The following is a 57,671-nucleotide window of genomic DNA, read 5'->3' on the forward strand; positions in this document are numbered from 1 at the left end:
TGAAATCAGGCTGGAAATCAAAACGTGAAAATTCATGCAGAAAACGAACCAGAAAAGACAGAATCTGTGTTGAAAAACAGCATTGTGTTCGCGGAATTCGCCTACATAAAGGAGTTATCTGTCACCCGATTGTTGAGTCAATATGAACATAGTCTGTCCGACCTGTGGCGCGACCAACCGTATCCCGGAAACCCGCTCTCATACTGAGGGGAAATGCGGCAAGTGCAAACAACCACTCCACACCTTCACCCCGGCTGAGTTAACCGATGACTCAGCTGCGCATTACATTGAACGCAATGATCTGCCAGTATTGGTCGATTTCTGGGCCAGCTGGTGTGGTCCCTGTCAGATGATGAAACCGGTTTTTGAACGAACCGCAGCCCAATCAGAAACCCTGTTGTTTGCGAAACTGAATACCGAAACCGCGCCCCGTTTCAGCCAGCAGATGCATATCCGCAGCATCCCCACGCTGGTGCTGTTTCATCGGGGCCGGGAAGTAGCACGAATCAGCGGTGCATTGCAGGAACCACAACTTAAACAGTGGATATTGCAGCAGATGCAGCAGCTATAAGGCTGAGATTCGTCTGCCCTCCTTGCTGTTCGCAGCTCAACTTCTACAGTTATGCTTGAGTGAACAACAAGGAGAGAACCAATGCTTGAGTCTGAGAGCCGCGCAACGTCCAATCCAACCTGTCAGTTACTACCGGCAAAAACTAAAGATCTGGGTGGCTTTTCAGTACGGCGGCTGTTTCCGACCATCGGCCGGAAAATGGTCGGTCCCTGGGTTTTCTTCGACCATGTGGGGCCAACCGTTTTCCCTGCCGGAAATGGCATCAATGTCAGACCGCATCCACATATTGGCATCGCCACGGTCACTTACCTGTTTGAGGGTGAAATCTTACACCGCGATTCACTGGGCAACCTTCAGACAATCACCCCCGGTGCGATCAATCTGATGGTCGCCGGCTCAGGCATTACCCACTCAGAGCGTGAACGACCTGAAGTTACTGCCACAGATCACCCGCTACATGGGTTACAGCTCTGGCTGGCGCTGCCCGAAGAGTCGGAAGAAACAGACCCGGCATTCTTTCATATTTCCGCCGCTTCAATTCCGGCGGTCGATGTTGAGGGGGTACCTGTACGTGTGCTGATGGGGAGCGCCTATGGCGTCACTTCTCCGGTGCCCTGCTTTTCACCAACTCTGTATATTGAGGCGGACCTCAAGCCGGGCCAGACACTTACCCTACCCGATGCGGAAGAGCTCGGTATTTATACAGCCACGGGAGAAATCAAGATCGGCATAACCACTGTGCCAGAACACTCTATGGCAGTGGTCGAAACAGCCAAGTCTGTACGCATTGTTGCAACAGAGGCGACACGGCTTGCCATGATTGGCGGCAACCGTTTATCACCCCGCTTTGTTGACTGGAATTTTGTCTCCAGTTCAAAATCACGTATTGAGCAAGCCAAAGAGGACTGGCGGCAGGGACGTTTCGCCAAAGTTGTGGGTGATGAAATTGAGTTTATCCCCCTGCCTGACTGAGCCAACCTTCTCTTTGATGAATAAAATTCAATTTATATAAAAAATAAATCGTTTTTATTCATGTTAGAACCCCTTAATAATGAATTCATATCATCAATTACAACCAATACATGAATTTTATTAAGGAAATACCATGCAAACCCACATTCTTGGTTACCCACGGATCGGTGCAAAACGTGAACTCAAATTTGCCCTTGAGGCTTACTGGAACGGCTTGAGCGGTCGCGAGACCCTATCCGAGATTGCGCGTGAACTTCGCCACCAAAACTGGCAGGCCCAGATCGACAATCAATTGGGCTTTATCACTGTTAACGATTTCTCACTGTATGACCATGTGTTAGATCACAGTCAGCTACTGGGCGTGATTCCCGAGAGATTTCAGGACGGCAGCAGCGACGCTTTTGATACTTACTTCCGGATGGCCCGGGGCCGTGCCCCGTCCGGTACAGATCAGCGTGCCTGTGCCATGACAAAATGGTTTGATACCAACTATCACTATCTGGTGCCGGAACTGTCTGCAGATCAGGTTTTTGAGCTTAACCCGGGCAAACTCCTGACTGAACTGCGTGAAGCCAAACAACTGGGTCATCCTGTCAAGCCAGTCCTGCTAGGACCCATCACCTACTTGTGGCTGGCAAAATCCTGCCAGGCCGACTTTGACCGTCTATCACTGCTGCCATCGCTGCTGCGTACCTATCAGCTGTTGTTTGAACTTCTTGCAGATGAGGGTGTTGAATGGATCCAGATAGACGAGCCGGCACTGGTACTCGAACTTGAAGCCGATTGGGTTAATGCCTATACGACCGCATACCAGCAACTGAGCAATCCACGTATTAAAACGCTGCTCACCACCTATTTTGGTGGACTGGGTTCTAAACTTGAACAGATTGCACATCTACCGGTAGCCGGTTTCCATCTGGATTTGACCCGCAGCGGTAACGACTACCTCAAACTCGCCAGCCTGCTGGATCAGGATCAGATCCTGTCACTGGGTGTCATTGACGGGCGCAACATCTGGAAATCCGACCTGACACAGCTCAGCGATCAGCTGCAATCGCTGGCCGGAAAACTGGGTGAACGCCTCTGGTTGTCAAGCGCCTGCTCCCTGTTACATGTCCCGGTTGATCTTGAGCAGGAACAGGCGCTGGATGCAGAACTGAAATCCTGGCTCTGCTTTGCCCGGCAAAAACTCGCTGAACTTAATATCCTGGCGTCTGTGCTTGGCGGTGATCCCACTGACGCGCTGGATGATAACTTCCTCGCGTTAAAAGCACGTCGAGCCTCAACTCGTATCCATCAGCCAGCGGTAAAAGCGCGTTTGACGTCAATCACCCCCAGCGATGCCAGCCGTAGCAGCCCCTACGCAGAACGCGCTCCGTTACAGCGCGAGCGACTCAACCTGCCGCTCTATCCGACCACGACGATTGGTTCTTTTCCGCAAACCTCCGATATTCGTCAAGCCCGTTCGGCCCTGCGAAGCGGCAAACTGTCGGCGGGTGAATACGAGTACGTGATGAAACAACAGATCAAAACCTGCATTGAGTCACAGCAGCGCTATGGACTGGATATGCTGGTCCACGGTGAAGCAGAACGAAATGATATGGTGGAGTACTTTGCTGAATTTCTGGAAGGTTACGCCGTCAGCCAGTATGGCTGGGTGCAGTCCTATGGTTCCCGTTGTGTTAAACCACCCATTATTTTCGGCGATGTCAGCCGTCCGGAACCCATCACCGTGGGGTGGAGCCGTTATGCCCAATCCCTGACCGATAAACCGGTCAAAGGCATGTTGACCGGCCCGGTAACAATGCTGCAGTGGGCCTTTGTACGGGACGATCAGCCCCGCGCGACCACCTGCCTGCAAATTGCCCTGGCCATCCGTGATGAGGTCTGTGATCTGGAACAGGCAGGTATTCATGCGATCCAGATTGATGAACCTGCAATCCGTGAAGGCCTGCCGCTGCTGGCCTCTGAATGGCAGGCGTATCTGGACTGGGCAACCTTTGCTTTCCGGGTCAGCGCCAGCGGCGTCAAAAACGACACCCAGATTCACACCCATATGTGTTATTCGCAGTTCAATGACATTATGCCCGCCATTGCCGATATGGATGCTGATGTGATCACCATCGAAACCAGCCGTTCAAACATGAGGCTGCTGGAGGCCTTTGCTGACTTCGATTATCCAAATGAAATTGGACCGGGTGTCTATGATATTCACAGCCCCAATTTACCGGCGGTTGCCGATATGGTTAGGCTGATTGAACTGGCCGAACAGCAGATACCAGCGGAGCGGTTATGGGTTAATCCGGACTGCGGTCTTAAAACCCGTGGCTGGAAAGAGGTTTCAGCGGCACTGATCAACATGGTGGCCGCAGCCAAAACATTACGTGAGAACCGTCTTCTCGGTAAAACAGCCTGAATCCGGGGCACGTATCAGTTTCTGATACGTGCCTTCTTTCGGAATACATGATGCTGTCAAAAATAAAATCCAAGATTGATTGACTAATGAACAGAAGCGTTTATGATGGTGGCAGCTCGAAAGAAGACCTCGTATATACACTCCTCTACGCAGTTTTAGTCATAATTCTTCGTCCTGTAGTTTTAAAGTACCTGCCCTTTTTCCGCGTAAGTCTGCCTTATGGCAATCTAATTTAATGATCACAGGATATTATTATGTCTAATAAAATCACCGGCACCGTAAAATGGTTTAACGAAAGCAAAGGTTTCGGTTTTATCGAACAGCAGTCCGGCCCTGATGTATTCGCTCATTTCAGCGCTATTGTCAGCTCCGGCTTCAAAACCCTGAACGAAGGCCAGCAGGTTGAGTTCACCGTAAGCCAGGGTTCTAAAGGCCCACAGGCTGAAAATATCGTCGCTCTGTAAGACCGCCGATACCACCCCAGCCATCTAAGTTGGGGTCATGATATCAAGGGCAAACCTTTTCCGGTTTGCCCTTTTTTGTTAGCGTTGCCAGGCATATGACCGAACATTTATTCGGTACAGTCTGACTGGAGAAGCCTATGTATGTCGCTATGAACCGCTTCCGCATTGCCCTGGGGCAGGAAGAAACCTTTATCGAGATCTGGAAAAACCGCGAAACACATCTGGATGAAGTCCCGGGTTTCAAGAGTTTTCAGCTACTACAGGGTCCAACCACAGATGAGCACACGCTGTTTGCTTCCCACAGTATCTGGGAATCAGAAACCGCGTTCAGAAACTGGACCACATCCGAAGCGTTTCGCAAAGCTCACGCCAATGCCAAACCTGCCTCGGGTGTCTATCTTGGCCCACCACAATTTGAGGGTTTTACTGCGGTTTTATCGCAGTAAGCCAAAAAACAGGGGGCTAAAAAGCCCCCCATCTGATCTCCCATTCGATCGACTACTCGGTTTCCTTTTCCGGCTCTGATCGTTTTTTATGCCGCCGTTTATCGGCGTACATGCTCTTATCCGCTTTGTGGAGTAACTCTTCCGGCTCCAGATATTCTGTAGGTCCGGTCTCAGCGACCCCGATACTGATTGAAAAATCCACTCCGCGACTGGCCAGTTCTTCCTGCAGCCGAGTCCGGTAAACCTGTTCAGCATCTTCCCCAGTACAATCGGGCATGATGATGCAGAACTCATCCCCCCCACAACGGAAACAACTGTCTTCACTGCGCGACACACGACTGATTGAGCTGCCCAACGTACGCAGCACATCATCGCCTTTATTGTGCCCCTGTGTATCGTTGATCTGCTTGAAGTCGTTGATATCCAGATACACCACTGCAATGGTTTCAGCACGCCGCTGAGAAGCCCGCAGACAGCTTGTCAGAGTGTCGGTCAGGTGACGCACATTCAGCAGACCAGTCAACGCATCGGTGCGGGATAACTCCTCCAGCTGCTGAGTACGCAGGCGAACGCGATTTTCCAGGTGCAGCGCATACTCATCTGATTTCTGTTTCGAGATCTCAATCTCTGCCAGCAGGCTTCGGATATAGGTATCGAATACCAGAGTGACGTCAAACATCATCAGCTTTTCCAGTGCCGTTGAAGTCAGATGATAGGTGTCGTCATCACTGATTTCAGAACGCAGCACTGTGATAAGCAGCGTCTTCAATGTAAAAATCGCAGAAAGATAGAGTTTTGGTTCTACCCCGATACGTTTATGTACCAGACCGATTCGCAGCCGGTTATTAACATACTCAATGTCATACAGACCACTGAACAGATCAATTACATATTTACGCTGCGCGTGGCGCAGGCGGTTGAGGGTATCGGCGTCGCCGATCAGAAGCGCAATTTCAGGGATGCTGGTCTGGGTTTCATAAAAGCGGGCAACAATTTCATCAATACGGCTGTCAATAATTCCCTTGGCCTGACGCAGGGCGCCCAGATCAGCTTCATCAAGATCGAACAGATTTTTACGATGAGCAATCTCAAATTCACTGATTTTCATCTGTTCAAGGAGGGTAGTTTCAGTCTGTCTCATCCGGTTTCTCGTGGCGAAGTACACTTTTAACAAATCGCGTAACAAATCGTGATTCAATCATGTATCCATACGCCTCTATACAGCTAAAAAGCCACACAGCGCCTTACATGCAGCGCAAACTTTAAATGACACGGTGCTCTGTTCTAACTCCATGAGGGCTTCTATTCGAGTATAGATCAGAGGCTTGACACTCAAGAGCAGAGGTTTCAGAGAATGCCAAAAAATTTCGAAACATTTGTATGAATTTGTAATTAAAAACTGATCTAAATCAACAAAATTAGAATATTTCGCAGTTTAATTATTGCGCCCTTGCCTTCTGTATAAAAGATGATCAAAAAAAACCCACCAAAGGGTGGGTTAACAAGATCAGTCAGGGGTTGATAGGGACCCCTGACTGAAAGATCGAAACCGGAGGGTGATAATCCGGCTTCAAAGGCAATCTCTGTTCAGAAGGTATCACCCGGTATCCGCACAAAACCTTCCATCAAAACGCGTGCACTGCGGCTCATCACCGCTTTGGTTGCGGTCCATTCACCGTTCACCAGTGCTGCTGCCGCGCCAACCCGCAGCGTGCCGGATGGATGACCAAATGTTACGGCATCACGTTCAACGCCACCAGCCGCCATGTTCACCAACGTGCCGGGCACTGCAGCCGCAGTTGCAATGGCAACCGACGCCGTGCCCATCATTGCATGGTGTAATTTACCCATGGACAACGCACGCACACAGACATCAATATCGGACGCCGTGATCTGTTTACCGCTGGATGCTTCATAATCGGTCGCTGGTGCAACAAACGCCACCTTAGGGGTGTGCTGACGCGCGGCCGCTTCGGCGATATCCGAAATCAAGCCCATTTTAACCGCGCCATATGCACGAATTGTTTCAAAACGGGCCAATGCATCAGCATCCGAATTGATATCTTTCTGCAACTCGGTGCCGGTATAACCAATCTCTTCCGCATTCAGAAAGATGGTCGGAATACCTGCATTAATCATGGTAGCCTTGAAACAACCGATTCCCGGTACGTCCAGATCATCCACCAGATTGCCGGTGGGGAACATGGAACCTTCACCGTCGGCCGGGTCCATAAATTCAATGACCACTTCTGCAGCCGGGAAGGTCACACCATCCAGCTCAAAATCGCCGGTTTCCTGCACCTGGCCATTGGTGATCGGCACATGCGCCATGATGGTTTTGCTGATGTTTTTCTGCCAGATACGTACGGTGCAGATACCATTTTCAGGAATACGCGACGGATCTACCAGACCACCCGCAATCGCAAAGGCACCGACGGCGGCAGTCAGGTTACCGCAGTTACCAGACCAGTCGACAAACGCCTTGTTGATAGCCACCTGACCAAACAGGTAATCCACGTCATGATCCGGCTCTGAGCTTTTATCCAGAATGACGGTTTTACTGGTGCTGGAGGTGGCGCCACCCATGCCATCGATCTGCTGACCATAAGGGTCCGGGCTACCAATCACCCGTAGCAGGATCTTGTCACGGGCTTCGCCCGGTTGCTGGGCCGCTTCCGGCAGATCCTGACGACGGAAAAACACCCCTTTACTGGTGCCGCCACGCAGGTAAGTCGCCGGAATCTTAATTTGCGGTACGTGAGCCATGTTAATGCTCCTCTACCCCATCAGTAGAAACAGATAAACCGATGAGTAAAAAACTGATTTATAAAAACAGGTGAGCAGGTCACAGAGCCGGTTTAACCGGCCCTGCTCGCCGCTTGCAAACTTATGCCTGACCCAGGAAGTCCTTGGCAAACTTCTGCAGCACACCACCCGCTTTGTAAACGTCTACTTCAGCAGCGGTATCCAGTCGCGAAGTCACCGGTACTTCAACTACATCACCGTTAGCGCGCTTGATCACCAGTGTCAGTTCACCACGCGGAGCCAGATCACCTTTAATGCTGTAGGTTTCAGTGCCATCCAGTGCCAGCGTCAGGCGCGTAGTGCCTTCGTGGAACTGGACTGGCAATACACCCATACCAATCAGGTTGGTACGGTGAATACGCTCAAAACCTTCAGCGACAATCACTTCTACACCTGCCAGACGCACGCCTTTAGCCGCCCAGTCACGTGAAGAACCCTGACCGTAATCCGCACCCGCTACCACGATCAGGTTCTGACCACGGTTCATGTAGGTTTCAATGGCTTCCCACATGCGCATCTGCTGACCTTCCGGTTCAACCCGCGCCAGTGAACCCTGAATCACGTTACCGTTTTCATCGCGGCACATTTCGTTCAGCAGTTTCGGGTTCGCCAGGGTGGCACGCTGAGCCGTCAGGTGGTCACCACGGTGCGTTGCATAGCTGTTAAAGTCTTCTTCCGGCAGACCCATCTTGTGCAGGTACTCACCGGCCGCACTGTTCATCAGAATCGCATTGGAAGGCGACAGGTGATCGGTGGTGATGTTGTCCGGCAGAATCGCCAGCGGACGCATGTCGGTCAGAGTACGCTCACCCGCCAGTGCACCTTCCCAGTACGGCGGACGACGAATGTAGGTCGACATTGGACGCCAGTCATACAGTGGGCTTTCTGCCTGCTCTTTTTCACCCAGATCAAACATCGGGATGTAGATCTGCTTGAACTGTTCAGGCTTCACACACTGCGCCACAATCGCATCAATCTCTTCATCGGATGGCCACAGGTCTTTCAGCGTAATCTCTTTACCATCCACCACGGCCAGCACATCGTTTTCAATGTCAAAACGCACGGTACCGGCAATTGCGTAAGCCACAACCAGTGGCGGTGATGCCAGAAATGCCTGTTTAGCATACGGGTGGATACGGCCATCAAAGTTACGGTTACCGGACAGTACCGCAGTGGCATACAGGTCACGGTCGATGATCTCCTGCTGAATCACTGGATCCAGCGCACCGGACATGCCGTTACAGGTGGTGCAGGCATAGGCCACAATACCAAAGCCCAGTTTTTCCAGTTCAGTCAGCAGACCGGCTTCTTCCAGATACAACTTGGCCACTTTAGAACCCGGCGCAAATGAGCTTTTCACCCATGGCTTACGTACCAGGCCCAGTTCGTTGGCTTTTTTCGCCAGCAGACCGGCAGCAACAACGTTGCGTGGGTTAGATGTATTCGTACAGGAGGTGATCGCAGCGATAATCACCGCGCCATCCGGCATCAGACCTTCGGCTTCTTCGGTTTTGCCGGAGGCCAGTTTGGCTTCGTCGGCGATACCCCGTTCAGCCAGTGCAGAGGTTGGCAGACGACGGTGTGGGTTAGATGGACCGGCCATGTTGCGAACAACAGAAGACAGATCAAACTCCAGCACGCGTTCATATTCCGCATTTTCCAGTGCAGTCGCCCACAGACCAGTTTCTTTGGCGTACTGTTCAACCAGAGCAACCTGCTCCGGTTCACGGCCGGTCAGTGTCAGATAATCAATGGTCTGCTCATCGATGTAGAACATCGCCGCAGTGGCACCAAATTCAGGAGTCATGTTGGAGATGGTTGCACGGTCACCGATGGACAGGCTGGACGCGCCTTCACCAAAGAACTCAACGTACGCACCTACAACGCGCTCAGCGCGCAGGAACTCTGTCAGGGCCAGCACGATGTCGGTCGCAGTGATGCCCGGCTGACGTTTGCCCGTCAGCTTGACACCTACGATATCCGGCAGGCGCATCATGGAAGGATGGCCCAGCATCACTGTTTCAGCTTCCAGACCACCCACACCCACAGAAATAACACCCAGTGCATCAACGTGTGGCGTATGTGAATCGGTACCGACACAGGTATCCGGGTAAGCAACGCCGTCACGGTTCTGCACCACTGGCGACATTTTCTCCAGGTTGATCTGGTGCATGATGCCGTTACCGGCAGGAATCACATCCACGTTTTCAAACGCAGTTTTGGTCCACTCGATGAAGTGGAAACGGTCTTCGTTCCGACGGTCTTCGATGGCACGGTTTTTCTCGAACGCATCCGGATCAAAACCCGGTGCTTCTACCGCCAGCGAGTGGTCAACAATCAGCTGAGTCGGCACAACCGGGTTCACCTGAGACGGGTCACCACCCTGCTCTGCAATCGCATCACGCAGGCCGGCCAGATCCACCAGCGCCGTCTGGCCAAGAATGTCATGACATACCACACGGGCCGGGTACCATGGAAAATCCAGGTCACGTTTACGTTCGATGATCTGTTTCAGCGCATCGGTCAATGCTTCTGGCTCGCAACGACGAACCAGTTGCTCTGCCAGAATACGGGAGGTGTAAGGCAACGTGGCATAGGCACCTGGCTGGATCGCTTCTACAGCCGCACGGGTATCAAAAAAATCCAGTGCAGTTCCAGCCAACGGCTTGCGGTATTCAGTGTTCATAACGTACTCCATCGAGTCGCTCAATGGGTGTAGTCAGGCAGGCAAGGTGCCAGCCTTATGACAACCCAGTGTTATCTTTTTTGTCCAAAAAGGCGGCTGTAAGGCCGCCCTGTACCTGTTAGGGGCGCTGTTCGATCGGCACCCATGCAGAGCTTTCAGGACCGGTGTAATCCGCAGACGGACGAATAATCCGGTTATTGGCCCGCTGTTCCATCACGTGCGCAGTCCAGCCCGCAACACGGGAACAAACAAAAATCGGGGTAAACAGTTCGGTCGGAATGCCCATGAAGTGATACGCCGACGCATGGAAGAAGTCTGCATTACAGAACAGTTTCTTCTCGCGCCACATCACCGCTTCAACACGCTCTGAGACCGGATACAACACGGTGTCACCCACCTGCTCAGCCAGCTTTTTAGACCACTCTTTGATGATCGCATTACGTGGATCGGATTCACGGTAGATGGCATGGCCAAAGCCCATGATCTTATCCTTGCGCTCCAGCATGCCCATGATGGCCGCTTCAGCTTCATCCGGTGAGGTCCAGCTTTCGATCATGGCCATCGCGGCTTCATTGGCACCACCGTGCAATGGACCCCGCAGGGAACCGATCGCACCGGTAACACAGCTATGGATATCGGACAGGGTTGAAGCACAGACACGCGCCGTGAAGGTGGACGCATTGAACTCATGCTCTGCATACAGAATCAGAGACGCATGCATCACCTGAGTGTGCAGTGGATCCGGTTTTTTGTCGTGCAGGGTCCACAGGAAGTGTTCGCCAATGGAATCCGCATCTGTTTCAGTGTTAATGCGTTTGCCATGGTGAGCAAAGTTGTACCAATAGTTGATGATGGACGGGAATACCGCCAGCATCCGGTCGATGTGGTCATGCTGCTCGGAGAAGTCTTCTTCTGTTTCCAGGTTGCCCAGCATAGAGCATCCGGTACGCATCACATCCATCGGGTGAGCTGATGCAGGGATCTGTTCCAGTACCGCTTTCAGCGGCTCTGGCAGTCCACGCATGCCCTTAAGCTTGGCCTTGTAGGCATCCAGTTCTGCCTGATTCGGCAGTTTGCCGTACAGCAGCAGGTACGCCACTTCTTCAAACTGTGCGTTGTCAGCCAGTTCTTTGATATCGTAACCACGATAGGTCAAGCCGGCACCGGTTTTACCCACGGTGCACAATGCGGTTTCACCTGCGGATTGACCACGCAGGCCCGCGCCACCCAATTTTTTCTCGGCCATTATTAAGCTCCTGTTGTAGAAGATTGTGGGCTCTGACGGCCCACTTTTTCGTTCTATTTTCTCTTCAACTCTGGCTTGCAGATTCTGCAAGGTAACGCCTATCCGACACAGAGCGGCCTGAAGTATAGACAGCTCTCTGTCATGAATGGGGTCTTACTTGTTTTTACCCGCTGCGAACAGGGCATCAAGCTTCTGTTCAAAGTCGTGATAATTCAGGAAATCGTAAAGTTCCATGCGGGTCTGCATCGTATCGATGACCGCTTTCTGGTCACCGTCCTGCAGCAGATGTTCGTAGACATTCAGGGCTGCTTTATTCGCCGCGCGGAATGCAGAGAGTGGATACAGCACCATGCTGGCACCGTTTGCCGCCAGCTCTTCACGATTGAACAGTGGGGTCGCACCAAATTCTGTGATGTTCGCCAGCAGATGTGCACCGTTAATGCCATCAGCAAAGGCTTTGTAGTCTTCCAGGGTGTGAACCGCTTCAGCAAAGATACCGTCAGCCCCGGCTTCCAGACAGGCCTGGGCGCGCTCTACAGCGGCATTGAGACCTTCCATCTGGAATGCGTCAGTACGGGCAATGATAAAGAAGTCATCATCGGTTTTGGCATCAACCGCTGCTTTAACACGGTCAACCATCTCTTCCAGAGAGACGATCTCTTTATTAGGACGGTGGCCACAACGTTTCTGTGCAACCTGGTCTTCAATATGAACCGCAGCCGCACCGCCTTTAATCATCTCTTTAACAGTGCGTGCGATGTTGAATGCACCGCCCCAGCCGGTGTCGATATCGACCAGCAGAGGTGTTTCAACGGCGCTGGTAATCCGGCGAACATCTTCCAGCACATCATTCATTGAAGTCATACCCAGATCAGGCAGACCGTAAGAGGCATTAGCCACACCACCGCCAGACAGGTAGATGGCACGGTGACCTACACGCTCTGCCATCATGGCATGATAAGCGTTTACGGTACCTACGATTTGTAGCGGTTTGGTTTCAGCCAGCGCTTTGCGGAAGCGCGCGCCTGCGGACAGATTATTTGCCATTTTTCTCACCTTCTAACGCAGTGTTCAGCTTTTCTTCTATGTTTTTACGCGCCGCACCGATGTGACGCCGCATCAGCATCTCCGCCAGCTCCGGATCTCGCGCCTCTATGGCATCCAGAATCTGGTGATGCTCCTTCAACGCCCGCTGGGGACGACTGCTGGAGACACTGAACTGATATCGATACATCCGCACCAGGTGGTAAAGATCCCCGCCCAGCACTTCCAGCAGCTTGGAATTTTTGCTGCCGTTAACGATCCGGTAATGAAAGTCGAGGTCGCCCTCTTTCTGGAAGTAGGAACGGCCATCCAGCTCCTTGATGCTCTGCTCATGGACATGTAGCAGGGAACGCAGACTGGCAATCTCCTCTTCGGACATATTCTCGGCGGCCAGCCGACATGCCATGCCTTCCAGGGCTTCACGTACCCGGTAGATCTCTACCAGTTCCTTGAGCGACAGCTTAACGACCCGAGCACCGATGTGCGGCTTGCGCTCAACCAGGCGCAGGCCTTCCAGACGTCGAATCGCTTCGCGCAGAGGTCCGCGGCTGATCCCGTAGATACGGGCCAGTTCGGGTTCGCTGATCTTCTGACCGGGAGGAATCTCACCTTTAACGATCGAGGTGATAATCTGTTCACACACACGGTCAGCCAGGGTACGGCTTTCAGATTGAAAAACCTGACTTACATTTGTCTCTGTCATCACAATCCTTCTTAGATTGTCGACAATTTGATTGCTGGCTCACAATACAGAGTCAAAAAATGACCGTCAACCAGTAAAACCTGAAAAATTGTCAACACTATACAAAAGTTATAGCTTTATCCGCCTGGCTTTGGTGCTTACTGTCCCAAAAACCGTAGTAACTCTTTATTCATTACCTGGGCGATCTGCCGGGGTTTCTGATACGGCAGCGAATGATCAGTGCCGGGAATCATAAAGTAGTGCCAGTTGGGCATCCGTTCTGCCAATTCCATCTGGTACTGATGCATCAGATCCACACTGTTACCACCTATGAAGCTGGTCACATCGCCCTGCGCCGCAACCAGCCCTTCCCTGTCCAGCGTACGACTGGCCTGCGTCACCGCATCCAGTGCATTGGCAAACCCCTCTGGTCGGGCCGATAAACGTTCGATTGTGGTTTTTTCAACCATCGGTGAGACCTTGCGGTTGGGAGAGATCGTATCCAGAAACCGACTGACTCCCGCCTCTATGGCATGCTGCTGGCGCAGGTGTATCGCCGCTTCAGAAAGCTCCTCACGCAGAATCAGTGTAGTTTCCCAGCATGGTCGGTCGAGAATGGCGGACTCCAGCAGATACTGCTTGTGTACACGCTCCGGAAACGCCTGCTTAAACTGCAGGCTCACCAGTCCGCCCAGTGAATAACCGCCCAGATCAAACTGCCACCAGCCCAGATGGTCCACCAGCGCCTGCAGGTCATTTACCAGTGCCTGTACCGTATACGGATGTTCATGGCCATCAGGAGCATGGGTATCGCCCATCCCCCGCTGGTCAGGCACCAGTATTTCGGACCAGTGCTCCAGAAAGGCGGCAAATGCGGCCCAGGTGTCTAAACCTGCAACGCCGGCACCATGTAACAGGACCAGTCTGCGCGGTTGTTTCACATCAGGGTTACGGAATATTCGGTAGGTAATCTGCTGATCGGGCAGGTTTAATTGTGCGGTGTGTGCCGGCAGGGGGTTAAACACAGCTTTCCTCCTGTAATCGATAGACTGATTGTGGAGGATACCTGCCAATCTGTCGACAATCTTTGGTCTAGTCAGTTTCTCTATTCAACATGGACACACCCGAGAGCGTTAAATACAATCGCATCTGCATCGCTATGCGTGCGTATTTGGGTTGATTGCCGACCCTCATAGGATGCCTACCCGGAGCCTTCTGACTTTTGCAACCCATTCAGCAACGCCCTCTGCCCTACCGGATTGACAGTCTGACGCTGTGTGAGCGCCTGCGGCCTCTTGGCGATCTCATTTTTCTCGACAGTGGCCGTCCCGCCTGCCCCTGGGGGCGCTTTGATATTATCGCTGCCGCTCCGGTAGAAAAGATCACCTGTACCCAACAGGCGTCAGACAATCCTTTTCCGGCACTGGACAGCCTGTATCGACAGCATGCGCTGAACATTGCGCAAGCGGACCATCTGCCTTTTGTTGGTGGCCTGATGGGATACTTCAGTTATGACCTGGGCCGCCGGCTTGAGCAACTGCCGCAACAGGCTGAAGCCAGTTATGCCCTACCCGATCTGAACCTGGGCCTCTACCTCTGGGCAGTGGTGGTTGATCATAAACTACAGCAAAGCACGCTGGTGGCCAGTCCTCTGGTCGAGCACACTCTGCTTGATCAGATAGAATCCCGGTTATTGAGTGATACCGCACCCGACACTAATCACTTCAATCTGACACAACATTTCCAGTCGAATATCAGTGCTGATGAGTACCGCCAGAAACTGGCAAAGATTGATGACTACATCCATGCCGGTGACTGTTATCAGGTCAACTTCGCGCAGCGCTTCCAGAGCCAGTATGAAGGCGACCCCTGGCAGGCGTATCGCCTGTTAAGAGCGGTGGCGCCCACGCCTTACTCGGCCTATATCGATACAGACGAGGGTGCCATTCTGTCCCTCTCTCCGGAACAGTTTCTTCAGGTCCGCAACGGAGAGGTACAAACCCGTCCCATTAAGGGCACCCGGCCCCGTTCGGCAGATCCGACTGAAGATGCTGCCCTCAAAACCGAGCTGCAGCAGTCAACCAAAGACCGCGCCGAGAACCTGATGATTGTTGACCTGTTGCGTAACGACCTGAGCCGGGTATGTGAGCACAACAGTGTTAAGGTACCCGAACTGTTTAAGGTGGAAAGTTATGCCAATGTTCACCACCTTGTCAGCACTGTGACCGGCAAGCTACCCAAAGATGGCTCTGCGGTAAATCTGCTGGCCCACTGTTTTCCCGGCGGTTCGATTACCGGCGCGCCCAAAATCAGGGCAATGGAGATTATTGAGGAGCTTGAACCCCATCGCCGCTCTATCTACTGCGGCTCTATTGGTTACCTGAGCCTGTGCGGCCGGATGGATACCAGCATCACCATCCGTACCCTGCTTTGCGAAGGTAACTCGATCTACTGCTGGGCCGGTGGTGGTATCGTTGCGGATTCCATTATCGATATGGAATATGAAGAAACCTTCAATAAAGTAAATAACTTACTGGATTGTCTTAACAGCACATCTAAAGTTTGACTGACTCCTCAATCAGGTATTTCTTTTCCCCTGCCTATCAAAAATAGCGCAGTAAAAGATACAGAATCATCAGCACACAGATCACAATGCCAGGTATGGCGATCCGCGAGACCTTCTGAAACCGCTGCACCGCCTGTTGCTGCAACTTAATTGAGGTATCCATCTGCAGACGGGTACGTTCAATCTGCTCTTTAGCAATCGCCAGGTGTTCTTCCTGCCGGGCCAGCGCCTGTTTCTGATTATCCCTGATCTCTCTGAGCAGATCGAGTATTGCGTCATTATCAGCCATGCCAACCTCCGTTTCTGTTTAACTGCTGAGCGTAAAACAATACCAGCTCTGCTCAACAAGATGCCATGCTACAGAGGCGAGATGTTTACTGATTTTTCCCCGGCTGACAGCTAAGGTGTAATGAGTCGACATCTTTAAGATCTGCTACCCGGAAGCAATAGCATGAAAGCCTGCAACAGTATTCTCGACACTATCGGCAATACCCCGCTTATACGGATTAACAAACTTGCTCCAGAGCATGTAAATCTATATGTCAAAATGGAGGCGTTTAATCCTGGTGGATCGGTCAAAGATCGGCTGGCGCTGGGCATAATCGAAGATGCTGAACGAAAGGGGCTGCTGCAACCGGGTCAGACCGTCGTCGAGGCCACCAGTGGCAATACCGGGATTGGTCTGGCCGTCGTCTGCGCCCAGAAAGGTTACCCTCTGGTGGTGACCATGGCAGAAAGCTTCAGTGTCGAGCGCCGCAAACTGATGCGTTTTTTAGGTGCCCGGGTTGTACTCACACCGGCAGCGCTTAAGGGCACCGGCATGGTCCAGAAAGCCCGCGAGCTGTCAGAAGCACATGGCTGGTTTCTCTGCCGACAGTTTGAAAACGAAGCCAATGCCGATATCCATAGCGCCACAACCGGGCCGGAAATTCTCGAGGCCTTTGAGGGGGAACCGCTGCATTACTGGGTTTCAGGCTACGGTACCGGCGGTACAGTCAAGGGGGTGGCCCGTTACCTCAGTCGACACAGTCCGGACACGCGGATCATCGTCTGTGAACCCGATAATTCCAATCTGCTGAGTTCAGGCATCAAACAACAGCATAATCCGGACGGTTCTGCCGCAGTCAGCCACCCCAGTTTCCGGCCTCACCTAATGCAGGGCTGGACGCCCGATTTCATCTCTAAACTCACCGATGATGCCATTGCCGCCGACTGGATTGATCAGGTATTGCCTATTCATGGCCAGAACGCACTGGACTACGCAAAACGACTGGCACGGGAAGAAGGTATTTTTGTGGGTATCACCGCGGGCGCCACCTTTGCCGGGGCCGTGGAGATCGCCAACAATGCCCCGGCAGGTAGTAATATTGTCTGTATGCTGCCCGATACCGGAGAGCGCTACCTGAGCACCCCGCTGTTCGAACAGATATCGGAACAGATGACAGATGAGGAACTCGGACTGTCGGCATCAACCCCATCTGCTCGTTTTGATGCCCCACCGCCCGCGCCGTCGGCCACCGCACAAACATCTGCAACAGATGCCTCTGAGGCTGCCAAAACCTTTTTTAATGACACCATACATAACAAAAATGCCGCGGTAGTGGTCTTTGCGCTGGAGTGGTGTGAGTTCTGCTGGTCCATCAAGAAACTGTTTAACCAATGCAATATTCCTTTCACCAGCATTGACCTTGATTCAGCCACCTATCAGGACAATGATTTTGGCGGTGACATTCGTCGGGCACTGAATGCCCATACCGGTTGTATCACCATCCCACAGGTGTTTGTGAACGGTACGTTTATAGGCGGCTGCACTGAAACCTTTGATGCTTTCAGAGCCGGTACACTGCAACAGTCCCTCAAGGCTCTGGAGGTTGAATTCGATGAAACGTGCCCGCTGGACCCCTACACACTGCTGCCCAAATGGCTACACCCGAGATAACCCAAAACAACGACGGTGCGTCATTGATGTTCAACTGAAAACTGAGCCTCTATTTTGAGAAAAAACGATAGTGGCTGCCAAACATGGATTTAGCCAGATACATGGCACTGTCGGCAGAGCGTGTCAGTGTGGAAATTTCTTCTCCATCATCAGGATATATACCAATACCCATACTGAAATAGATACGAATAGTGCCGCAGGAAAGCTCATAGGTATGGTCAAGTCGTGCCAGAATCTTCTCCGCTACTCTTGCCACCGCTTCACGGCTTTCAGCTTCTTCAACCACCACCACAAACTCATCGCCACCGAGTCGCACGATACTGTCATTCTCTCGCATCTCCAGACGCAACCTGTCGGCGACCTGAAGCAATAACTCATCACCGACATGGTGACCATATTCATCATTAATCGGCTTGAACTTATCCAGATCGATAAACAGCACCGCACAATGGCTGTTATTGCGGCGGGCACGGGCAACCGCATGACCCAGGCGATCCTCAAACAAACTTCGGTTAGCCAGGCCTGTCAGTGGATCATGCAGTGCCATCGCATGCAGCAGTTTTTCCTGGGCCTTACGCTGACTGATATCTGTGAAAATCGCCACAAAATGGGTCATATTATGCTGACCGTCATACACTGCATTCATACTCAGCCGGACCGGTAGCAACCGACCATCGGCGAGTTTAATTTCCGTATCCCCCTGCCAGTGTCCCTGGTCCAGTATCGATTTCATCATCGCCTGACGCATCAAATCAGGCGTATCCGGGGCAAATAATCTGGCAAATCGGCCCTTCACCTCATTTTCTGTATAACCGGTCATAGTGCAGTAGGCCTGGTTAAGGCTCAACACAACTCCCGCACGATCAGCAATCAGAATGCCATCGCGACTGCCCTCGAGCACAGTCGCCGACAACCTCAGCTGATCTTCCACAGCCCGCTGACTGGTTTGATCCAGTACAAAAGCCAGTCCTCTGTCCTGACTACCTTCCAGCAGAGACCCACCGACAAGCACAGGGATACGTCGCCCGTTGCGATGAAACAACTCCTTGGCATAGGGCAGACAGTAACCACGCTCAAAAATATCCTTTATCGCCTGTTCATCCAGCTCCTGGTAGCCAGATGGCGTCAGATCACCCCAGTGAAAATCAGGTGCAGTCAGTTGCACCAGATCGTAACCCAGCATCTCCAGAGCAGCGGGGTTGGCATCCAAAATACGCCCGGAGCTATCCCACTCAAGAATGCCCAACATTCCTGATTGCGCGAGACTCAGATAACGCCGTTCACTGCGTCTGAGGCGCAATTCGGTTTCATGCAGTTCACCTATAATTCTGCGTGCCGTAATGATCGAACCAATCACCAGCAGCAACATGACGGATACGGTGGTATAGGTGGTAATCTTTTTTAACCAGCGAGAAGCGTCACTCATAATTGTCGAGAACTCAGTTTCAAGCTGATCAACCCGAACATGCAGATCTTCTATCCGTACAATCAGGTCAGAAAGTTCTTGGTCGCCCTTCTGAATTCTGGCGTGCACTTCATCACCCAGAAGCACCAGCTCTTCGATGATGACATCTCCCTGCTGCCAGATGCCTATTGCCTGGCTCATGTAACTGACATTCTGAAACAGCCTGAAAAAATAGATCAGGCTGGTAACATCATCGGGGTGGTTGTCTCCCTCCAGAAACCCCTGACGGGCCCCCTGCATATCAACGGGGTCACTTTGCAGAGCGATACGCGCTTTACGGTCGCCCAGAGGGATGGAAAGTTTTTCTTTAAACGAGCTGAAATGCTGGTCATCCTGATCAACGGCATAGCGATACAGAGACATCACCGCATCTTTCTGGGCTTTGGCCCACAAACCTTCACCACGGACGTAGGCGCGAACGCCGTTCATCGCTTCAGATTGCAGACAACCCAGAAAAAAGACAAAAAAGCTCAGCGTCAGTAACATGACGACAATGAAGATAACTTTGCTACGCATGGTATTGGCAGCAGAGGGGGATGGTACAAATGGCATATCCAGTTCAGCCCAAGCCTGGAATAGACCGGATCAGTCTACCCTGCATCGGACTGGACTGTCACCGGTTTGCGACAGGAAATGGTTAAACGGATGTATAGATTCCGTTCCGAACAGAGCCGTCCGGAACGGAAACAGGATAAACCATGCCCTTACAGGGACAGGTTACGGTTACTGGCTTTGAGGAACTCCTGCTTCAGTTCAGCAAAGGTGTGTACCGCAGGGAACTGAGGGAATTCGGCAATCACATTATCAGGCGCGTGGAACAGAATGCCAGCTTCTGCCTGTTTCAGCATAGTTGTATCGTTGTAAGAATCACCGGCAGCAATCACCCGGTAGTTCAGCAGCTGGAATGCGCGCACCGACTGCCGTTTAGGGTCACGCTGACGCAGGGTGTAATCGGTAATACGACCGTTTTCATCCACTTCAAGCTTGTGGCACAGCAGGGTTGGGAAACCCAGCTGACGCATCAGCGGCTGAGCAAATTCGTAAAAAGTATCGGACAGAATCACCACCTGGAAACGCTCCCGCAGCCAGTTGATAAAGTCAGCAGCACCTTCCAGCGGAGACAGTCGGCTGATGGTGTCCTGAATCTGCGGCAGGGTCAGGCCATGTTCATCCAGAATGCGCAGGCGTTGTTTCATCAGCACGTCGTAATCTGGAATATCCCGGGTGGTCGCTTTCAGCTCTTCGATACCGGTTTCTTCTGCAAACGCAATCCAGATCTCAGGGATCAGTACCCCTTCCAGGTCAAGACAGGCTAATTCCACAACGATCTCCTCATGGTATTCATGTTTATGCACGTGGCGAAGTGTCCACGACACAGGATGCGCGCCAATTTACCCTTACCTGAGAAGGCTTGCAATGCCCTGTTCCAGATTCAGAAGCCAGCAGATTGATGCACCGGGGATATGCCAATAAAAAAGCCACCCGAAGGTGGCTTGAAAAACAAAGAGGAAAGCTTAAATATCTTTTGGCTGCACCGGAATAGCGCGTTTTACGCTGGTCAGCTCATTACGCTGGTGCAATTCTGCATCGGTTGCACCAATACCGCCATCCGATTTGGCGTTTTCGAAGTAGCAAAGCGTTGGCTGGAATTCAGCCGCTTCTTTTTCATCCAGTTGAACGTAGGCACAGACGATCAGCAGATCACCTTTGCTGGCTTTATGCGCAGCAGCACCATTCACGGAGATAATGCCGCTGTTCTCTTCAGCACGAATAGCATAAGTCGTGAAGCGCTTGCCATTATTGATGTTGTAGATGTGAATCATCTCGTATTCACGAATACCGGATGCATCCAGCAGTACACCATCAATCGCACAGGAGCCTTCATAGTGCAGTTCTGCGTGAGTTACCGTCACGCGATGCAGCTTGGCCTTCAGGAATGTCTGCAGCATATTTAAAACCTGCGTTCTCTCAAACAGGCTGGAATAAACCAGCATCAATATTACCCTGCGATATCAAAGCATAAAGCAGGCCAGTTGAGGGCTAACTGAACTTTCAGTCAACGATCAGCCGGTGGCTGTTGCACCGCAACTTATCGGCCGCAACACCAAAATGTTTCAGTGTTACTGACCGTAAAACATCTTTACGGCGACAAAGGGCGCACATTTTAACACCATTTATATAAAAATTAAGATTCCAGACACTATTCTTTTGGCCAAAGTTGCTGCGCTGCCGGTAGACGTCCGTTTTGCTAGCAAAATGAACGTTACTCATCCGATCTTGCATGAGCGTCACTGCACTCTTTAACTAATTGATTTAGAATAGCCGCCCTATTCTGCCCATATTCGGCACCGATCGACTGAACAGGACACAAGCGTGACAGAACAGACCCTCAGCCAACAGCTTTCCAGTACCCTGAACCAACGTATTATGATCCTTGATGGTGGAATGGGCACCATGATTCAGGAGCATAAACTGGAGGAAGCCGATTACCGGGGTGAGCGTTTTGCCGACTGGCAGAGCGAAGTCAAAGGCAACAACGACCTGCTGGTACTTACCCAACCCAAACTGATTCAGGATATTCACCGCGCCTATCTTGAAGCCGGTGCAGACATTGTTGAAACCAATACCTTCAACGCCACCCGCATCGCCATGGTCGACTACCACATGGAGGAGATCAGCCGGGAGATCAATGTGGAAGCGGCGCGCATTGCGCGCGAAGTCTGTGATGAGTTCACGGCAAAAACACCTGACCGTCCCCGCTATGTGGCCGGAGTGCTGGGTCCAACCAACCGCACCTGCTCTATCTCTCCGGATGTAAACGACCCGGGCTACCGTAATGTCAGCTTTCAGGGTCTGGTGGATGCTTACACAGAATCACTGGACGGTCTGATTGAAGGTGGCAGCGATATCATCCTGATTGAAACCATCTTTGATACGCTGAATGCGAAAGCGGCAATTTATGCAGTAGAAACCTATTTTGAAAACCATGATCTCCGTCTGCCGGTAATTATTTCTGGCACCATCACGGATGCATCAGGCCGCACGCTGTCTGGCCAGACCACAGAAGCGTTCTGGAACTCCATCCGTCATGCCCGCCCGATTGCGGTGGGCCTGAACTGTGCTCTGGGCCCTAAAGAACTGCGTCAGTATGTGCAGGAGCTTTCCCGCATCTGCGAAACCTATGTCTCTGCACACCCCAATGCCGGTCTGCCCAATGCCTTTGGTGGTTACGACGAAACCCCGGCACAGATGGCTAAAGAGATCGGTGAATGGGCGCAGTCCGGTTTTCTCAACATTATTGGCGGCTGCTGTGGCACTACGCCTGCCCATATCAAGGCCATTCGGGAAGCGGTAGAGATACACCCTGCCCGCCCGCTGCCAAACATCAAGCCTGAGTGTCGTCTTGCCGGACTTGAACCGCTGAACATTGGTGAAGACACCCTGTTCGTCAACGTGGGCGAACGCACCAACGTCACCGGATCTGCTGCCTTTAAGCGGTTAATTAAAGAAGGGGATTATGAAACCGCCCTGGATGTGGCCCGCCAACAGGTAGAAAACGGCGCCCAGATCATCGACATCAACATGGATGAAGGCATGCTGGATGCCCATGCTGCGATGGCGAGATTCCTCAATCTGATTGCCTCCGAACCGGACATCGCCCGGGTACCGGTGATGATTGACTCGTCAAAATGGGATGTGCTTGAGATCGGACTGCAATGCATACAGGGTAAAGGGGTGGTGAACTCCATCAGCCTGAAAGAAGGCGAAGAAAAATTTATCGACCAGGCGCGCACTATCCGTCGTTACGGCGCCGCCGTGGTGGTCATGGCCTTTGATGAATCAGGTCAGGCGGACACCTATCAGCGCAAGATAGAGATCTGTGAACGCTCCTACCGGGTACTGGTCGACAAGGTGGGTTTCCCGCCGGAAGACATCATTTTTGACCCGAACATCTTTGCGGTAGCAACGGGCATAGAAGAACACAACAACTATGCCATGGACTTCATCAACGCCACCGGCTGGATCAAGCAAAACCTGCCTCATGCCAAGATCTCCGGCGGCGTATCCAATGTTTCCTTCTCGTTCCGCGGCAACAACCCGGTCCGAGAAGCGATCCACTGTGTATTCCTTTACCATGCCATAAAGCAGGGTATGGACATGGGTATCGTCAACGCCGGTCAGCTGGCGATCTATGACGACCTGCCGGAAGAGCTGCGCGAAGCGGTTGAAGATGTCATCCAGAACCGCCGTGATGATGCCACTGAACGTCTGCTCGACATCGCCGAAAAATACCGTGGTGATGGTTCCCAGGCCGATGAAAAACAGGCTCAGGAGTGGCGCAGCTGGGACGTCAACAAACGTCTGGGACACGCGCTGGTCAAAGGGATCACCGAATTCATTGAAGAAGACACTGAAGAAGCCCGTCAGAACCATGACCGACCGCTGCAGGTGATTGAAGGTCCGCTGATGGACGGCATGTCTATCGTCGGCGACCTGTTTGGCGCGGGTAAAATGTTCCTGCCTCAGGTAGTGAAATCCGCCCGTGTAATGAAAAAAGCTGTTGCCTATCTGATGCCGTACATCGAGGCCGAGAAAGATGAAAACAGCAAAGCCAATGGTAAGGTGGTACTGGCAACGGTTAAGGGTGACGTACACGATATCGGTAAAAACATTGTCGGTGTGGTGCTGCAGTGTAATAACTATGAGATCGTTGATCTGGGCGTTATGGTGTCGGCTGAAACCATCCTCAGAACCGCACGTGAAACCAATGCCGATATCATCGGTCTGTCCGGCCTGATCACCCCTTCGCTTGATGAGATGGTGCATGTTGCCAAAGAGATGGAGCGGCAGGGCTTTGATATCCCGCTGCTGATTGGTGGTGCCACCACCTCCAAGGCACATACGGCGGTTAAAATTGAACCGGCCTACAAACGCGATCAGGTGGTGCATGTCACCAACGCTTCGCGAGCTGTGAATGTAGTCTCCGCACTGCTCGGCTCAAAGAAAGATTCATATATCAAAGAGATACAGGAAGATTATCAGGCTGTACGTGAACGTCATGCCGCTCGTATGAATGATAAGCGCCGGGTCAGTCTGCAGGCAGCACGCGAAAATCGTTACAACATCGACTGGGATCAGTACACCCCACCGGTGCCGAAAAAGCCTGGCATTCATGTCTTTGATGATATTCCGCTGGACGAGATCCTGCCTTACATTGACTGGACACCCTTCTTCCACTCATGGGAACTGGCCGGACGTTATCCACGCATCCTGACCGATGAGATCATCGGCGAAGAAGCTACCCGCCTGTTCAATGATGCACAGGCCATGCTGAAAGATCTGGTGGATAAAAAATTGCTGCAGGCCAAAGCCGTCATCGGCCTGTTCCCGGCCAACAGTGTCGATGCAGATGATATTCAACTTTACACCGATGAAAGCCGTACTGAAGTGCTGGAAACCCTGCACCACCTGCGCCAGCAAACTGAAAAGGTCGAAGGCAAAGCGCATCTTTCTCTGGCCGACTTTGTCGCGCCTAAAGAAAGTGGCAAGGCTGACTATCTTGGCGCCTTTGCGGTCACCGCCGGCCATGGTTGTGACGAACTGGTAGCAGAATACGAAGCCGACCATGATGACTACAATGCCATCATGGTCAAAGCACTGGCCGACCGGTTTGCCGAAGGACTTGCAGAGCTGATGCATGACCGGGTGCGTCGTGACTACTGGGGTTATGCAGCGGAAGAATCGCTCAGCAACGATGACCTGATTGCAGAGAAATATCAGGGTATCCGCCCTGCGCCCGGTTATCCGGCCTGTCCTGAACACACCGAAAAAGGTTTGCTCTGGCAACTGCTGGATGTTGAAAATAACGTCGATATGACCCTCACCGATGCCTACGCCATGCTGCCGACCGCAGCGGTGAGTGGCTGGTATTTCAGTCACCCTGAATCACAATATTTTGGCGTCGCCAAAATTGGTGAAGATCAGGTGGAAAGTTATGCCAAACGTAAAGGCTGGGAAAAAGCCGAAGCAGAACGCTGGCTGGCCCCCAATCTGGGTTATGAACCCGAAGAATAACCAACACGCCCGTCTATGACGGGCGTTTTTTTTGAGTCAGTGCGTATACTGAGGGAATCAACGGAGGATTTACCTATGCAACGTCGTATTTTTGCCCTGTGCTTTTTGAGTATCTCTCTGGTAACAGCTCACACACAGGCTGGCTGGAAAGATCTGGTCACGGACCTGAAAGAAAGCAGTGAACAATATCTGCAAAAATCAGACACAACCTCGACCAGTACCCAGCTTGATCTGAATACAATGATTGCCGGTCTGAAAGAAGCATTGCAGGTGGGCAGCCAGCGGGTTGTCGAAAACGTCAGCGCCCCCGGTGGCTATCTTAACAACCCGGATATTCGTATTCCCCTGCCCCCCAGCATCGAAAAAGTCTCCGGCATCCTGAAAAAGTACGGTCTGAAGGATCAGGTCAATCAGTTTGAAGAAAGCATCAACCGAGCAGCAGAAAACGCAGCGCCGCAGGCCACTGAGCTGCTGGTGAACGCGGTCAAGGAAATGAGCTTTGAAGATGCGAAAAAGATCTATCAGGGCGCGGATAATGCCGCCACTGAATATTTTGAAAAACACACCCGGGACCAACTGCAGCAGCTATTTAAACCGAAGGTCAACGACTCACTGCAACAGGTGGGTGCAACCCGTTATTACTCGCAACTGGCGGGCAAGGCCAAAGACCTGCCCTATGTGGGCGATCAGGTGAACGTCGATCTGGACAGCTACGTGACCGATCAGGCGCTGGATGGCCTGTTTACCATGCTCGCAGTGGAAGAGAAAAAGATCAGAGAAAACCCGGCTGCCCGCACCACTGAATTACTAAAACAGGTCTTTGGACAATAATAGGAGCAAACGTATGCCAACTGCGCTGATTGTCATCGCAGACGGTGTTGAAGAGATTGAAGCCGTCACCCAGATTGACCTGCTGCGCCGCGCCGGGATCAAGGTAACCGTTGCCGCACCAATTTCAAAAACGGTCTGCTGCTCACGCGGTGTGATACTGGTAGCTGATACCCATCTGGATGAGATCACCGATCAATGTTTTGACCTGATCAGTCTGCCCGGCGGCATGCCCGGCGCGGAACATCTGCGGGACAGTCACAACCTGATCCAGATGCTAAAAAAACAGCAGCAGGCAAACCGCTGGATCGGCGCAATCTGCGCCAGTCCCGCAGTTGCCCTGCTACCCCACGGTTTGCTGAATGGCTATCAGGCCACCTGCTATCCCAGTTTCCAGCCCCTGCTGGCACAGGCACCCCACTGCCATTTGATTGATCAACCGGTCGTCTGTGACAAAAACCTCATTACCAGCCAGGGCCCCGGTACAGCACTTGAGTTTTCACTAACCCTGGTAGAAGTACTTTGTGGCAAACAGCAACGTGACTCTGTCGCGGCGGCTCTACTGGTTTAGCTTTCAGACACGCCATCAGGCCACAGGGATAGTCTTATTCCATAGGGTTTCAATATCAGTTTGCTACTGACATCTGTCTCAGCTGATTGATATCCCTTAACGGTGGCGCACCAAACTGACGGCTGTAATCCCGGCTGAACTGAGACGGGCTTTCATAGCCGACCTTATAACCGGCGCTGGATGCATCCAGCCGATCCATCAGCATCAGGCGACGGGCTTCCTGTAACCGTAACTGCTTCTGAAACTGCAGCGGACTGAGCGCTGTCATGGAACGGAAATGATGATGGAAGGTAGAGCTACTCATACCTGCCCGCGCAGCCAGATCATCCACACGCAGGGTCTGGGTAAAGTTTGACTGCATCCATTCAATTGCCCGGGCCAGTTGCTGGCTCTGACTGCCCGTGGAGGCGATCTGGCGTAATCGGGTACCCTGCTCGCCAATCAACAGACGATAGGCAATTTCACGCTGGATCAGCGGTGCCAGTATCGGAATATCCTTTTCATCATCCAGCAGGTTAACCAGACGCTGAAACGCGCTGATTAACTCGGGTGTGGTTTTACCCGTAGCCATACCCCGTCCGGCCTGTTTAACCCGTGGGCTTGGCAGGTGGCTATCCACCATTAACTGGGAGACTTCCCGCAGATCAAGCTTCAGTGCCAGTCCAAGACAGGGCTGTTCCGGCGTCGCCTGACTCACCTGCCACATAGTCGGCAGATGTACCGAGGTCATCAGATAGTGGTTAACATCATAAACAAAGGAATCATCACCCAGCGTGACCCGTTTAGCGCCTTGCACCACCAAACAGATACTCGGCTCATACATCCCGATCACTGGCTCTGTAGGCTGGTCCTGCCGGAACAGCTTAAGACCCTCTATAGGGGTCTGATAAGGGTCACCATGGGTTGTCCATTGGGCAATACTTCGTTGTAAATCCTGAAGCATAAACCCTCCTTAATTCTCTTTATAAGTTGCAAGCCGAATGAATGACTGGTGCCACAGGAACAACGCTCTGTTTACCGCATCAAACCAATCGACGGCACCATAGCATAGCTTCGTGGGCCTGCCTCTCATTCTGACGGAGTTTCGGAGGAATAGGCAATTATTAAACAGGAATGTTTTAGCAGCGTTATGTTATCTGGCGTTAGAGTTTGATAATGGCAGCATTGCCATCTGAGCAAATTCAGGTTATTGACCGGATACATAGCGTTGGCACCCACTCAGGATCACTCTGTCAGTATCGACAGGAAACGACAATCACCGGTCCTTGGTATAACCCTGCAAAAAGCATCAGATGATTGTTCCTATTGCTGAAGAAAACCGATGCCCTCAAATGGCGTGAAGGAAGCAACAACCATGAAAAAACGTCTATTGATTCCCGCCCTGCTCGTTGTGATAGCAGCGACGGTTCTGTTTACACTGAGCTTTAAGGCACAGACAGACACTGCAGCGCAGGTTACCAAACCGGTCATGGAAGTTACGACCCTGCAGCTTGAACCCCAGCAGATCACGCGGCGTCACTCACTGCCGGGCAGGGTTACCGCGTTACGTCAGGCGGATGTCCGGCCACAGGTCGATGGCATCATCACCCAGCGTCTGTTCGATGAAGGCACTGAAGTCACAAAGGGACAACAGCTCTATCAGATTGATCCAACCCGTTACAAAGCTGAATTGAGTAGTGCCCTTGCCGATCAGCGCAGCGCCGAGGCCAACCTCAAAACTGTTGAAGCCCGCAGCAAACGCTACGGCGAACTGCTGAAAAAGAACGCCATCAGCCGTCAGGATTACGATGACGCTGTCGCCGGTTTGGATCAGGCCAAAGCGGCCGTTGTTGTTGCCAAAGCCAAGGTCGAACTGGCCCAGATCAATCTGGATTACACCAAGGTGTACGCCCCGATCAGCGGACGTATCAGCCGCTCTTACGTGACAGAAGGCGCACTGGTAACAGCTAACCAATCACAGGAACTTGCGACCATCACGGTGCTTAATCCCGTCTATGTGGATATGCAGCAATCCGCCGGCAATCAGGCCGTGGTTGAACTGCGCACAGAACTGATGCGCGATATCAGTATGCCTGTACATCTGTTGCTGGAGCGTGATAACAGCGCCAGCGCCTATGCTCACCCGGGGGTACTGAAGTTTTCTGAAGTCACCATGGATCAGTCAACCGGTTCCACCACGCTGCGTGCAGAGATGCCCAATCCGGAAGGGTACCTGATGCCGGGTATGTTTGTGCACGCCACCCTCGAACTGGGCAAACAGGACGCATTACTGGTGCCTCAGCGAGCCACGGCCCGCACACCGCAGGGCAAACTCAAAGTCTGGACGGTGGACAGCGAAAACCGGGCACAATCGCGCATTATTCAGGCTGAAACACCCTATCAGGATAACTGGATCGTCACAGAGGGGCTGCAAGCTGGCGATACACTGGTCATTACGGGCTACCAGAAACTCCAGGAGGGCCAGCAGGTCGGCACCATCACCTGGGAAGACAGCTCCACCAGCACTCTGGCCGACACGAAGGGGAACTAAAGCATGGCCCGTTTTTTTATCGACCGCCCGGTTTTTGCCTGGGTTATAGCCATTGTCATCATGCTGCTGGGGGCACTTTCAATTCAGCAGTTACCGATTGAGCAGTACCCGTCGGTTGCTCCGCCAACCGTTACCATTCAGGCTGATTACCCCGGTGCATCGGCACAGACGGTTGAAAACTCAGTCACACAGATCATTGAGCAGCGCCTGAACGGTATTGATCACCTGCGGTATTTCAACTCGAACAGCTCAGATGGTTCCATGAGCATCACCCTGACCTTCGAGCCGGAAGCCGATCCCGATATCGCTCAGGTACAGACCCAGAACAAGATTCAGGCCGCCATTGCCCGTCTACCTCAGGTGGTTCAGTCGCTGGGGGTTCGAGTGACCAAATCCAGCAGCAACTTCCTGCTGGTTATCGGCATGTATTCTGAGGACGGCGTGCTTACTCAGGCGGATCTTGGGGATATCATCGTCACCAACTTTCTGGACCCGATTTCACGGATCAATGGCGTGGGTGATATTCGTGTATTCGGTAACCAGTACGCCATGCGCATCTGGCTCGATCCCGAAAAACTCTACAGCTATCAGTTGACACCGCTGGATGTAGAAAATGCACTGGAAGCGCAAAACACTGATGTCTCCGCCGGTCAGTTGGGCGGCATGCCTGCTCTGCCCGGCCAGCAGATAAATGCTACGGTCACGGCTCAGTCACTGCTGCAAACGGTTGAAGATTTTGAAAACGTGGTCCTGCGGGTGAATACCACCGGTGCCCAGGTCCGCCTCAGAGATGTTGCCCGGATTGAACGGGGCACTCAGTCATACGATGTCATTGTACGCTATAAAGGACAGCCCGCTGCCGGTATGGGTGTCATGCTGGCTGCCGGCGCTAATGCGCTGGAAACCTCCCGCCTGATCAAGGAAAAGGTTGCCGAGCTGTCTGCTCTGTTACCGGATGGAGTGAAAACCATGTATCCCCGTGATGCGACGCCCTTTATCGAGCTGTCGATCAAATCCGTGGTGCAGACGCTGATCGAAGCGGTGTTTCTGGTGTTCCTGGTGATGCTGCTGTTCCTGCAAAACCTGCGCGCCACATTGATTCCAACCATTGCGGTCCCGGTAGTACTGCTAGGTACCTTCGCCATCCTCTACACCTTCGGCTTCAGTATCAACGTACTCACCATGTTTGCCATGGTGTTGGCGATCGGTTTGCTGGTGGATGACGCCATAGTCGTGGTGGAAAACGTAGAACGTATCATCCATGAAGAGGGCTTACCTCCCAAAGAAGCCACCAAAAAATCCATGGGCCAGATCACCAGCGCGTTGATCGGTATCGCGGTGGTACTCTCTATGGTGTTCATCCCTATGGCCTTTTTTGGCGGTTCTGCCGGTGCGATTTACCGTCAGTTCTCCGTCACCATTGTTGCAGCAATGAGTCTGTCGGTGCTGGTGGCCATGATTCTGTCGCCCTCACTGTGTGCCACCTTCCTGAAACCGGCCAAAGCCAGCGCGGCCGGACATACGCAGAAAGGCTTCTTTGCTGCCTTTAACCGCTACTTTAACAAGGGGCGTGACGGCTATCAGAAAGGCGCAGGTTTTATGGCCAAACGGGCCTATCGCTTTTTTGCTGTGTACATTGTGCTGGTAGGTGGCCTGATGGGTATTTTCAGTCAGTTACCCAGCTCGTTCCTGCCGAATGAAGATCAGGGTCTGATGTATATGCTGATCGCCACTCCGCCCGGCTCAACTGCCGAACGCACATTGGAAACGGCAGCGCAGGTCGAAGAATATTTCCTGACTGAACACAAAGATATGGTGGAACACCTGTTCACCGTGGTTGGTTTCAGTTTTTCCGGCTCTGCACAGAATGCCGGTCTGGGTTTTGTCGCCCTCAAGGACTGGGATCAGCGAACAGAACCGGAACAGAGCATCTTCGCCATCAATGCCAAATCCATGCGGGATCTGACCAGGATAAAGGATGCCTCGGTATTCACCTTCTTCCCGCCACCTATCCGGGAGCTGGGTAACGCATCCGGTCTGAGCTTTCAGCTGGTAGATCGTATTGGCCTGGGCCATAACGCATTGATGGACGCAAAAGCGCAATTGTTGCAGTTGGCAAATGCCAACCCGAAACTGGTGGGCGTGCGTGCCAACGGCCTGAATGATGTTGCCCAGTACCGCATTGATATCAACAGTGAAAAAGCCGCAGCAATGGGCGTTCCGCTGGATGATATCAACCGCACCCTGCAGATTGCCTGGGGTTCAAGCTACGTTAACGACTTTATCGACCGTGGCCGTATCAAGCGTGTCTACGTACAGTCCGACAGCCCGCATCGCATGATGCCGGAGGATCTGGAGAAGTGGTATGTGCGCAACAACTCAGGAGAGATGGTTGCTATTAATGCCTTCTCCAGCGGCGAATGGACCTATGGTTCACCCAAGCTTGAGCGCTTTAATGGCAGCTCCTCGCTTAACATTCTTGCCCAACCTGCACCCGACATCAGCTCTGGGGAAGCCATGGACGAGATTGAGCAGTTGCTGAAGCAGTTGCCGGAGGGGTTTGGCATTGAATGGTATGGCATCTCTTACGAGGAAAAACAAAGCGCCGCGCATGCGAATATGCTTTATGCATTGTCGATTTTGGTGGTGTTTCTGTCGCTGGCTGCACTCTATGAAAGCTGGGCAGTCCCCTTTGCCGTGATGCTGGTGGTACCGCTGGGTGTATTGGGCGCCGCGGCTGCAGCGCTGATATTCAACCTGTCGAATGATATCTTCCTGCAGGTTGCCCTGCTGACCACCGTGGGTCTGGCATCTAAAAACGCCATTCTGATCGTCGAGTTTGCCAAACATCTGCGCGAACACGGCCACACTCTGATTGACGCTGTGATTATCGCTGCCAAACAGCGGTTCCGCCCCATCATCATGACCTCCATGGCATTCACCATGGGTGTGTTACCCCTGGCGCTCGCCAGCGGTGCCGGGGCCGCCAGTCAGAATGCGATTGGTATTGCAGTAATTGGCGGTATGCTGGGGGCAACCTTCCTGGCGATCCTTTTTGTTCCGATGTTCTACGTTCTGGTCGACAAGGTGTTTCGTGGCGGTGATAAAATAGAAACTGCCGAGCAGGAAAGCACACCACCAGAACCGACCTCAGTGAACAACTGATTCCGGATCTGACAAAAAAAACCGGCCCTTAAGAGGCCGGTTTTTTGTATTCAATTGCGAAGTTGGTTAGATCAGATTTCGTCAATGTTATTGAAATCTTTTTCATCAACCACAGTCGTATCACGCAGTTTAACAACACCGGTACCTTCACCTTTTTCAGAAAGTTTCAGGTCATCACCGATAAAGGAATCGTTCAGAGTCACGTCCAGATTGCCCTGATCTTCCTCTTCAACCTCAATGTCACACTTGCCTTCACACTGGATATCACGCATCCGTACATAGACGCTGGCATTACCCTCTTCTGATACCTTGATCGCTTCGTCAGCATTACCTTCGGCGTAGATATCCATCAGATCCAGATCAACCAGGTTTTCACCTTCGTCGCCTTCACTGTCAAAGTCGAGGCCTTCGTCATAGTTGTTGACCACTACAACATTGTTGACGATGCCGGTAATACCACCGGGACCTGCTTCATCAATATCAAAGGCATCATCCACGTCCGGGTCACCGTCGTCATTACAGTTTGGATCCAGAGCGATCGGGTCAGCAACGAACTCATCGGAGCAGTAGGCACCGTTATTTTCGAACAGGCTGTTACGCACGTGAATGATGACGCTGCCGTCGTTACCCTCATCCAGTTCAATGCCGTCAGCACCCACATTGATAAAGGCAGAGTCGGTGGCATTCAGCACGATATCACCCAGACCGCGGTCATCTACCCGTAAGCCATCCGCATCCTGCTTGCCAAAACCAACACCATCGATGGTGACATTGTTCAGCTGCACGTAAATAGACGCATCAGAACCTTCACCCGCGCCGCCTGAACCTGCACCGCAGTCATCGCCCAGATCGCAGTCTGACACATGCACACCGTGATTACCGGTGCCTGTGACGGTCACATTAGTTAGTTTAAGGCTGACCATGCCAGTGCGGGTGTTGGGTACCTGCAGATAGATACCCTTACCACCACCCTGATTTTCAATGCTATAGATACCGGGACCCGCAAAGGTCAAATCCGAAGCGGTCAGATCAGCGCCGGCTGAGATCCACAACAGACTTTCATCCAGGCTGCCGGAAATCACCTGGCCAGAACCCTTGATCGTTAAAGGTTGTTCACCCGCATATTCCAGGGATGAAGAAAGCACGATTTCACCAACGCTTGGCTTTATGACAATTTTACTGGCACCACTTTCAAGTGCTGCTCGCAGTGAACCTTCTCCAGCATCAGCATTATTTGTGACCTGGGCCACAGACGCGGCCAGCACAGTGACAGGCATCATTAATCCGGCACAGATAGCCAGACTCAGCATTGATTTATTCATTTCGGCTTCCCTTACGATCAATTTATAAGCAGTGGTCTAATACCCAAGCTCAAAATTCAACCACTTCTGTGTGACAGTAAGGTTGCAGGGCGACTCTGGGGAGGTTTCAGGACAACGTTAAGCAGAAATAACAGACGAGAGGTCAGATGAAGATAACACCGCGCATGTAGATGGCAAAGATCAGCAGACCCAGGGAAATAATCCAGCCAAACAGATAAAGGACCATTGCTTTTCGTGCCCGCTCCTTCTCGAACCAGGTCCTGGGACTGATGCCCCGGAACAGAAACACCAGTTTGCTCGACAGGTTAACGCTGACAATGTTCACGCCCAGCAACAGTGCAGCGCCCCAGGCCAGATCCGGCTGCCCCGCCCCCATCAGCAAACCGAAGGTCGCTGCCGGTGGCAGCAGTGCAACCGCAACCATGACACCCACCAGCACACTGGGCAGCCCGGTGGTGAGCGAAAGCGCTGCCGCCGTTCCGGAAGCCAGCGCCAGGAGCACGGAGTCCAACCCAACCTGAGTCCGTAACATAATCTCCGAACTGTCCAGTGGTTGAGGCCAGAACATGCCGGCGATCGCAGCCAGCAGAATGGATAAAAATACGCCCACCAGCAGGGTTTTCGCCGCCATCCGCATCAGATGACTGTCCCCCAGCGCTGTACCCAGGCTCAGCGCAAGATTAGGCCCCAACAGGGGTGCAATCACCATAGCACCAATGATCACCGCCACGTTGTTTTCAATCAGCCCTATCGTGGCCACCACGGTCGAAAGGATCACCAGCAGAAAATAGTTACAGTCCAGACAGGCGCCCTTGTCTACCTCCTGATATAACGACTCACGCGCGGATTTAGAGGGTTCAGCATGATCCGGCTTTTCTTTATCCGGCTGTGGTAACGCCGCCTCAACCGGCAAAACAAGTATCCGCGCGGTGGGCTGAGCACCAACAATCATTTGCAATTTATCCAGTGCGCTTTGCAGTTGTGCATCGTTAATCAACAACCGCATGCTCTGCATTCCATCATCACCGACCAGACCAAAACGCAGGTCTTCTGCTTTAAGCATTGCCGCCAGCTCGCTGACAGTGGCCGCACTGCGCTCACTTGCAATGATTTCGATATATTTCATGCCTGTCCCTGCTTGAACACGATGATTATTACCATAAGTCGCAAAGCACAAATAATAAAGCCCGGCACATGGCCGGGCTTTATTGGATACCTGATGACGCTGAGGAGTTAAGCAGGTTCTAATGAATCTTCCAGATCGTCGGTATTTTCAACAGCCGGTTTTTGCAAACCTTTTTTACTGATGTGTTTCTGATGCTCCTTATCCAGCTGTTTGTTGATTTTGTCTTCCAGTGCATCCAGAGCGGAATACAGATTATCCGCAGCGGCTTTGGCAAACAGGTCTTTACCCGCGATATGAACCCGGGCTTCTGCCAGGTTTTCCCGGTCGCTTTTATCCAGAATAACCTGTGCGCTGCTGATATCGTCGTAACGCTGCTGGCAAGTTTCTAGCCAGCCTTCAATGCGTTCTCGGACACTGGGGGATACTTTGTCATTGCGGTGAGTGATGTTGATGTTCATTATTTTGTTCCTTAATGCAAAGTTATCTTGCACTTACAGTAGTACCACTTTGCAAAAGGAAAACAAATGATTTTTTTGGCGCATATCCTGAAAAAATGATCTGGATAAACAAATTCAGTTAATTTACAGAAAAGGCTCGATATCGCTTTGATTTTAAGCTAATTTTTAGATTGAACTGTCAACGTTAAAAGCCCTGCAACCACCACCAGCACTATCCCGCTCAGGGTCAGCCAGCCCAGCACTTCATCCCATAGCAGCCAGCCAAAGAATGCGGCAAATGCCACTGAAGCGTAGGTATAGGGTCCCAGTTGACCGGCCGGCGCCAGGCCATAGCCGCGACTTAACAGCAGCTGTGCAAGGGTCGATGTGGCAGCCATTAAAATTAGCCAGCCCCACTCCGACAGACCAGGCGTCTGCCAGACCCACCAGGCCGGTATGGCCGAAAAAAACGTACTGAAGAGCGCGAAATAAAACACAATCCGTTGCGGCGGCTCAGACACCGACATCCGCCTGATCACTATCTTAGCCAGCGCCCCCAGCATAGCCCCGACCAACGCAATCAAAACCGCCTGATCCAGTCGTCCGTCAGTGGGATTAAGAATCAGAAACACCCCGACAAACCCCACCAGCACGGCCACCAGAACCAACGGTCTGACCCGCTCGCCTAACCACCAAAAGGCAAACAAAGGCATAAAAAAGGGGGCTGTCTGTTTAATCAGTGCCGCCTCAGCTAACGGCAGGTGTCCCCATGAATAATAGAGGCACAACATGGCGGTAACGCCCACCAGCGCTCTGAGCAGATGCAGGTGCAAAGTCGAGGTATGGATAGCTGGCAGACCCTGCCGTAACAGCCAGGGCAACATCAAAAACAAACCAAACAGGTTGCGAAAAAATACAATCAACGCCGTACTGACATCCGGTGAAATCTGCTTAACCACCATACCGGAACAGACCAGAAACAGCTCAGCAAACACAATACACAGAGCCGCTCGATACGGTGCATATACCTGCATCAGAACACCTAAATCAGGAAAGAAAGCACCGCACCTGAATCAGGTGCGGTGTTATGGTGGCGATTATTATACGGCCAGTACTTCGAAATGCTCCGGTAAGGTCTCCGCCTGTTTTGGACCGGTCAGTACCGCGACACTGGCTTTATCCGGCTGCAGGTAGGTTGCAGCCACCCGTTTCATATCGTCCAGCGTGACCGAAAGAATTCGATTACGGAACTGACGACGCTGCTCCGGGGTACGTCCAAACAGTGTACTGTGGAATGCCTGCTTGGCTTCACCCGCTGGTGAACCGGGTTTATCAATGGAGCTGACAATACCCAGAATGGCTTCTTCAAGCTTTTGATACTCGTGATTATTTTCCAGCAACCACTGAACGGATTTATCAAAATCATCCAGTGTTTCCAGCAAACGCGGATCACGATAGGAGAAGAAGCGGAAGACCGCATCTGAAGAATCCTGCCCGGCTCCCGAACCATAGGCACCACCGCGCTCACGAATCGCACGATGCAGGTAACCATTACGCAGGAACTCACCCAGGACTGTCAGCGCAGCAGAGTCAGGATGTTCCACCGGTACGGTAGGGAACGCCTTGGCACAGAAGCTGACCTGTGTGCTGGTGGTCCAGGCCTGAGTCACCGTCTCTCTGATTGCAGGCAGCGAAAGTGGCTCAAGCTGCTCGCCCAATTGCGGCTGCCAGAGGTGCTCAAGAGACTGCTGCAACTGGGCCTGATGCTCCTCTTCTGCCACCATCAGGAACTGACGAGGTCCCTGCTGAATTTTCAGATGCAACGCCTGCAGTTCATCCGCCAGATCCTGAAGGGTCTGAGGTTGTTTGACTGTTTCATCCAGTTGTTTATAAAAAGCAACCGAAGCCAGACCCCGTGTACAGTGAGCCTGCAAAGCAACCGGACTCATCCGAGCCACCGCCGCCATGATCGCCATCGCATGGCCCTGACCGGTAATGCCCTGCTCTTTACGCGCCCGCTGCTGAGCCACCACTTCACGAATGCGGGACAACTCATCAAACCGAACCGAGGTTAATGTGTCCTGTAACAGCTGCGCTAAGGCCTGCTCTTTGGCCAACAGCGCCTTACCTGACAGCGTGAAATAGCCACTGACCTGTTGCTCATCATCAATCGCACTGCGCAGCGAAGCAAACGCATGGATACCGCCACTGACCTCTGCCTGATATTGCTGATTGTCCTGATAGGACCGCTCACCACAGCCCAGCTCGGTCAGCAACAGGCTGTACAAGGGTAACAGCTGCAGTTCACGCTCATTAAGCTGAGGCAACTGGATGATGATCTGCTGGTAGATCAGACCGTTCGTGCCTGCATCATAACGGGTGATTGGAAGCGCACCGGTCTGATGGACAGGTTCAGGGATTTTCATATCCCGTGGCACATCCTCAAGGGTTACCTTCGGCAGTATTGACTCATCATCCACCTGTTCCTGGCGTGCTTCGAGTTCATTTGCCTGCTGCATAATCCGCTTACGATCGGCATCAGTCAGTCCGGCATGCATGGCAGCAAGCTGAGCGGCTTCTGCCGCATCACGATGGGTTGCCAGTTTATTGTCCGGACGCAGGGTCAGTCTGACCCGATGCGGATTGTCCAACAGCTCACGCACCATAGACTGAATGAAATCAGGTTCTGACGCAGCAGCACGTAACCGTTCCAGTGCCGCATCCAGATTCAGCAGCGCTACCGGATCACCACCGTGCACCGCAGCGCCCAGGCAGGACATAATCAGACTCAGGCCATAAGGGTAGCCATCACCGTTGATTTCACGTTGCTGCAATTCAAGCTGATGCAGCTGGGCTTCCAGCATATTCTGCGGTACCCCCTCCTCTGCAACACGCTGCAACACGTCCAGCACCAGCGTTTCAAAAGCCTCAGCGTGTTCAGGTTCACTGCCCTCGAGGCCACACATGAAACTCATCTCTTTATTACTGTCTTCCAGTCCACACAGAGGCGAAGGTGCACTGCCAAGCGTGGTTGATTCCAGCGCATGCCGCAACGGAGACGCACTGTTATCCAGCAATACACGGGAGAGAAGATGCGCCTTCAGTTGTTCATCCAGATCGTTACTGTGGCCCAGCAACCAACCAAGCACGTGATGGGTTTTGCCGGACGTATCGTCCTGATCAAGCTCATAGGCCTCCTCAACCCGCAGGGGCGAGAAATAGCGCTTTTCATCCGGGACGGAGATCGACGTATCCAGACGATGAAAACGTGATAAAGCCTGCTCATCTATACGGGCCTGCAACTCAGTTACCGGGATATCACCAAAGGTCATCAACAGCGCATTGCTCGGATGATAATGGGTACGGTAAAACTCCAGCAGCTCCTGATATGTGAGATCGGGAATGCACTGAGGCTCACCACCACTGTTATGGTGATAGGTGGTGGTTGGGAACATATATTTGGTGATGGACTGCCAAAGGCGTGAGACCGGGGAACTCATGGCCCCTTTCATCTCGTTATACACCACACCTTTATAGACCAGTGGTGTTGTCGGATCGTTTTTCTCTTTGAACTCGACCCGATGACCTTCCTGCAGAAAATCGAGTTCATCCAGCCGACTGAAAAACACCGCATCCAGATAAACATCCAGCAGATTGAAAAAGTCTTTACGGTTCTGGCTGGCAAAGGGATAACAGGTCCAGTCACTGCTGGTCATGGCGTTCATAAAGGTATTTAAAGAACGGCGCGTCATCATGAAAAAAGGATCACGTACCGGAAATTTTTCACTGCCGCACAGGGCTGTGTGTTCCAGTATATGTGCAACGCCTTTGGAGTCTTCAGGCACCGTTCTGAGCGCAACCAGAAAAACGTTTTCGGTATGGTCTGCCACAATGTGGTAGTGAGGCATGCCTGTACTGCGGTGAACATATTCGCTGACTTCAATGCCCAGAGATTCGATCACCTGAGTCTGACGAAATTCAAAAGCGGTATGACAGGGAGATGTACCGGTCTGATTAACCATAAAAACACACAATTCCTTTACATCAACGAGAAACAGTCTTTAGTGACTGAGAATTATTTTCCATTGTAAAGAGTTACACAGCAGATGAACACGCCAGCCTCGCTCTGGTGAAATGAATTCATAAGTTGTCCTTGAGCGCACTCCTTCCAGCACTATAAATGCGCTGACTTTGACTATGCTTTTAACGACTGAAATCGCTGTTTTTTCTCCTTTGTGCGATGCACAAAAAAAGATTTGACAGGCTATTTTGTAATCACTATATTTGAGTCAAATGCTGCAACGCACAAATCCAGCTTTGATTCTCAGAGGGAAAAACAATGTACGAAGATCTGTTGAAAGACGTTCAAGAGAAAATGAAACCAGCAATCGACGTAGCTGAGGCTAACAAGAAGGCTGTTGAGGCCTTGTTCTCCTTGCAGTCTGAATATGTTACAGATTTCGTTGACTCCAGTGTTGCTCAGATGAAAGCACTGTCTGAAACCAAAGATCCTAAAGAAGCCGTTGATCTGCAACTGAAGTTTTTCAAAACACTGGAAGGAAAACTGACCTCCGTTGCTGAAAAAGAGCTGGCTGCTATCACTGCAGCTAAAGAAGAGATCGCTGCAATCATCGAAAAAAGTCTGGCTGAAATCGGCGAAATGCCTTACTTCACCGACTTCAACAAATTTATGACTGAAGCTGTGGAAGCTGCTACTGCTGCTACAGCCGCTGCCGTTGAAACAGCAGTTGAAACAGCTACCGCTGAAGCCCCAGCTGCTGAAGAAGCGCCAGCTGCGCCAAAAGCACCAGCTAAACGTGCACCAGCAAAACGTAAGGTTGCACCTAAAGCTGCTGAGTGATTCATGCCTCGGAGCCGGCTTGGCTCCACTTCTCTACTCTGGCTGGTTAACACCTAGCCTAATTTTTCGCCGGTCGCCCTGACCGGCTTTTTTTTATTTCAGGCTTTCACCACGGGCAAGTGTCGGCAATCTGCCATCAAGTCCGGTGGCCAGCTGAATGACTTTCTGCTTTATTGGTCCGGCTCTTTCCGCAAGGCCCAATCCAATATTACGCAACAATTTCAGTGGCGTTTTATCGTTACTGAAAACACGGTAGAAAAGATCCATGGTCTGCATCATCAGCAAATTATGCGAACGACGCTGCTTTTCATAAACCCGCAAGACCGCCAGACTACTGATCTCCTGCTGTGCGGCAACCGCATCCGTCAATACTTCTGCCAGCGCCGCCGCATCCAGCAGACCAATATTCACGCCCTGCCCGGCCAGCGGATGAATCATATGAGCCGCATCACCCACCAACGCAACACCCTCAGCCACATAGGATCTGGCATGCTGGCGCCGCAATGGGAAACTGCCCGTGGCAATAATTTCATCCAGCTCACCCAGTTCCGCTGGGAACTCTCGCATGAACGCGGCTTTCAGTTCAGCGTAATCCAGCGCTTTCAGACGCTGTACGCCCTCAGCCGTGTTGTACCAGACCAGTGAGGCATGCGCTCCACTTAAAGGCAGAAATGCCAGAGGACCGGTCGGCGTAAACTGCTGCCAGGTAATATCCTGTTGCGGGTAGGCCGTGGTTACCGATGCAACAAAGGCCTGTTGATCATAATCCCAGCTGGTCACGCCAATGCCGGCGGCCTGCCGTACATGGGAATCCCCGCCATCTGCAGCAACCAGTAACCGGGCCGCCAGCATCTGTCCATTTTTAAGCGTGATCAGACTACTGGCAGGTGCGTAATCAATTTCAGTGACTTCGGCCGGACAGATCAGGGTGATGTTTTCAAACTGAGTCACCCGCTCCAGCAAAGCAAGCTGGATGATCCGGTTTTCAACAATATGCCCCAGGCAGGGCTGGCCAATCTCATCGGAATTAAACTCAGTCGCAGCAAATTGTGCGCTCTGCTCCCAAACCTTCATTCTGCGATAAGGGCACAAGCGGCGCTGTTCAATACCCGGCCAGACACCCAGTTGCTCTAAAATCGCCTGAGATGCAAGGCTCAGTGCAGAAACACGAATATCATGGGGCTGCGAAACAGCAAAGGCCTCAGGATAGCGGCTTTCAAGCAAACAGACCTGCAAACCACTGCCGCCCAGAGCACAAGCCAGTGTGGCACCCACCATACCGCCGCCTACAATGACCACATCAAAGCGTTCCTGCTGCATCACTCAATTACCGTGTTTATTACAGATGCGCCACAGTATACATAAAGCACTTCCGTCTGCCTGCAATAAGGCACCAAAACATTGATCTCGCACGGGTAATAACACAGGCTATGCTCTATAATTCGCGCCTTATCCAACAGGTATACACACGTGTCTCACTCTCAGGTTGATCAACTCTCTCTCGATCCGGCAATGCGGGAAAATCTCACCGCACTGGGTTACACCACCCTCACCCCGATTCAAAAGCAATCACTGCCTGTACTACTGACGGGTCGTGACCTGATCGGTAAAGCAAAGACCGGGAGTGGCAAAACCGTCGCTTTTGGCATCGGCCTGCTTAACCGTCTGGACCAACAACGGTTTTCAGCTCAGGGGCTGGTGTTATGTCCCACCCGTGAACTGGCGGACCAGGTTGCACGAGAGCTGCGTAAACTTGCGCGTTACCGCCCTAACACCAAGATCCTGACATTGTGTGGCGGACAGCCAATCGGCCCGCAGATCGGCTCACTGGAGCACGGCGTGGACATTGTGGTCGGTACCCCGGGTCGTATTCAGGACCATATCCGCAAAGGCACCCTGAGCCTGCGTGATATCCATACGGTGGTACTGGATGAAGCCGATCGCATGCTGGAGATGGGATTTGCTGATGCCATCAATGCGATTCTCGGCCAAACACCACCTACCCGACAGACGCTGTTGTTTTCTGCCACCTACCCGGAGGCGATAGCTGAACTGGCCGCCGCCTACCTGAACAATCCGGTTTCGGTTGAGGTGGAGGATGCCACTCAACCAACAACCATCCAACAGCGTTTTTATCGGGTCGAGAAGAGTCAGAAATCTGAGGCCATCCTGCAGATACTCAGTACGTTTCAGCCTGAGTCCTGTTTGATTTTCTGCAATACCAAAACCACCTGTGAAGAACTGGCAACTTTTCTGAAACAGCACCGCTACAGTGCTGGTGCACTGCATGGCGATCTGGATCAACCGTCACGCGACAAAGTACTGGTGCAATTCAGCGGCAGAAGCCTTGCTGTACTGGTTGCCACCGATGTCGCCGCCCGTGGTCTGGATGTTGAAGAGTTACCCTGTGTTATCAGTTATGACCTGACACGGGATAGCGATGTGCATGTACACCGAATTGGACGTACCGGCCGTGCCGGTAAGAAAGGCCTGGCGATCAGTCTGATCACAGAGTCAGAAACCTATAAACTTGAAGCAATTCAGGAGCGACTGAATTGCGAACTCAAGGTCAGTGAAGTACCACCTGGCAAGAACGATTTTGTACCGTCTAAACCGAGCATGGTGATGTTATCTATCGCCGCGGGACGCAAAAACAAAATCAGGCCCGGCGATATTCTCGGCGCACTGACCCGTGAAGGCGGCATTGCCGGCAGTCAGGTTGGTAAAATTCAGATCTTTGATTTTGTGAGTTATGTTGCCGTAAAACGTGAAGCAGTGGGTGCGGCACTGGACAAGCTCGGTGCCAAGATAAAAGGTAAGCGCTACAAAGTCAGACGTAGCTGATCAAAACATCCAGGTCGCGGGCTGCGGATAGGCTTCACCTTTTTGCAGTATTTGCAGCCCCTTCACGGCCCGGACAATCCACCAGATCACGGCCAGAAAAGAGAGCGGAAAACCAATCACCAGCGGCATCAGGGCAATACTGATAAAACCGTATAAGAGACCAATCCAGAAGGTCCGAATCTGAAACCGGTAATGACTTTGCAGCCAGCCGGGAGCTTCAGACCGATAGACATAGGCCATCACCACGGCAACCAGCGCAGTGATGCCAAAAACCAGACTGATAAGATTGAGGATATAAATCAGCTTGCACTGATCACTACTGCCTGACTGTGTTTGTGGGTACATCGTTCTTTCCCTGAAATACGCCTGTCTGTTAACCGTAAATAATAAAGCCACCCGAGGGTGGCTTTATAGTCTGTAACAGGAAGTTATTGGCGTTCAATCTCAGCCTGCTGCTTCAGGTAGTTCGCCAATGCCTGATAGTTCTGCTGACCACGGCGTGAACTCAGCATCTGAGCCATCATTGTCAGCTCCTGCTCACTCAAATCCGCTTCACCTGAAGTCACTGCATCCAGTGCAATAATCGCGACACCACCGTCCATCAATGGAGCCATGGCAAAGCTACTGGAATCAGCATCAGGTTTAGGCATTTTGAACAGCTGCTCACGCACTTCTGCTGGAATCTCACGCTGACCACGGGTTGCTCCGGCCTGAGTGATAACCTCTGCATCCGCAGACAGGCTCTCCAATGGTTCACCCGCCTCCAGTTTTGCCAGCAGCGCGTTAGCCCGCTGGGCCATTTCAGCTGCCAGTTTTTCTTCCGTCAACTGAGCGGTCAACTGATCACGCAGCTCATCCAATGTCTGCTCACGTGGCTCATGATGTGCCACAACACGCAGAACAACCGAGCGGCCGGAATCAATCTCAACAGGCGTGCTGTTGAGGCCTTCCTTGATCAACTCAGGATCAAACGCAGTGTTAATCAAACGTGGACTGGAAGTAACGTCATCCTCACCACCCGAACGGGTAAATGGACCCGCTTTTTCGATGGTCAATCCCAGTGCTTCAGCAGGCTCACGCAGATCACCCGCAGAAAACGAGATGTCCGCCAGACGTTCCAGTTCTTCTACGTAACGCTCTTCGGCGCGCTGCTGAACCAGATGATCACGCAGTCCGGCTTCGGCCTCGGCAAAAGCTGGTACATCAGACTGATCAACACTCAGCAGTTTAATCAGGTGATAACCAAATTCGGTTTTAACCGGCGCAGACACTTCACCGACTTTCAGGCTATACAGTGCATCTTCAAACTCAGTGGAGAAGACGCCCCGTTCATTGGTGCCGAGATCACCGCCCATTTCTGCGGAAACAGGATCATCAGACTCAGCCTGAGCAATCGTCTCGAAGGCTTCGCCATTGTTAATGCGCTCAGCCAGCGCCTGCGCTTTAGCCAATGCTGCTGCGCTATCCTGCTGGTCATTAATCTCAACCAAGATATGTGCAGAGTGACGCAGCTCCTGAGCAATGTAGGTGTTTTTCAGGTCTTCATAGGCAGCCTGAAGATCGGCTTCGGTGACCTCAACCTGTTCAGCCAGAACTGCCTGATCAAGCAACACATACTCAATCTCAACCTGCTCATCGGTCAGGAACTCAGACTGATGTTCAGCATAATAGCCAGACAGCTCTTCTTCAGACACCTGCAGCTCTGCTCTGACCGGTTCTGCATCCAGAGTGAAGTAGCGCAGATCACGGGTTTCCCGATCCAGAGCAACCACCTGTTTTACTTCATCAGGCAGTGCAAAAGATGAAACCAGATAGGCCATTCTTTCCTGTTCGGTCAGTTTTTCTTTACGCAACAGCTGACGGTACATCAAAGGCGTCAGGCCTGCATTGCGCAAAACAACTTCAAACTGGTCACGACTGAATTTGCCATCCACCTGAAACGCTTCAGTGGAGACAATCATCTGGTCGATCATATTATCGCTGAAAGTCAGACCCTGTGACTCTGCCGACTGGACCAGTACCGCCTGATCGATCAGGCTGTTAAGCACCATATCTGTGATCAGGTTGTCATCCAGCAGCGTAGGGTCTGCATTTTCACCCATTTGCGACAGCATCTGACGGCGCTGAAGCTGTACACCCCGCATCAACTCCTGCTGACTAATCTCTGTCCCATTCACCGTCGCCGGTGCATTGCTGCCTGCAGTAAGACTGACCAGTGACTCAACACCAAACAAAGCAAAGGTAACGGCAATCAGGCCTACAATGATTTTGGCTACGATTCCCTGCGAATTATCCCGGATGGACTGAAGCATATGACCCCTTAACTCCTGGCCCTAAGTACACAAAAAAAAGCGCATTCTCAAGGAATGCGCCTTTCTCTAGATTTGGCGGAACGGACGGGACTCGAACCCGCGACCCCCTGCGTGACAGGCAGGTATTCTAACCAACTGAACTACCGCTCCTTAAACAATCAGGTTCTGACGCGTGCGAACCTTATTTGTTAACTGCGTCTTTCAGCGCCTTACCAGGCTTGAAAGTTGGCAGAGTAGCCGCAGCGATATTGATAGGATTACCGGTCTGTGGGTTGCGACCAGTACGTGCAGCGCGTTCTTTAACTGCAAAAGTACCAAAACCTACCAGTGATACCGACTCCCCTTTCTGAAGTGCACCAGAAACTGCTTCCAGAGTTGCGTCCAGCGCACGTCCAGCGGCTGCTTTAGGAATGTCGGCTGAAGCTGCGATAGCGTCGATCAGTTCAGACTTATTCACGTTGTTCCCCTTTATAGATCGTTATTGTTCGGTGTCCCGTTATCCATGCCCAGCAAGATGGTCTGGCATTTATACCAAGGGGCAGAAAGGAGTGTCAACAACACTTAACACCTTTCTACCCCTTGTAATCCCTAATGTGGCTGGATCTGATCTGCCTCAGGTTTTTTACCCTTTTCCTTCCCCGCCACGACTTTTTTCTCGTCCTTTGCCTTTGGCTTTGGCGGGTACTTCAGAGCAATGTCCAAAACCTCATCAATCCACTTAACCGGCTTTATCTGCAAATCTGCTTTGATATTGTCCGGAATTTCCTTCAAATCACGCTCATTTTCCTTTGGAATGATCACGGTCTTGATACCGCCACGGTGGGCAGCCAGCAGTTTTTCTTTTAAACCGCCAATCTGCAACACCTGACCACGCAACGTGATTTCACCGGTCATAGCGACGTCAGCACGCACCGGTATGTTCGTTAGTACAGAGACTAAAGCAGTACACATGCCGATACCCGCGCTGGGGCCATCTTTAGGTGTAGCGCCTTCAGGAACGTGAATATGCACATCCTGTTTCTCATGAAAATCTGCATCAATACCAAGACCTTCAGCACGGCTACGCACCACGGTCAGGGCTGCCTGGATCGATTCCTTCATTACATCGCCCAGGCTACCTGTGGTGACCTGACGGCCTTTACCAGGCACTACAGCCGTCTCGATGCTGAGGATATCCCCACCCACCTGCGTCCAGGCCAGACCGGTCACCAGACCCACCTGATCCTGCTCTTCAGCTACACCGAAGTTGTATTTGCGCACACCACTGAATTTCTCCAGTTCAGCACCGCTGATCTTCACCGGACGCTGCTTGTCATCGGTCAGGGACAGCTCTTTCACCACCTTACGGCAGATCTTGGCAATCTCACGTTCCAGTCCACGCACCCCGGCTTCACGGGTGTAGTAACGAATCAGGCCGATGATCGCACTGTCTTCAATGACGACCTCATTTTTGCCGATACCGTTATTCTTGAACTGTTTGCTGACCAGATAATTACGGGCAATGTTGAGCTTTTCATCCTCGGTGTAACCCGGAATACGGATGATCTCCATACGGTCCAGCAATGGTCCCGGAATGTTCATGGAGTTGGAGGTACAGACGAACATTACATCGGACAGGTCATAATCGACTTCGAGATAATGGTCGTTGAAGCTGTTGTTCTGTTCTGGGTCCAGCACCTCAAGCAGCGCTGAAGCCGGGTCACCACGCTGATCCATGCCCATCTTGTCAATTTCATCAAGCAGGAACAGCGGGTTTTTCACACCGACTTTAGCCATTTTCTGCAGCAGTTTGCCGGGCATTGAACCGATGTAGGTACGACGGTGACCACGGATTTCTGCTTCGTCGCGCACACCGCCGAGCGCCATACGGACATACTCACGGTTGGTGGCGCGGGCTACAGAACGTCCCAGAGAGGTTTTACCCACACCCGGAGGTCCAACCAGACAGAGGATCGGACCTTTCAGTTTACGGACCCGTTTCTGTACCGCCAGATATTCGAGGATGCGATCTTTAACCTCTTCCAGACCGTAGTGGTCTTCGTTGAGAATTTTTTCCGCACGTTTCATATCGAGACGCACTTTAGAGCGCTTCGACCATGGAATCTGTAACATCCAGTCGATATAACCACGCACAACAGTGGCTTCAGCGGACATCGGCGACATCATCTTCAGCTTGTTGTATTCATTCATGGTTTTATCAAACGCTTCCTGAGGCATTTTGGCCTCCTGGATGCGTTTTTTCAGCTCATCCATATCGTTGGTGCCGGACTCATCCAGGTCACCCAACTCTTTCTGGATCGCTTTCATCTGTTCGTTGAGATAGTACTCGCGCTGGCTCTTTTCCATCTGCTTTTTAACGCGACCACGAATCCGTTTCTCGACCTCTACCAGGTCGATTTCAGATTCCATCAGCGCCATCAGATGCTCAAGGCGTTCTTTGTTGCTGGTCATCTCCAGCAGACGCTGTTTTTCATCCAGCTTCAGCGACATATGCGCGGCAATGGTATCTGCCAGACGGCCACTGTCATCAATGTTCTGCAGTGAGGTCAGCACCTCTGCCGGGATTTTTTTATTGACCTGCAGAAAACGCTCGAACTGCTCCAGCACGGTACGCTTGTAGAGTTCGCCTTCTGCTTCGGACAGCTCTTCGATCTCCAGCATGCTCAGCTTGGCAGTAAAAAAACCATCCACTTCATCCAGAGACTGAATGGCTGCGCGGTAATCACCTTCAACCAGTACCTTCACGGTACCGTCCGGCAGTTTCAGCATCTGCAGCACACTGGCTACAGTACCCACCGGGAACAGGTCCTCAACAGTGGGTTCATCATCAGAGGCATTTTTCTGAGCGACCAGAAGGATCTCTTTATCCCCGGCCATGGCGGCTTCAAGTGCCTGAATAGATTTTTCCCGACCAACGAACAGCGGGATTACCATATGCGGATAAACCACCACATCCCTAAGGGGCAATACGGGTAGTTCAATCACCTGCAGGGTCTGAGATTCTTGATGCGTCATGATAGAGCAGCCTCGTCAATCGGTCCGCGATGCACTGCGGAAGAACTTTTAGAAACGCGATTAGGGTTACATGGGGGTCAGAAACGCTTTTACAAGTATCTGAAATTAAAAATGTAACACTTGAAGGCGGTCTAAATTGGATCGCTGGAAGGCCCACTAAAACGTGGGCACTTACCTAGCTTATATCAATAAACAGAAGACAAACAAAGTAATAGCGAGTGAATATTTATACGCTTATTTATAGTAGGCATTTTCACGAACAGTATGGTCGGTGACGTCGCGTACACCTACCAACGGCGGAATGCGCTCAATCAATGTACGCTCTACACCATCCTTCAGTGTCAGATCGACAGCACTGCAACCCTGGCAACCACCGCCAAATTTCAGGATAGCGATCAAACCTTCCTCTTCTTCAACCAGCTCAATCAGCTTGACCTCGCCACCATGGGAAGCCAGACCAGGGTTGATTTCGGTATAAAGGATATAACGAATCTGTTCATCAATCGGGCTGTCTTCAGACACCTTCGGCACCTTGGCATTGGGCGCCTTGATGGTCAGCTGGCCACCCATGCGGTCTTTAGAGAAGTCGATAAAGGCTTCATCAAGGTACGGGATGCTGTTCTTTTCAATGTAAAAGCGGACCTGAATCAACTCCATGATCTCGTCTTCTTCATTCACTTCGTCCGGACGGCAATACGCCAGGCACGTCTCGGCCTGAGGGGTACCCGGCTGCGTGATAAAGATACGAACCGCCATACCTTTTACATCCTGATTGGACAACAGTTCTGCCAGATACTCTTCGGCAGATGGGGTAACGGTAATAGTCATGATATTCCTGTATGTGCACTGCAGAATAATGGGTCTAGGATACACCCTTATTATACCCTAGTAAATTGGTCAGATATTATACAGCTCGCTGGAATTTTTTTTCTGATACACTGCCGCTTTTCCAGTCGTCCCTGATCTCCATGCCAGCCAGCCGCCGTTATAAAACAATTCTGAGTCTTGGCCTACCTATCATTGGTGGCATGCTGTCCCAGAGCGTGATTAACCTGGTGGATGCTGCGCTGGTTGGCCGACTGGGTGCAGCGGCTCTGGCAGGAATTGGCATCGGCAGTTACGCCAATTTTGTCGCCATCAGTCTGGTGCTGGGTCTCTCCTCCGGGGTACAGACACTGGTTGCCCGCCGTCGTGGTGAGCAGAGATTTACCGAGGCCGCCCGGCCTGTTCACTGGGGCATTCTGATCTCCTTTATCTACGCCCTGCCCCTGAGCCTGCTGTTTATTGCCTTTTCTGCACCCTTAGTCAGCCTCATGAACCCTGACCCTGCGGTAGCAGAGATCGCATCAGGCTATTTTGATTACCGCACCGCTGCCATGCTGGCAATTGGTCTGAACCTCTCATTCCGCGGTTGGTGGAACGGCACCCAGCGCCCTGTAATTTATGTAAAAGTCCTGCTGGTTACCCATCTGCTCAATGTCATCCTGAGTTACGCCCTGATCTTTGGTCATCTCGGATTACCTCGTTTGGGGGCTCCTGGCGCAGGTCTGGGCACAGCGATCGCCCTGTACATCGGCTGTCTGTGTAACGCTTTTTTAGTCTGGCGTGATGCACGTCCAGCGGGTTTTATGAAGATCCGCAGACAGTCCTCGTCGGCTATCGTCTCGCTACTGAGGTTGTCGATTCCGCATACCGTTCAGCAACTGCTGTTTGCACTCGCCATCTGCGTACTGGTCTGGATTGTCGGCCATCTGGGTACCCAGGAGCAGGCCATTGCTCATGTGCTGATCAACCTGGCGTTGTTCCTGATTCTTCCGGCAGTAGGCTTTGGTGTGGCCGCCACTTCACTGGTCAGTCATGCGCTGGGGGCCGGGAAAACATCTGAAGCTTATAAATGGGGCTGGGCGGTATGGCGCACAGCGATTATCACCGTGGCAGTTCTCAGCCTGCCTCTATGGCTCACGCCGCAATGGATATTGAGCATTTTTTTACAATCTCAGAGCCTGATTGAACAGGCGGCCCTGCCCCTGCAACTCACAGCAGCCGGGATCTGCCTGGACGTTGCAGCGATTGTCTTTACTCAGGCACTGCTTGGCGCTGGTGCAAACCGCACCGTATTACTCATCAGCAGCCTGGGACAGTGGCTGTTTTTTCTGCCTCTTGCCTGGCTGATTGGCCCTGTACTGGGGTTTGGTCTGCTCGGTATCTGGTGGGTCCAGTTACTGCACAGATCGCTTTCTTCCATGGTATTTGTACATATCTGGCGAGCCAGAAAATGGATAAATATTAGAATCTAACGTTTTGAAATAAAATAATTTATTATAATTTACGCACGCCTATTTCAACTTGCACTGTTAGACTTAAGATCTAATCATTTGATACAGTAGACGTATGTTTTGCCGGGGCCTCTGAACATGGATCATCAGTCACTCGTATTTTCTTTCTTCCTGATTTTTACCGGTGCCGCCATTCTGGCCTCCCTGGCTTTGTACACCCGCCAACCGCTGCTGGTGGCCTATATCGCATTGGGGGCCATGATCGGCCCATACGGTTTATCACTGGTATCTGATACCGAATTGATGACCGATATTTCCCATGCTGGCATTATTTTTCTGCTGTTTCTGCTGGGTCTGGATATGCAGCCGAGCCACCTGATACACATGCTGAAAAAGGCCACGCTGGTGGCCATCGGCAGCTCAGTGCTGTTTTTCCTGCTGGGCTATGGCGTCAGCCTGCTGTTTGGTTTTACCCAGACCGAGTCCATTGTCGTGGGTGCCGCACTGATGTTCTCCAGCACCATCATCGGCATAAAACTGCTACCCACCACCGTACTGCATCACCGCCATACAGGGGAGCTGGTGGTAGGTCTGCTGCTGCTACAGGACCTTATTGCCATTTTGGTACTGCTATTCCTGTATAACAGCATGGGGGGCGCAGAATCCGATGGCACCATGATCGAGTTTGCCAAGGCGCTCGCCGCATTGCCGTTGTTGATACTCCTCGCTTACGTGATTGTGCGTTACGTCCTGCTGAAACTGATCAGTCGCTTTGACCGCTTTCACGAATACATTTTCCTGTTGGCAATCGGCTGGTGTCTGGGCATGGCTGAAGTCGCCAACCTCTGTGGTTTGTCTGCTGAAATTGGTGCCTTTGTCGCCGGTGTCGCACTGGCCACCAGCCCGATTTCACAATACATCGCCGTCAGCCTGAAACCTCTGCGCGACTTCTTCCTGATTCTGTTTTTCTTCTCGATTGGTGCCAGCTTCAATCTGGGCCTGTTGGAAATGATCGCACTGCCGGCGATCATTTTGGCGATGCTGGTTCTGGCGTTGAAACCGATGATTTTCCGGGTTCTGTTAAGCCGAATTGACGAATCCAAAGAGCTGGGTTGGGAGGTCGGTTTCCGGCTGGGGCAGATCAGCGAGTTTTCACTTCTGATCGCTTATATTGCCGCCAGCGCTGCCCTGATTGGTGAGGAAGCATCACATTTGATTCAGGCCACCGCCATCCTCACCTTCCTCTTCTCCAGTTATATTGTGGTGCTGAACTATCCTTCACCAATTGCAGTGAGCGATAAATTACGTCGCGATTAGGCGAAACATTCGATCTTGCGCTGCTGCCACAGTTGTTCAGCACGTTGCAGCAGCGCCGCCTGATCACCGGCTTCGCCCAGCAGTTGCAAAACAACCGCCAGGGTAGAGATAACCGCCGCTTCGCCATAGGGATGCGACCCGGTGCCTAACCATACTTCTTTGAGTACCTCTGGCTTCAGCTCGTCTTCCTTCATAAAACGCTGCCCCACGGTGCGTGGCCACAGACACTCAACCAGTTCACCCTCAAGTACCCACTGCAACTGACAATCCGCATCCGGACGTGCCTCTGCTTCACCCCCATCCCCTTTCATGGTGAGGTTTCTCTGGGTACCCAGCAGGCTGGCTGCACGTTGATGCATAGGGCCATAGGCCGGATGGAACACCCCGTCGATACTGCAGCGCGCATCCAGCGGATTCAACATCCGGCACAGCGTGTGCACCGGCGACCTCAGTCCCATAATAGAGCGCAACTGGATAATATCCCCCAGCGGCGGGCAGAAATGATCAATCGACAGATAGGTAAATCCACAACGATCCAGCTCTGTTGCTGCAGAGACCCAGTCACTGGCCGGTTTCAGACCAAACTGTCCCAGCATGTCTTCCACATAGATACGGCCCGGTGTATGGCCGCGCGCACCATGCATAAAGATTCGATAACCATGAGAAGCCAGACACAATGCCACCAGCAGATACCAGGTATGGCGGCGTTTTTTACCGGCGTAACTGGACCAGTCCAGATCCACTTTGAGGCTGGCCGGGGGCGCGTAACGCTCTCTTACCGCATCAGCAAAACCCGCCAGCTCTTCAGGCGCTTCCTCTTTAACCCTTAACAGCATTAAAAAGGCACCCAACTGTTCCGGACGTACTTCGCCATCCAGAATCATGCCCATGGCGATACGGGCTTCTTCCCGATCCAGTGAACGGCTACCGGATTTTCCCTTGCCAAGAATACGTACATAGGGCGCAAATGGGTGTTCAACGGTCATACAATTGGGTCTCATTATCATGTTTGCACTAGTGTACTGAAAAAGCGCTACAACACTCCACTGACACCACGCAAACTGCGCCATTTCATAACGCATTCTGTTAAAATTCCGCTTTTACGTCTGATTGGACAACCATGAAACGCAAACCTTCACTGTTTCAGGCCCGGCCTGCCACCAAACGAACAAATAGCCCGCTGCCAGAGACGCTGCAGATTGAGTCCCTGAGCCATGAGGGGCGCGGTATTGCCAAGCATTCCGGAAAAACCATTTTTATCAGTGGTGCACTGCCCGGTGAAACGGTCAAATTCAAACTTCTCAAACAGCATCGCCGTTTTGATGAAGCCGAATGCACTGAGGTTGTTAATCCTGCGCCCGCTCGGGCTGAACCCGCCTGCCCCCATTACAGCCAGTGTGGCGGCTGTGATTTGCAGCATCTGAGCAGTGCTGAACAGCTCACCAACAAACAACAGCTTGTCCTTGAGCAACTGCAACGTCTGGGCGGATTAACGCCACTTAATATTGAACTGCCGATTGCAGGGCCACATTGGCATTACCGCCGCAGCTGTCGCATTGGTATCAATCAACGCCAGAAGGATGGTTCAGCGCTGGTCGGTTTTCGCCGCCGGGGCAGCAATAAGCTGACGTCTGTCGACCAGTGCTCCGTGGTTCAGCCCGCGATCAATGCACTGCTGAAACAGCTACCCGCTATTTTGGAATCCGCCGATCAATTCAAGCAGATCACCCATGCCGAAGTGATTCTGGGGGATCAGGACGGCGCACTTCTGTTGCGGATTAAAAAAGCACTGCCAGAATCACTGCTGGGTGCTCTGACTTCGCTGACCGACGCGCATCAGTTTGGGCTGTACCTGGAGCCGGATCAGGGACCTGTACAACGTATGGGTTCATTTGAGCCGACTTTGAATTACACCCTGCCAGACTACAATCTGACCCTGCATTTTGAGCCGGGTGATTTCATTCAGGTCAATACAGAGATCAACCGCGCCATGATAAACCGCGCCATGGAGTGGCTGGATATCAAACCCGGTGAACGTGTACTGGACCTGTTTGCCGGCATCGGCAACTTTACCCTGCCGCTGGCAACACAGGCGGGCCAGGTTGTCGCCGTGGAAGGCGTCGAAAAAATGGTGGAACGGGCACGTGACAACGCAGTACTGAATGGGCTGGAGAACTGTGAGTTTTATCGTGCCGATCTCAGCAGCGACCTGCGCGCGCAACCCTGGTTCAAGCAGGGTTTTGACAAAATACTGCTGGACCCACCCCGCACAGGCGCGGCAGAACTTTTAACCCAGATAAGTCAGTACAATGCCTCTGCGATTCTCTATGTGTCCTGTAATCCGGCAGCTCTGGCCCGGGATGGTGAACTGCTGGCCCGACAGGGTTATAAGCTGACCCGATTCTGTGTGATGGATATGTTCCCTCAGACCTCTCACATCGAATCACTGGCGCTGTTTGAGGCCAGTTAATGTCACTTGAAGTGTTGTATGCCGATCACGATCTGGTGGCGATCAACAAACCTGAAGATCTGTTGTCGGTACCCGGACGTGGTGAAGATAAGCAGGATTGTGCCTGGCGCCGTGTACAGCAGGAATTTCCCACTGCGCGGGTAGTGCATCGCCTTGATTATGCCACCTCAGGCATTTTGGTGTTTGCCCTGACTCTGGACGCCCAGCGCGGCCTGGGCCTGGCCTTTCAGCAGCGGCACACTGAAAAACACTATATTGCTATCGTAAACGGAAATCTTGAAGAGTGTCACGGCACAATTGACCTGCCCATGCGCTGCGACTGGGAAAACCGGCCACTGCAGATTGTCGATCACGAACAGGGCAAACACGCCCTGACTCACTGGCGTAAACTGGCTGATGAACCGCTGGGCAGTCGGGTACTGTTACAGCCTGTTACTGGCCGCTCCCACCAGCTCAGGGTACATATGCAGGCGATTGGACATCCGATTATCGGGGACCGTTTCTATGCCCCAGTCGCGTCTCTTCATAATAGAGAACGCATGTTTCTGCATGCTGAAGCGCTTAGCCTGCCCCATCCGACCACTGGCGCAACTCTGAGTCTTTTTGCTGCCTGCCCGTTTTAATTCACAATACGCAGCGCTTTGCCCTGCTGAAACGCTTCGATGTTTTCGGCTGTCTGCTGAATGATGCGCTGACGGGCCTCAACACTGCCCCAGGCAATGTGCGGCGTAATAATCAGATTGGGATGCGTCAGTTTACGTAGCGGACTTTCCCCGCGCGACGGCTCCTCCTCAAGTACATCCGTTGCTACCCCGCCCAGATGCCCGGCAACCAGCGCATCCGCAACGGCCTGTTCATCCACTAGAGCTCCGCGGGCCGTATTGATCAGAAAACTGCCGGGCTTCATCTGCGACAGACGTTCTGCATTGATAAAGTGTCGATTTTCAGGCGTCAGCGGACAGTGCAGCGACACAACATCCGCCCGGGCCAACAATTCATCCAGTAACACACGATCAGGCCGACAGGCTGTACTGTTGAGTCGTTCAGCCACCAGAACCTGCATACCAAATGCCTTGGCCAAGGTCGCAACAGCCTGTCCAAGATGGCCATAGCCAATTATGCCCAGGGTACGGCCAGACATCTCCCTGATCGGATAATCGAGAAAACAGAACTGCTCAGACTGCTCCCAACGCCCCTGCAATACAGCCTGATGGTAAGCAATCAGCTGCGTGTGCAATGCCAGCATCATGGAAATGGCATGCTGTGCAACTGCATTAACGCCATAGGCCACCGCGTTGCAAACGGGAATACCCCGGTTACGGGCAGCCACTTTGTCGACCACATCTGTACCGGTTGCGAACACACAGATGAGTTTGAGTTCTTGTGCGGCCTCAATCAGCGCCTGATCAAGTACCACCTTGTTAGTGATCACCAGATCATATCCGGCAATACGCTCTGCGACCTGTTCCGGGGATGAAATCATATGACAATCCAGCGCCGTCAGTTGGTTCGCAACAGGCGTCAGATCAAGGTCTTCCATACTAGCAAGGTCGAGAATCACTCCACGCATTATTAGTTGCCCTGAAGATAATGAGAAAAAACGGCAAAAAATAAGGGGGCCTTAGCCCCCTTCCATCAAAACACTTGGCTTAGCCTTTTTTGGCCAGACTGTCCTTGATATCCCACAGAATCTCTTCTGCCACAACAACCGGGGCTGAGAGTCCCTCTTCAGTCTGCACACTCAGATAAGCACCCGAACGGGTTCGGGTCAGCTTGAGCTGATACAGACCGGTATGCTCAAACTGGCCTGTAGAATCATTATAGACGCCTGACTCTTCGCCTCCACCGAACACATAGATCGGCTTGCCACCAAACCAGATTTTATAACCCTTCTGATTGGCCTTATCATTTGGATCGGCCAGCGGATCAGTAGAACCTGGCTCAACACCCTGTATCCGAGCCAGCGTTTTACCGGAGGTATAACTGACGCCCTGATTCTCTTCTGCACCTAAACCCAATGCATTGGAGAGACCACTGGTAGAGATGGTGATAGGGCCACGATCAGAATGTAACCATTCAAAAAAGCCCATCTCTTCCTGCTTATCAAAGGGGGTAGAGGTGGTGTAGGTCATATAAAACACACCCGCCGTCGCATCACGGGTGCCGACATCAAAGTCCGCATCATCGACCGCTTTATCCACCAGAGCCCAGGCTTTGGCAATGGGTGCATCAATTTTAAGAACCGGATTCCCGCGGGAGTCGCGACCGAGCTGAGTACCACCCTTACGCTTATCCTGAAACGCTACCAGACTCTGCGCACTGCGCTCACCGGTTGCTTTACTCAGGTAACGCAGCATTTCAAACATCATGTCGGATTTGAAACTGACATCACGAGCCTGATTGGCCCAGTCAATGTTCTGGATATCCTGAGTTTCTGAAAAACGCACATGACGCATAACAATGCTGGTACGGTCACCCTGTCCCGGAACGGGCATCAGCTTGACCTGCAGCTTATCCTTGGTAGGGCCCGGAATCTCCTGGAAAGTCAGACGTTTAATCCAGGTATCAACAAAACCAAACTCCTTGGCATCGTTGTGAATCCACTGGGTTTCCATCACACCTTTACGAGGGTCTGTTTTATCCAGTGAAATGTTATTGAACGACCAGAATTCGGTGAGTTTTACCCACACATTGGTGATGCCTTCATCAACAATGATCTGTTTCTCACCCTCAACACGTTTGAGGTTGACGGCATCACTGCCCGATTCTGCATAGAAAAACTCGGGCCGAGGCACTTCGAAGTCACCGACCCTTGCAGAGCCCACATCACTGACCTGAGGGATTTTCAGCGAGTCTTCAGTGACCTTGGCATCAAGATGCGCTGGCACACTGAGGCGTTTACCCTGCTCAGATTTCTCATAATCCTGACTACGGTCGCGGACAACACCCTGCTCACCATAGATCGGATTATTTTCCATAACACTGCAGGCACTCAGTGCCAGTGTTGCCAAGGATAGGACTAACGTTTTTTTCTGCATCACAACCACAACTTAAATAATTTTGCTGGCACGCAGTGCGTCACGCACTACCTCGTGATATTGCTCAGCCAGAACGGTCAGTGGCAAACGGATACCATGCTCCATCAGCCCCATCTCAGCCATAGCCCATTTCACGGGGATCGGGTTTGCTTCAACAAACAGTTTTTCATGCAACGGCATCA

General features: G+C 52.1%; 45 protein-coding genes and 1 tRNA gene (1 of these 46 only partly in view). 18 read left to right on the forward strand and 28 right to left on the reverse strand.

Annotation, left to right across the window (positions count from 1 at the left end; translation table 11 throughout):
• Nucleotides 1-142 precede the first annotated feature (142 nt).
• The 5 genes from trxC to P2G53_RS01140 all read left to right on the forward strand — a co-directional run bounded on the left by trxC (nt 143) and on the right by P2G53_RS01140 (nt 4,869).
• Nucleotides 143-571 carry a thioredoxin TrxC gene (gene trxC, locus P2G53_RS01120; protein ID WP_275812489.1) on the forward strand — a complete coding sequence of 143 codons (429 nt, stop codon included), beginning with the start codon at nt 143-145 and terminating at the stop codon, nt 569-571.
• Nucleotides 572-652: 81 nt separating this feature from the next.
• A complete protein-coding gene (locus tag P2G53_RS01125; protein ID WP_275812492.1) occupies nt 653-1,543 on the forward strand; it encodes a pirin family protein in 891 nt (296 codons plus the stop codon).
• A 133-nt stretch (nt 1,544-1,676) separates the two neighbouring features.
• Nucleotides 1,677-3,959, forward strand: coding sequence for a 5-methyltetrahydropteroyltriglutamate--homocysteine S-methyltransferase (gene metE / locus P2G53_RS01130; RefSeq protein ID WP_275812495.1), 2,283 nt, complete (start codon nt 1,677-1,679; stop codon nt 3,957-3,959).
• A gap of 254 nt (nt 3,960-4,213) precedes the next feature.
• Nucleotides 4,214-4,423, forward strand: a complete 210-nt coding sequence (locus P2G53_RS01135; RefSeq protein ID WP_275812498.1) for a cold-shock protein — start codon at nt 4,214-4,216, stop codon at nt 4,421-4,423.
• A gap of 137 nt (nt 4,424-4,560) precedes the next feature.
• Entirely contained in the window at nt 4,561-4,869 is a 309-nt protein-coding gene (locus tag P2G53_RS01140) for an antibiotic biosynthesis monooxygenase (RefSeq protein WP_275812503.1), read from the forward strand.
• A 52-nt stretch (nt 4,870-4,921) separates the two neighbouring features.
• Here the strand turns inward: P2G53_RS01140 and P2G53_RS01145 are convergent, their stop codons facing one another.
• The 7 genes from P2G53_RS01145 to P2G53_RS01175 all read right to left on the reverse strand — a co-directional run bounded on the left by P2G53_RS01145 (nt 4,922) and on the right by P2G53_RS01175 (nt 14,357).
• Complete coding sequence (locus P2G53_RS01145) at nt 4,922-6,010, reverse strand: diguanylate cyclase (RefSeq protein WP_275812506.1); 1,089 nt, start codon at nt 6,008-6,010, stop codon at nt 4,922-4,924.
• A 446-nt stretch (nt 6,011-6,456) separates the two neighbouring features.
• Complete coding sequence (gene prpF, locus P2G53_RS01150; RefSeq protein WP_275812509.1) at nt 6,457-7,635, reverse strand: 2-methylaconitate cis-trans isomerase PrpF; 1,179 nt, start codon at nt 7,633-7,635, stop codon at nt 6,457-6,459.
• Nucleotides 7,636-7,756: 121 nt separating this feature from the next.
• Entirely contained in the window at nt 7,757-10,360 is a 2,604-nt protein-coding gene (acnD, locus tag P2G53_RS01155; protein WP_275812512.1) for a Fe/S-dependent 2-methylisocitrate dehydratase AcnD, read from the reverse strand.
• A gap of 118 nt (nt 10,361-10,478) precedes the next feature.
• A complete protein-coding gene (gene prpC, locus P2G53_RS01160; RefSeq protein ID WP_275812515.1) occupies nt 10,479-11,606 on the reverse strand; it encodes a 2-methylcitrate synthase in 1,128 nt (375 codons plus the stop codon).
• A 153-nt stretch (nt 11,607-11,759) separates the two neighbouring features.
• Nucleotides 11,760-12,653, reverse strand: coding sequence for a methylisocitrate lyase (gene prpB / locus P2G53_RS01165; protein ID WP_275812518.1), 894 nt, complete (start codon nt 12,651-12,653; stop codon nt 11,760-11,762).
• Nucleotides 12,643-13,353 (reverse strand): GntR family transcriptional regulator, encoded by a 711-nt coding sequence (locus tag P2G53_RS01170; RefSeq protein ID WP_275812521.1) that lies wholly within the window; start codon nt 13,351-13,353, stop codon nt 12,643-12,645. Before P2G53_RS01170 ends, prpB begins: the two co-directional genes overlap by 11 nt.
• A gap of 137 nt (nt 13,354-13,490) precedes the next feature.
• Nucleotides 13,491-14,357, reverse strand: coding sequence for an alpha/beta hydrolase (locus P2G53_RS01175; RefSeq protein WP_275812524.1), 867 nt, complete (start codon nt 14,355-14,357; stop codon nt 13,491-13,493).
• 197 nt (nt 14,358-14,554) lie between these two features.
• On the opposite strand from P2G53_RS01175, the gene pabB reads away from it, so the two are divergent.
• The gene (gene pabB, locus P2G53_RS01180; RefSeq protein ID WP_275812527.1) at nt 14,555-15,898 is read left to right on the forward strand and encodes an aminodeoxychorismate synthase component I; all 1,344 of its coding nucleotides are present in this window, start codon (nt 14,555-14,557) and stop codon (nt 15,896-15,898) included.
• 37 nt (nt 15,899-15,935) lie between these two features.
• Here pabB and P2G53_RS01185 read toward each other — a convergent pair whose 3' ends face one another.
• A complete protein-coding gene (locus P2G53_RS01185) occupies nt 15,936-16,187 on the reverse strand; it encodes a hypothetical protein (protein ID WP_275812530.1) in 252 nt (83 codons plus the stop codon).
• Between the two features lie 162 nt (nt 16,188-16,349).
• On the opposite strand from P2G53_RS01185, the gene cysK reads away from it, so the two are divergent.
• Complete coding sequence (gene cysK / locus P2G53_RS01190; RefSeq protein ID WP_275812533.1) at nt 16,350-17,837, forward strand: cysteine synthase A; 1,488 nt, start codon at nt 16,350-16,352, stop codon at nt 17,835-17,837.
• A gap of 49 nt (nt 17,838-17,886) precedes the next feature.
• Here the strand turns inward: cysK and P2G53_RS01195 are convergent, their stop codons facing one another.
• The 3 genes from P2G53_RS01195 to panD all read right to left on the reverse strand — a co-directional run bounded on the left by P2G53_RS01195 (nt 17,887) and on the right by panD (nt 21,251).
• Nucleotides 17,887-19,854 (reverse strand): sensor domain-containing diguanylate cyclase, encoded by a 1,968-nt coding sequence (locus P2G53_RS01195; protein WP_275812536.1) that lies wholly within the window; start codon nt 19,852-19,854, stop codon nt 17,887-17,889.
• A 152-nt stretch (nt 19,855-20,006) separates the two neighbouring features.
• Nucleotides 20,007-20,624, reverse strand: a complete 618-nt coding sequence (thrH, locus tag P2G53_RS01200; protein ID WP_275812539.1) for a bifunctional phosphoserine phosphatase/homoserine phosphotransferase ThrH — start codon at nt 20,622-20,624, stop codon at nt 20,007-20,009.
• A gap of 192 nt (nt 20,625-20,816) precedes the next feature.
• The gene (gene panD, locus P2G53_RS01205; RefSeq protein ID WP_275812542.1) at nt 20,817-21,251 is read right to left on the reverse strand and encodes an aspartate 1-decarboxylase; all 435 of its coding nucleotides are present in this window, start codon (nt 21,249-21,251) and stop codon (nt 20,817-20,819) included.
• 424 nt (nt 21,252-21,675) lie between these two features.
• Here panD and metH point away from each other — a divergent pair, with 424 nt between their 5' ends.
• The 3 genes from metH (at nt 21,676) to P2G53_RS01220 (ending at nt 26,776) form a co-directional block, all read left to right on the forward strand.
• A complete protein-coding gene (metH, locus tag P2G53_RS01210; protein ID WP_275812545.1) occupies nt 21,676-25,377 on the forward strand; it encodes a methionine synthase in 3,702 nt (1,233 codons plus the stop codon).
• 75 nt (nt 25,378-25,452) lie between these two features.
• Complete coding sequence (locus P2G53_RS01215; protein ID WP_275812547.1) at nt 25,453-26,208, forward strand: DUF4197 domain-containing protein; 756 nt, start codon at nt 25,453-25,455, stop codon at nt 26,206-26,208.
• Between the two features lie 13 nt (nt 26,209-26,221).
• On the forward strand, nt 26,222-26,776 hold the full coding sequence (locus P2G53_RS01220) for a DJ-1 family glyoxalase III (RefSeq protein ID WP_275812550.1): 555 nt from the start codon (nt 26,222-26,224) through the stop codon (nt 26,774-26,776).
• 55 nt (nt 26,777-26,831) lie between these two features.
• On the opposite strand, the gene P2G53_RS01225 is transcribed toward P2G53_RS01220, so the two are convergent.
• Complete coding sequence (locus P2G53_RS01225) at nt 26,832-27,719, reverse strand: AraC family transcriptional regulator (protein WP_275812553.1); 888 nt, start codon at nt 27,717-27,719, stop codon at nt 26,832-26,834.
• A 411-nt stretch (nt 27,720-28,130) separates the two neighbouring features.
• On the opposite strand from P2G53_RS01225, the gene P2G53_RS01230 reads away from it, so the two are divergent.
• Both P2G53_RS01230 and P2G53_RS01235 read left to right on the forward strand, forming a co-directional pair.
• A complete protein-coding gene (locus P2G53_RS01230) occupies nt 28,131-29,306 on the forward strand; it encodes an efflux RND transporter periplasmic adaptor subunit (RefSeq protein ID WP_275812556.1) in 1,176 nt (391 codons plus the stop codon).
• A 3-nt stretch (nt 29,307-29,309) separates the two neighbouring features.
• Nucleotides 29,310-32,471 carry an efflux RND transporter permease subunit gene (locus P2G53_RS01235; RefSeq protein ID WP_275812559.1) on the forward strand — a complete coding sequence of 1,054 codons (3,162 nt, stop codon included), beginning with the start codon at nt 29,310-29,312 and terminating at the stop codon, nt 32,469-32,471.
• A gap of 71 nt (nt 32,472-32,542) precedes the next feature.
• Here the strand turns inward: P2G53_RS01235 and P2G53_RS01240 are convergent, their stop codons facing one another.
• From P2G53_RS01240 to P2G53_RS01260, 5 genes are all read right to left on the reverse strand, one after another.
• Nucleotides 32,543-33,793 carry a hypothetical protein gene (locus tag P2G53_RS01240; RefSeq protein WP_275812561.1) on the reverse strand — a complete coding sequence of 417 codons (1,251 nt, stop codon included), beginning with the start codon at nt 33,791-33,793 and terminating at the stop codon, nt 32,543-32,545.
• A 142-nt stretch (nt 33,794-33,935) separates the two neighbouring features.
• Nucleotides 33,936-34,919, reverse strand: coding sequence for a TIGR00341 family protein (locus P2G53_RS01245; RefSeq protein ID WP_275812563.1), 984 nt, complete (start codon nt 34,917-34,919; stop codon nt 33,936-33,938).
• A 107-nt stretch (nt 34,920-35,026) separates the two neighbouring features.
• Nucleotides 35,027-35,377 (reverse strand): ribosome-associated translation inhibitor RaiA, encoded by a 351-nt coding sequence (gene raiA / locus P2G53_RS01250; RefSeq protein WP_275812565.1) that lies wholly within the window; start codon nt 35,375-35,377, stop codon nt 35,027-35,029.
• A gap of 158 nt (nt 35,378-35,535) precedes the next feature.
• On the reverse strand, nt 35,536-36,390 hold the full coding sequence (locus tag P2G53_RS01255) for a DMT family transporter (RefSeq protein ID WP_275812568.1): 855 nt from the start codon (nt 36,388-36,390) through the stop codon (nt 35,536-35,538).
• A gap of 66 nt (nt 36,391-36,456) precedes the next feature.
• A complete protein-coding gene (locus P2G53_RS01260; RefSeq protein WP_275812571.1) occupies nt 36,457-39,378 on the reverse strand; it encodes an insulinase family protein in 2,922 nt (973 codons plus the stop codon).
• A gap of 317 nt (nt 39,379-39,695) precedes the next feature.
• Here P2G53_RS01260 and P2G53_RS01265 point away from each other — a divergent pair, with 317 nt between their 5' ends.
• Nucleotides 39,696-40,217: a phasin family protein gene (locus tag P2G53_RS01265; RefSeq protein WP_275812574.1), complete on the forward strand. Its 522-nt coding sequence runs from the start codon at nt 39,696-39,698 to the stop codon at nt 40,215-40,217.
• A 93-nt stretch (nt 40,218-40,310) separates the two neighbouring features.
• Here P2G53_RS01265 and P2G53_RS01270 read toward each other — a convergent pair whose 3' ends face one another.
• A complete protein-coding gene (locus tag P2G53_RS01270; protein WP_275812576.1) occupies nt 40,311-41,537 on the reverse strand; it encodes a UbiH/UbiF/VisC/COQ6 family ubiquinone biosynthesis hydroxylase in 1,227 nt (408 codons plus the stop codon).
• Nucleotides 41,538-41,687: 150 nt separating this feature from the next.
• Here P2G53_RS01270 and dbpA point away from each other — a divergent pair, with 150 nt between their 5' ends.
• Nucleotides 41,688-43,061, forward strand: a complete 1,374-nt coding sequence (gene dbpA, locus P2G53_RS01275; protein WP_275812579.1) for an ATP-dependent RNA helicase DbpA — start codon at nt 41,688-41,690, stop codon at nt 43,059-43,061.
• On the opposite strand, the gene P2G53_RS01280 is transcribed toward dbpA, so the two are convergent.
• The 6 genes from P2G53_RS01280 to nfuA form a co-directional block, all read right to left on the reverse strand.
• A complete protein-coding gene (locus P2G53_RS01280) occupies nt 43,062-43,406 on the reverse strand; it encodes a hypothetical protein (RefSeq protein ID WP_275812583.1) in 345 nt (114 codons plus the stop codon).
• An 83-nt stretch (nt 43,407-43,489) separates the two neighbouring features.
• Nucleotides 43,490-45,373: a SurA N-terminal domain-containing protein gene (locus tag P2G53_RS01285; protein ID WP_275812586.1), complete on the reverse strand. Its 1,884-nt coding sequence runs from the start codon at nt 45,371-45,373 to the stop codon at nt 43,490-43,492.
• A 73-nt stretch (nt 45,374-45,446) separates the two neighbouring features.
• Nucleotides 45,447-45,523, reverse strand: a tRNA-Asp gene (locus P2G53_RS01290).
• A 31-nt stretch (nt 45,524-45,554) separates the two neighbouring features.
• The gene (locus P2G53_RS01295) at nt 45,555-45,845 is read right to left on the reverse strand and encodes an HU family DNA-binding protein (RefSeq protein WP_345799197.1); all 291 of its coding nucleotides are present in this window, start codon (nt 45,843-45,845) and stop codon (nt 45,555-45,557) included.
• Between the two features lie 116 nt (nt 45,846-45,961).
• Nucleotides 45,962-48,388, reverse strand: a complete 2,427-nt coding sequence (gene lon / locus P2G53_RS01300) for an endopeptidase La (RefSeq protein WP_275812591.1) — start codon at nt 48,386-48,388, stop codon at nt 45,962-45,964.
• A 234-nt stretch (nt 48,389-48,622) separates the two neighbouring features.
• Nucleotides 48,623-49,216 carry a Fe-S biogenesis protein NfuA gene (nfuA, locus tag P2G53_RS01305; RefSeq protein ID WP_275812594.1) on the reverse strand — a complete coding sequence of 198 codons (594 nt, stop codon included), beginning with the start codon at nt 49,214-49,216 and terminating at the stop codon, nt 48,623-48,625.
• Between the two features lie 140 nt (nt 49,217-49,356).
• On the opposite strand from nfuA, the gene P2G53_RS01310 reads away from it, so the two are divergent.
• Nucleotides 49,357-50,685, forward strand: coding sequence for an MATE family efflux transporter (locus P2G53_RS01310; RefSeq protein ID WP_275812597.1), 1,329 nt, complete (start codon nt 49,357-49,359; stop codon nt 50,683-50,685).
• A 117-nt stretch (nt 50,686-50,802) separates the two neighbouring features.
• A complete protein-coding gene (locus P2G53_RS01315; protein ID WP_275812600.1) occupies nt 50,803-51,981 on the forward strand; it encodes a cation:proton antiporter in 1,179 nt (392 codons plus the stop codon).
• Here P2G53_RS01315 and P2G53_RS01320 read toward each other — a convergent pair.
• Nucleotides 51,978-52,967 (reverse strand): glycosyl transferase family protein, encoded by a 990-nt coding sequence (locus P2G53_RS01320; protein WP_275812603.1) that lies wholly within the window; start codon nt 52,965-52,967, stop codon nt 51,978-51,980. The genes P2G53_RS01315 and P2G53_RS01320 overlap by 4 nt on opposite strands.
• 134 nt (nt 52,968-53,101) lie before the next feature.
• On the opposite strand from P2G53_RS01320, the gene rlmD reads away from it, so the two are divergent.
• Both rlmD and P2G53_RS01330 read left to right on the forward strand, forming a co-directional pair.
• Nucleotides 53,102-54,451 (forward strand): 23S rRNA (uracil(1939)-C(5))-methyltransferase RlmD, encoded by a 1,350-nt coding sequence (rlmD, locus tag P2G53_RS01325; RefSeq protein WP_275812606.1) that lies wholly within the window; start codon nt 53,102-53,104, stop codon nt 54,449-54,451.
• Complete coding sequence (locus P2G53_RS01330) at nt 54,451-55,074, forward strand: pseudouridine synthase (RefSeq protein ID WP_275812609.1); 624 nt, start codon at nt 54,451-54,453, stop codon at nt 55,072-55,074. The genes rlmD and P2G53_RS01330 overlap by 1 nt, the downstream gene beginning before the upstream one ends.
• Here the strand turns inward: P2G53_RS01330 and P2G53_RS01335 are convergent.
• The 3 genes from P2G53_RS01335 to dapA form a co-directional block, all read right to left on the reverse strand.
• The gene (locus tag P2G53_RS01335) at nt 55,071-56,021 is read right to left on the reverse strand and encodes a D-2-hydroxyacid dehydrogenase (RefSeq protein ID WP_275812611.1); all 951 of its coding nucleotides are present in this window, start codon (nt 56,019-56,021) and stop codon (nt 55,071-55,073) included. The genes P2G53_RS01330 and P2G53_RS01335 overlap by 4 nt on opposite strands.
• Nucleotides 56,022-56,100: 79 nt before the next feature.
• Nucleotides 56,101-57,429 (reverse strand): outer membrane protein assembly factor BamC, encoded by a 1,329-nt coding sequence (bamC, locus tag P2G53_RS01340; protein WP_275812613.1) that lies wholly within the window; start codon nt 57,427-57,429, stop codon nt 56,101-56,103.
• A gap of 72 nt (nt 57,430-57,501) precedes the next feature.
• A protein-coding gene (gene dapA, locus P2G53_RS01345) for a 4-hydroxy-tetrahydrodipicolinate synthase (protein ID WP_275812616.1) crosses the window boundary here: on the reverse strand, nt 57,502-57,671 show its 3' portion. It continues 706 nt past the right edge of the window; 170 of the gene's 876 nt are visible here — the last part of the coding sequence; its start codon lies off the right edge, out of view; its stop codon occupies nt 57,502-57,504.

It is taken from the genome of Neptuniibacter sp. CAU 1671, assembly GCF_029222905.1.
Taxonomy (GTDB): Bacteria; Pseudomonadota; Gammaproteobacteria; order Pseudomonadales; family Balneatricaceae; genus Neptuniibacter.

Bases quoted from the DNA above. Each gene is read 5' to 3' on its own strand.
- prpB (WP_275812518.1), bottom strand. From the start codon at position 12,653: ATGGCAAATAATCTGTCCGCAGGCGCGCGCTTCCGCAAAGCGCTGGCT.
- P2G53_RS01215 (WP_275812547.1), top strand. From the start codon at position 25,453: ATGCAACGTCGTATTTTTGCCCTGTGCTTTTTGAGTATCTCTCTGGTA.
- P2G53_RS01315 (WP_275812600.1), top strand. From the start codon at position 50,803: ATGGATCATCAGTCACTCGTATTTTCTTTCTTCCTGATTTTTACCGGT.
- P2G53_RS01260 (WP_275812571.1), bottom strand. From the start codon at position 39,378: ATGGTTAATCAGACCGGTACATCTCCCTGTCATACCGCTTTTGAATTT.
- bamC (WP_275812613.1), bottom strand. From the start codon at position 57,429: ATGGAAAATAATCCGATCTATGGTGAGCAGGGTGTTGTCCGCGACCGT.
- prpC (WP_275812515.1), bottom strand. From the start codon at position 11,606: ATGGCCGAGAAAAAATTGGGTGGCGCGGGCCTGCGTGGTCAATCCGCA.
- P2G53_RS01145 (WP_275812506.1), bottom strand. From the start codon at position 6,010: ATGAGACAGACTGAAACTACCCTCCTTGAACAGATGAAAATCAGTGAA.
- P2G53_RS01270 (WP_275812576.1), bottom strand. From the start codon at position 41,537: ATGCAGCAGGAACGCTTTGATGTGGTCATTGTAGGCGGCGGTATGGTG.
- P2G53_RS01320 (WP_275812603.1), bottom strand. From the start codon at position 52,967: ATGACCGTTGAACACCCATTTGCGCCCTATGTACGTATTCTTGGCAAG.
- P2G53_RS01255 (WP_275812568.1), bottom strand. From the start codon at position 36,390: ATGCAGGTATATGCACCGTATCGAGCGGCTCTGTGTATTGTGTTTGCT.
- nfuA (WP_275812594.1), bottom strand. From the start codon at position 49,216: ATGACTATTACCGTTACCCCATCTGCCGAAGAGTATCTGGCAGAACTG.
- P2G53_RS01265 (WP_275812574.1), top strand. From the start codon at position 39,696: ATGTACGAAGATCTGTTGAAAGACGTTCAAGAGAAAATGAAACCAGCA.
- P2G53_RS01185 (WP_275812530.1), bottom strand. From the start codon at position 16,187: ATGGCTGATAATGACGCAATACTCGATCTGCTCAGAGAGATCAGGGAT.
- metE (WP_275812495.1), top strand. From the start codon at position 1,677: ATGCAAACCCACATTCTTGGTTACCCACGGATCGGTGCAAAACGTGAA.
- P2G53_RS01335 (WP_275812611.1), bottom strand. From the start codon at position 56,021: ATGCGTGGAGTGATTCTCGACCTTGCTAGTATGGAAGACCTTGATCTG.
- P2G53_RS01195 (WP_275812536.1), bottom strand. From the start codon at position 19,854: ATGCCATTTGTACCATCCCCCTCTGCTGCCAATACCATGCGTAGCAAA.
- P2G53_RS01225 (WP_275812553.1), bottom strand. From the start codon at position 27,719: ATGCTTCAGGATTTACAACGAAGTATTGCCCAATGGACAACCCATGGT.
- rlmD (WP_275812606.1), top strand. From the start codon at position 53,102: ATGAAACGCAAACCTTCACTGTTTCAGGCCCGGCCTGCCACCAAACGA.
- lon (WP_275812591.1), bottom strand. From the start codon at position 48,388: ATGACGCATCAAGAATCTCAGACCCTGCAGGTGATTGAACTACCCGTA.
- cysK (WP_275812533.1), top strand. From the start codon at position 16,350: ATGAAAGCCTGCAACAGTATTCTCGACACTATCGGCAATACCCCGCTT.
- P2G53_RS01240 (WP_275812561.1), bottom strand. From the start codon at position 33,793: ATGAATAAATCAATGCTGAGTCTGGCTATCTGTGCCGGATTAATGATG.
- P2G53_RS01220 (WP_275812550.1), top strand. From the start codon at position 26,222: ATGCCAACTGCGCTGATTGTCATCGCAGACGGTGTTGAAGAGATTGAA.
- P2G53_RS01140 (WP_275812503.1), top strand. From the start codon at position 4,561: ATGTATGTCGCTATGAACCGCTTCCGCATTGCCCTGGGGCAGGAAGAA.
- panD (WP_275812542.1), bottom strand. From the start codon at position 21,251: ATGCTGCAGACATTCCTGAAGGCCAAGCTGCATCGCGTGACGGTAACT.
- P2G53_RS01330 (WP_275812609.1), top strand. From the start codon at position 54,451: ATGTCACTTGAAGTGTTGTATGCCGATCACGATCTGGTGGCGATCAAC.
- P2G53_RS01310 (WP_275812597.1), top strand. From the start codon at position 49,357: ATGCCAGCCAGCCGCCGTTATAAAACAATTCTGAGTCTTGGCCTACCT.
- trxC (WP_275812489.1), top strand. From the start codon at position 143: ATGAACATAGTCTGTCCGACCTGTGGCGCGACCAACCGTATCCCGGAA.
- P2G53_RS01245 (WP_275812563.1), bottom strand. From the start codon at position 34,919: ATGAAATATATCGAAATCATTGCAAGTGAGCGCAGTGCGGCCACTGTC.
- P2G53_RS01135 (WP_275812498.1), top strand. From the start codon at position 4,214: ATGTCTAATAAAATCACCGGCACCGTAAAATGGTTTAACGAAAGCAAA.
- P2G53_RS01170 (WP_275812521.1), bottom strand. From the start codon at position 13,353: ATGACAGAGACAAATGTAAGTCAGGTTTTTCAATCTGAAAGCCGTACC.
- raiA (WP_275812565.1), bottom strand. From the start codon at position 35,377: ATGAACATCAACATCACTCACCGCAATGACAAAGTATCCCCCAGTGTC.
- P2G53_RS01285 (WP_275812586.1), bottom strand. From the start codon at position 45,373: ATGCTTCAGTCCATCCGGGATAATTCGCAGGGAATCGTAGCCAAAATC.
- P2G53_RS01230 (WP_275812556.1), top strand. From the start codon at position 28,131: ATGAAAAAACGTCTATTGATTCCCGCCCTGCTCGTTGTGATAGCAGCG.
- P2G53_RS01280 (WP_275812583.1), bottom strand. From the start codon at position 43,406: ATGTACCCACAAACACAGTCAGGCAGTAGTGATCAGTGCAAGCTGATT.
- prpF (WP_275812509.1), bottom strand. From the start codon at position 7,635: ATGGCTCACGTACCGCAAATTAAGATTCCGGCGACTTACCTGCGTGGC.
- P2G53_RS01235 (WP_275812559.1), top strand. From the start codon at position 29,310: ATGGCCCGTTTTTTTATCGACCGCCCGGTTTTTGCCTGGGTTATAGCC.
- acnD (WP_275812512.1), bottom strand. From the start codon at position 10,360: ATGAACACTGAATACCGCAAGCCGTTGGCTGGAACTGCACTGGATTTT.
- P2G53_RS01125 (WP_275812492.1), top strand. From the start codon at position 653: ATGCTTGAGTCTGAGAGCCGCGCAACGTCCAATCCAACCTGTCAGTTA.